Raw genomic sequence first — 57,671 nt, forward strand, 5'->3', positions numbered from 1 at the left:
CGGAATTGGTAGACGCACCAGATTTAGGTTCTGGCGCCGCAAGGTGTGAGAGTTCAAGTCTCTCCTTCCGCACCATTATCGGAAAACCCAGCATGACTTTGCTGGGTTTTTTCTTTTTTTGGTTCTGGACTCGGGAAATCATTAGATTTGCCGAATTAAAAAAGCGAGCTCATGGCTCGCTTTTTTTCTATCTGTGATTTGAGTAGCTTACTACATACCTAACGCGTATTTCAGTACTTGAGCCTTAATTGGCCCTGAGTTTTCAGCAAGCTTCAATGCAGCATTACGTACGAACTTCAATGGCCCAAGATCGTTGCTAAAACCTTTATAGAAAAAGTCCATGCCCGTCTGCATGAGTAAGTTGTCAGGTCGACGTGCGCGTTCGTATTTCGCGAGTAAGGTATCTTCCAGCTTTTCTTGTTGTTCTGTTACCGAAAGGAGAACGTCTACATCTTTGAAGCCTAAGTTTACCCCTTGCCCTGCAAGCGGGTTGATCGTATGGGCAGAGTCACCCACTAACACGCAATTTTTGCTTGAGTAGCTTTGCGCATGACGACGAGAGAGTGGGAATGAGCCAAACTGTAAAACTTCAATATCGCCTAATTCAGCAGGGAAATGACGTAAAATTTCTTCTCTTAGTTGAGGTTTACTCATCGCACACAGTTGTTTAATACGTTTAGGCGAGTCATACCAAACCAAAGAACCTTGGCCTTCTACTTGACCATCGTCGTTACTCAAAGAGCACAGAGGTAAAAATGAACGTGGGCCTGAAGGTGTAAATTGTTGCCAAGTAATATCTTGCTGAGGCAATTCTGTTTTCACGTTAATCAACATGCAGTGTTGTCGGTAATCCCACGCAGTTACACCAATTCCAGCCAATTGACGAACTTTAGAGTTTGCACCATCAGCACCAATCACCCAGTTAGCTTCAAACTGCTCCCCACTTTCTAGTGTCACAAGATTTACATCTGCAAACTCAATGGCTTTTAATCGCTCAGGACACATCACGGTTAGATTTTCATACTGAGAGAAGACTTGCCAAAGACCTAATTGGATTAGGCGATTTTCAACAATGTAACCTAGCTGATCCAATGACAATTCATCAGAGTGAAAACGAGTACGGCACTCTGGGTGCTCCCAAGTTTCTAACCGCCGATAAGGACAAACTCGCATGCTCTTGATCTCTGACCATGCTCCGAGTGAATCAAGTAACTCCACCGACTGGTGCGAGATTGCAGATACACGAATATCCATCGCCTGAGCGGCATCAAAAACTTTAGGTTTTGTACCTTCAACCAAGGCAACGCTTCTGCCCTGCTTGGCAAATCCAACAGCGACGGCTGCCCCGACCATACCGCCACCGATCACGGCGATGTCATACTTGTTCATTTTTCACTCTTCATCGTGCTGATTAATTGGCGTTTTTTATTGTACTTTCCATGGCTATTTTTACAAAATTGTTTAACAAAAAACCTTGTTCTGCATAGGGCGAAAAACTAGATTTCATCAGGCTTTGCAGAGAATTAGCTAGATCACTAGTCAGGTGCTTTTTAAAGCAGTACAATACGCCGCTTACCGCCGTGATGGCGGCTATAATTTGAGCAATAGCTCTCCGATTTAAGTACAACTGAACGAGCGAAAGTGAGATGAGTAAGAAACTGCTAATTAAAACCTGGGGCTGCCAGATGAACGAATACGATTCATCAAAAATGGCCGACCTGCTTAATGCTGCAAACGGCTACGAGCTGACGGAAGAGCCAGAGGAAGCAGACGTACTTCTACTTAACACCTGTTCGATCCGTGAAAAAGCGCAAGAGAAAGTTTTCCACCAGCTAGGCCGCTGGAAAACACTAAAAGATAAAAAACCTGGCGTAGTTATCGGTGTAGGTGGTTGTGTAGCAACGCAAGAAGGTGACCATATTCGTGAACGTGCACCATACGTTGACGTTATTTTTGGCCCACAAACTTTGCACCGCCTACCTGAGATGATCAAACAATCTCAGTCCGATGATGCACCAGTTATGGACATTTCGTTCCCAGAGATCGAAAAATTCGACCGCCTACCTGAACCTCGCGCAGAAGGTGCGACAGCATTCGTTTCTATTATGGAAGGCTGCTCTAAGTACTGTACTTACTGTGTCGTACCGTACACTCGTGGTGAAGAAGTAAGCCGTCCAATGGATGACGTACTGTTCGAAATCGCCCAACTTGCTGAACAAGGCGTACGTGAAGTAAACCTTCTGGGGCAAAACGTAAACGCGTACCGTGGTCCTATGCACGATGGTGAGATCTGTTCATTTGCAGAACTGCTTCGTTTGGTTGCGTCTATCGATGGTATCGACCGTATTCGTTTCACGACGAGCCACCCGTTAGAATTCACAGACGACATCATCGCAGTATACGAAGATACGCCAGAACTTGTGAGCTTCCTGCACTTACCTGTGCAAAGTGGTAGTGACCGTATCCTAACGATGATGAAACGCCCTCACACCGCTATCGAATACAAATCGATCATCCGTAAACTGCGTAAAGCTCGTCCTGATATTCAAATCAGTTCAGACTTTATTGTTGGTTTCCCTGGTGAGACAGACAAAGACTTCCAAGACACCATGAAGCTAATCAAAGATGTAGACTTTGACATGAGCTTCAGCTTTATTTTCTCTCCACGTCCAGGTACGCCAGCAGCGGATTACCCTTGTGATGTGTCAGAACAAGTGAAGAAAGAGCGCCTTTACGAACTACAGCAAACTATCAATGCTCAAGCGATGCGTTACTCTCGCTTAATGCTTGGCACAGAACAACGTGTTCTAGTTGAAGGCCCTTCGAAGAAAAACCTAATGGAACTACGCGCTCGTACAGAAAACAACCGTGTAGTAAACTTTGAAGGTAGTGCAGACCTAATTGGTCAGTTCGTTGATGTGAAGATCGTAGACGTATTTGCAAACTCACTGCGTGGTGAGCTAGTACGTACTGAAAAAGACATGGATCTTCGTAGTGTGATTTCCCCAACGCAGATGATGGCGAAAACACGTCGCGAAGATGAGCTGGGTGTAGCTACTTTTACGCCGTAAGCTCGTATAAATAGCCATAGAGAGCCTGGTCGTTATCAGGCTCTCACTAAGTGGCAAAAAATGAGAGGCAACATTGAGCAATAAAATCGTAACTCTAGAAATTAACCTAGAACCTTCAGACAACCGCCGACTAGCTAGCCTGTGCGGTCCATTCGATGACAACATCAAGCATTTAGAACGTCGTCTAGGCGTTGAAATTAACCACCGTAGTGACCACTTTACGATTGTCGGTAAACCTCATACCGCATCAGCTGCGCTGGATATCCTGAAAACTCTATATGTTGATACCGCACCTGTACGAGGTGAGATCCCAGATATTGAGCCTGAGCAAATCCATCTAGCGATCAAAGAGTCTGGTGTTCTTGAGCAGAATACTGAGTCTAACATCGAGCATGGTAAAGAAGTCTTCGTCAAAACCAAGAAAGGTGTGATCAAACCACGTACGCCAAACCAAGCGCAGTACTTGGTTAACATGGTCACGCATGATATTTCTTTTGGTATTGGCCCGGCTGGTACAGGTAAAACCTACCTTGCTGTAGCAGCAGCTGTTGACGCACTAGAGCGCCAAGAGATCCGCCGTATTCTACTTACTCGTCCAGCGGTTGAAGCTGGTGAGAAATTGGGCTTCCTGCCTGGTGATTTAAGCCAGAAAGTCGACCCATACCTACGTCCGCTATACGACGCCCTATTTGAAATGCTGGGCTTTGAGCGCGTAGAGAAGCTGATTGAACGTAACGTGATTGAGGTTGCTCCTCTTGCTTACATGCGTGGTCGTACTCTAAACGACGCCTTCATCATTCTTGATGAGAGTCAGAACACCACTGTTGAGCAGATGAAGATGTTCCTAACGCGTATTGGTTTTAACTCTCGCGCGGTTATCACTGGTGATGTCACGCAGATTGACTTACCTCGTGGTGCGAAATCGGGTCTTCGTCATGCTATTGAAGTACTAAGCGAAGTTGACGACATCAGCTTTAACTTCTTCTTAGCCGACGACGTTGTACGTCACCCTGTGGTTGCTCGTATCGTTAACGCGTACGAGAAGTGGGAAGCACAAGACCAGAAAGAGCGTAAAGAGTTCGAGAAACGCCGTCGTGAAGAACGCGATGCGAAGTTACTAGAAGCAGCAAAAGCCGAACTGAATGCACAAGTTGCTTCAACTAAGGAATAATCATGGCGATTGAACTTGATCTGCAACTGGCAGTCGAAAATGAAGAAGGTCTGCCTTCGCAGCAAGATTTCCAATTGTGGCTAGATAAGACAATCCCTCTCTTCCAGCCACAAGCCGAAGTCACCATTCGTATTGTTGATGAACAAGAAAGTCATACGCTCAACCATGCGTATCGCGGCAAAGATAAACCAACTAATGTGTTGTCGTTTCCATTTGAAGCACCTCCTGGTATGGAAATAGATTTACTTGGTGATTTGATTATTTGCCGCCAAGTTGTTGAAAAAGAGGCGGTTGAACAGAGCAAGCCTCTGCTAGCACATTGGGCGCATATGGTTGTACATGGCAGCTTGCATCTGCTAGGTTATGATCATATAGAGGATGACGAAGCCGAAGAGATGGAGTCCCTCGAAACCGAAATCATGCAAGGTATGGGTTATGAAGATCCTTACATTGCTGAAAAAGAGTAGCTATTGGCCACTCGACAGGGAAAGGCGAACCACCTAAATGACTCTCGTGTTCGCCTCTCTATGTGTGCTATCACACTTCTGATAGCGTTACTTAATTGAGAAACAATGAACGAAGATAATTCTCCCTCTTCTAACGAAGATAAGAAAGAAAAGGCAGAAGGTCCGAGTAGAAAGTCCTTCTTTGAACGTCTAGGTCAACTATTTCAGGGCGAACCAAAAGATCGCCAAGAGCTTGTGGATGTTATCCGCGACTCTGAAGTTAACGACCTGATTGACCATGACACTCGCGATATGCTTGAAGGTGTTATGGAAATCTCCGAAATGCGTGTGCGTGACATTATGATCCCGCGTTCGCAAATGGTTACAGTTGAGCGTACTCACGACCTTGATACCTTGGTTGCTTTGATTACCGATGCTCAACACTCTCGCTACCCTGTGATCAGCGAAGATAAAGACCATGTGGAAGGCATACTTCTAGCGAAGGACTTACTTAAATACTTAGGCTCAGGCAGTAATCCATTTGATATCGAAGAAGTCATTCGACCAGCGGTTGTAGTACCGGAAAGTAAACGCGTTGATCGACTGCTGAAAGAATTCCGTGAAGAACGTTATCATATGGCCATTGTTGTCGATGAATTCGGTGGTGTTTCTGGTCTTGTGACCATTGAAGATATCCTTGAGGAAATCGTCGGGGATATTGAAGATGAATTCGATGAAAGTGAAGAGACGGACATTCGTAAGCTGAGCAAGCATACGTTTGCTGTCAGAGCGCTGACAACCATCGAAGAGTTTAATGAGACATTCGGAACCAACTTCAGCGATGAGGAAGTTGATACCGTTGGTGGTATGGTCATGACTGCCTTTGGTCACTTACCTTCTCGTGGTGAACTGGTTGAAATTGAAGGCTACAACTTCAAAGTCACCGCTGCCGATAACCGTCGTGTCATTCAACTCCAAGTGACGATCCCAGACGAAGAAACCCTGGTTGAAGCCACTCAAGAGTAACGCGATACCCATTGGGAATCTCAGAAAATTACAATGATGAATGAACTCTTTCATCGCCTTAAGCGGCCCTTAGTGGCCGCTTTTGTTGGCGCCTCTACTACACTCGCTTTCGCTCCTTACCAGCTGTGGCCTATTGCCATTCTTAGCCCTGCAATTCTACTGATTCTTCTTGCTAACCAAACTCCGAAACGCGCACTATGGATTGGTTATGCTTGGGGGTTAGGTCAATTTGCAACTGGCGTTAGCTGGGTTTACGTCAGTATCTCCGGTTTTGGCGGTATGCCGCTCATTGCCAATTTATTTTTAATGGGCTTGCTTGTTGCCTACTTGGCTGTTTATTCAGGCTTATTTGCTTGGCTCAACAACAAGCTGTTTCCTCAATTTACGCTCACAAAAGCACTTCTCGCTGCACCTGCTTTATGGCTGATCAGTGATTGGTTGCGTGGTTGGGTGATGACTGGCTTCCCTTGGTTATGGCTAGGCTATAGCCAGATAGATGCTCCACTCGCAAGCTTTGCACCAATTGGCGGCGTAGAACTGCTTACTCTATTTATCCTTATCAGCGCAGGGGCGTTAGCCTATGCATGGATTCATAAGCAGTGGCTGATGGTGATTATCCCTGCGGTGCTACTCAGTACTGGCTTTGGGATTCGCAACTACGATTGGGTAACACCCCGACCAGAAGACACGACTAAGCTCGCGCTGATTCAAGGTAACGTAGACCAGAACCTAAAGTGGCTACCAAGTCAACGCTGGCCAACCATAATGAAATATGCTGACTTAACTCGTGAAAACTGGGACGCTGACATTATCGTTTGGCCAGAAGCAGCAATTCCTGCTTTTGAAATTGAAGTGCCTTCATTTTTGAGCAATATCGACAGCGCTGCAAAAATGAATAACAGCGCAATCATCACCGGTGTCGTCAACCAAGCTGAAGATCGACAGTTCTACAACAGTATTCTGTCCCTCGGCATCACACCATACGGTGACTACAGCTTCGATTTAAGCGAACGTTACCATAAGCATCACCTACTACCGTTTGGTGAGTTTGTACCATTTGAAGATATTTTGCGCCCATTAGCGCCATTCTTTAACCTACCGATGTCGTCGTTTAGCCGTGGGGCTTTTGTGCAGCCAAACATCGTTGCGAATGGCATGCACATGGCACCAGCGCTTTGCTATGAGATCATCTTTAATGAGCAAGTGCGTCAAAATGTGACTGACGAAACAGACTTCATTCTAACGCTTTCAAATGATGCATGGTTTGGTCACTCTATCGGTCCTCTTCAACATATGGAGATCGCCCGTATGCGTGCCTTAGAGTTAGGTAAACCGCTCATCCGCTCGACTAACAACGGATTAACAGCGGTAACCGATCACAAGGGTAAAATCGTTGAGCAAGTACCGCAGTTTGAAACTGCAGTACTGCGCGCAGAGCTCACCCCAACCGATGGGAAAACGCCATATCGAATCCTTGGTACTTGGCCATTGTATATTTGGGTAGGGTTAAGTTTAGCTCTGGCTTTCGGTTTAAGAAGAAAACAGAGCTGATAACAGCTTGAAAGTAGAAAAGACAAAAAAGAGGCGACTAAGCCTCTTTTTTATTCATTGCATTATACAGTCGTCACTCGCCATTTATGGCTTTAATGACTGACGAGTAAAGCCTTTGTGACCACATTTAATACACGGAATGATTACTGTTGGGTGGTTATACGTTGTCTTGTGACCACACTCATCACAGACCAAAGTGCCTAAGCCTATCACCTCTCCTGCTTCATATAGCCCTTGATGCTCTAAGTCATCGAACAACTCAACCCACTCAACTTTAGTTCGGTCTGTAATCTCTAACAGCCCTTGCCATATCGAGTCCGCAATCGTTAAGTAAAACGGGCCGCTTTTACTGTCCTCGTAACTCTCTGAAAACTCTTTTAAGTCGGCTTTAAGGTACGCTTTGATTAAAGCCAATTCATCTTTGGTCAAGTCATTAGCAGCATCCACCACTTTGCCCGACGTCTCAATCGCTTTGTTAACTTCTTCCGGACTGTGCTTCAAGGTTTCAATCACATCCTCGAGCATTTCCTCATAACCTGTTTTACGTTTAGGCATAACTGACCTCCATCTTTCTCCTACCTGCGTCACTTAAGGGCGCATGGGTACAGATTGGCTATTGTTGTGATCCCTAGCTTTAGGTATTCTATGACGATCTATTTAAGTCTGTTCTAACCGAACTCACAAATTCCAAGATAACGGATACCATCGATGCAAGAACAATACAACCCACAAGATATTGAACAAAAAGTTCAAAAGCACTGGGATGACAACAAAACCTTTGTTGTAAGTGAAGACCCAAATAAAGAAAAATTCTACTGTCTGTCCATGTTCCCATACCCAAGTGGTCGACTGCACATGGGTCACGTGCGCAACTACACTATCGGTGATGTAGTATCTCGTTTCCAACGCCTACAAGGCAAAAACGTGATGCAACCTATCGGTTGGGACGCATTCGGTCTACCTGCAGAAAACGCAGCAGTAAAAAACAAAACTGCGCCAGCACCTTGGACTTACGAAAACATCGAATACATGAAGAACCAACTTAAGCTTCTAGGCTTTGGTTACGATTGGAACCGTGAATTCGCAACATGTACACCGGAGTACTACCGCTGGGAACAAGAGTTCTTCACTAAACTTTACGAGAAAGGTTTAGTTTACAAAAAGACTTCTTCTGTTAACTGGTGTCCTAACGACCAAACTGTTCTTGCAAACGAGCAGGTTGAAGACGGTTGTTGCTGGCGTTGTGATACGCCTGTAGAGCAAAAAGAAATCCCTCAATGGTTCATCAAAATCACTGAGTACGCTCAAGAGCTACTAGACGACTTAGACAAGCTTGAAGGTTGGCCTGAAATGGTGAAGACCATGCAGCGCAACTGGATTGGTCGTTCTGAAGGTGTTGAACTGAAGTTTGAAGTTAAGGGTCAACAAGACCTAGAAGTTTACACAACACGTCCAGATACGCTAATGGGTGTGACTTACGTGGGTATCGCAGCCGGCCACCCTCTTGCAGCTCTTGCAGCAGAGAACAATCCAGAGCTTGCAGCGTTTATCGACGAATGTAAGAACAACAAGGTTGCAGAAGCTGAGCTAGCGACAATGGAGAAGAAAGGTATGGCAACTGGCCTTACTGCGATTCATCCATTGAACGGCCGCGAAGTACCAGTATACGTAGCAAACTTTGTACTGATGGACTACGGTACAGGCGCGGTAATGGCAGTACCTGCACACGACCAACGTGACTACGAGTTCGCAACGAAGTACGGTCTAGACATCGTGCCTGTTATCAAGCCTGCTGATGGCAGCGAGCTAGACATTTCTGAAGCGGCATACACAGAGAAAGGCGTACTGTTCGATTCTGGTGAATTCGACGGCCTAGAATTCCAAGCGGCGTTCGATGCAATTGCAGCGAAGCTAGAAGCAGAAGGCAAAGGCACTAAGACTGTAAACTTCCGTCTACGCGACTGGGGTGTATCTCGTCAACGTTACTGGGGCGCACCAATCCCAATGGTAACGACTGAAGACGGTGAAGTTCACCCAGTACCTGCTGACCAACTACCAGTGATTCTTCCAGAAGACGTGGTAATGGACGGCGTAACCAGCCCAATCAAAGCAGACAAAGAGTGGGCGAAGACAACCTTTAACGGCGAACCTGCTCTACGTGAGACAGATACGTTCGATACGTTCATGGAATCTTCTTGGTACTACGCGCGTTACTGTTCACCACAAGCGGACGACATCCTAGACCCAGAAAAAGCAAACTACTGGCTACCAGTAGATCAGTACATCGGTGGTATCGAGCACGCTTGTATGCACCTACTGTACTCACGCTTCTTCCACAAACTACTGCGCGATGCGGGTTACGTAACTTCTGACGAACCGTTCAAGCAACTACTGTGTCAAGGCATGGTACTGGCTGATGCGTTCTACTTCGAGAACGAGAAAGGCGGCAAAGAGTGGGTAGCTCCAACAGACGTAGCCGTTGAACGTGATGGTAAAGGCCGCATTACTTCTGCTAAAGACACTGAAGGTCGTGATGTAACGCACTCAGGCATGATCAAGATGTCTAAGTCTAAGAACAACGGTATCGACCCTCAAGAAATGGTAGACAAGTACGGCGCTGACACAGTACGTCTATTCATGATGTTCGCGTCTCCAGCGGACATGACACTTGAATGGCAAGAGTCTGGCGTAGAAGGTGCGAACCGCTTCCTAAAACGTGTTTGGAAACTAGTTAAAGAGCACACAGCGAAAGGCGCAGCAGAAGCAGTAGATACCTCAGCGCTTTCTGGTGATCAAAAAGCACTTCGCCGCGACGTTCACAAAACTATCGCGAAAGTGACGGACGATATCGCTCGTCGTCAAACATTCAACACCGCGATCGCAGCGATCATGGAGCTGATGAACAAACTAGCGAAAGCGCCTCAAGAATCTGCGCAAGATCGTGCAATCCTTGACGAAGCACTGAAAGCTATTGTTGTCATGCTTTACCCTATCACTCCGCATATCTCATACGAGCTATGGGCAGCACTAGGTGAAACAGACATTGATAACGCGGCATGGCCGACGTTTGACGAAAAAGCGCTAGTTGAAGACGAAAAAACTATCGTTGTTCAAGTTAACGGTAAGCTACGTGCGAAGCTAACAGTCCCAGCGGATATCTCTAAAGACGATATCGAACAGCTTGGTCTAAACGACGAAAACGTGGTTAAGTTCACTGATGGCCTGACTATTCGTAAAGTTATTTACGTTCCAGGTAAACTGCTGAACATCGTTGCAAACTAATCACAGCTTGCAATTTGTCTCTGTTTAGCGAACTTATTTGTTAACCAAGAGTCATTAAACAGGGTAGTTCGCTACCCTGTTTATTTACCTCAAACCATTCACATGAGTGGTTTAAGGTAAATAACCCCTTCAATTTAGGATGAATACAATCAATGCGCTTTTTCTCTTTGATTAAACTACCAGTGGTATTGGTATTAGCGGGGCTTCTTTCTGCCTGTGGTTTTCACCTTCGCGGCGAGTATTCCGTACCGGAAGAGCTGCACACTATGTCTTTCTCCAGCTACGATGAATACAGTGAATTAACTCGCTATGTTCGCTCTCAACTCGAACTGAACAAAGTTGAACTTGTTCAACCCTCATCGACGGTACCCAACCTTCATTTGACGGAAGCGACAATCGATGAGCGTACACTATCGCTTTATCAAAATAGCCGTGCAGCAGAAAAAGAGCTGACATACGTAGTAAAATACCGTGTGACAATTCCTGGCTATGGTTCTAAAAACTTTACGACAACAGTAAACCGCAACTACCTAGACAACCCGTTGACCGCACTTGCAAAATCTGTTGAGCGTGACGTAATTGAAGACGAGATGCGCTTGCAAGCTGCAAAACAGATGATGCGCCAGTTGGGCCGTATTCGTGCCGAATATGAAGCAGGACAAATCTCTGAGCCAGCGAACAAAAACTCTTAGTCACTATGCGAATTTATGCCGATAAGCTAACGGATCATTTAACTAAACAAGTTAAACAGGTTTACTTAATCTTTGGTAATGAGCCGTTACTGATTCAAGAAAGCCGCCAAGCAATCCAAAAGGCAGCGTTTCAGCAAGGTTTTGAGGAAAAACACCGTTTTGCGGTGGATGCTAGCATAGACTGGAACCTAGTTTACGACTGTTTCCAAGCGATGAGCCTGTTTTCAAACCGTCAATTGATTGAGCTTGAAATTCCTGAAAGTGGCGTAACAACCGCCGTCAGCAAAGAGCTGCAAACACTGTGTGATATGCTTCATGATGACATCATGCTCGTCATTGTTGGTAGCAAACTGACCAAAGCCCAAGAAAATGCGAAATGGTTCAAAGCATTAAGCTCAAAAGGCGATTGGGTAAGCTGCTTGTCGCCAGACCTTCAACGCCTACCTATGTTCATTCAGACACGTTGCCGCACGTTGGGACTAAAACCCGATCAGCAATCACTGCAAATGTTGGCTCAATGGCATGAAGGTAACCTATTTGCATTGACACAAAGCTTAGAGAAATTGGCCCTACTCTATCCGGATGGTGAGCTGACCATCATACGTTTAGAGGAAGCCCTAAGTCGCCATAATCACTTCACTACCTTTAACTGGATCGACGCCTTACTGGCAGGTAAAGCAAACCGTGCACAACGCATTCTTCGCCAACTTGAGGCGGAAGGGGTTGAGACCGTGATCTTGATTCGAAGTGTACAAAAAGAGTTGAGCCAACTTTTAAATATGCATCAAGACTTAACTCAAATGGGAATGAACCAGGTATTTGAGAAATATCGAGTTTGGCAAAACAAGCGTCCACTCTATAACGCAGCACTGACCCGCTTATCGGCGAGTCGTATTTGTGCATTGCTCTCCTTGTTGGCTCAAGCAGAGATAAAAGCCAAAACTCAATATGACGAGTCTGTATGGCCAACTATTCATCAGTTGAGCTTAGAAACCTGCTCTCCTGATATTAAGCTGGCAATTTAAAAATCAAAGCGTGATATAGTGCGCGACCTGTTTTGCAAGCAAGAATGTAAAACACTGTAGAGATAAGAGACAAACCGAGGAAAACCGAGTGCTTCGCGAAGAACTGAAAGACTTTTTAGCTGATAAAGCCGACGACATGAAAGCGGAAGACATTATCGTCCTAAATGTGGAAGATAAATCAAGCGTGACAGATTACATGATCATCTGTACTGGTACATCCAAACGCCACGTTTCATCCATCGCTGACCATGTTGCAACAGAAGTGAAAAAAGCCGGTCTTGAGCCACTAGGAATGGAAGGTGAAAACGAAGGTGAATGGGTAGTCCTAGATATGGGCGACGCCATGCTTCACGTGATGCAAGAAGAGCACCGCGAACTCTACCAGCTAGAAAAACTCTGGGGTTAATCTTTTGAAAATTCAACTAATTGCTGTTGGCACAAAAATGCCAAAATGGGTTGAGGAAGGCTTTCAAGAATATCGTCGCCGTTTCCCGCATGATATGCCGTTGGAGTTGATTGAAATCTCTGCTGGCAAGCGTGGTAAGAATGCCGATATCGCTCGCATCCTGCAAAAAGAAGGAGAAGCGATGCTCGCGGCGGTACCAAAAGGCAACCGTATCGTCACGTTAGATATCCCAGGTAAAAAATGGGACACTCCTCAACTCGCTGAGCAGTTAGAAGCTTGGAAATTAGATGGCCGTGATGTATCAATATTAATCGGCGGTCCTGAAGGACTCGCTCCTGCATGCAAAGCTGCAGCAGACCAAAGCTGGTCATTATCTGCCTTAACGCTACCCCACCCTCTAGTGCGTATCGTAATGGCAGAAAGCTTATACCGAGCGTGGAGCATCACCGCTAACCACCCTTATCATCGCGAATAATCGTTGTTTAACTTTAGAGCCAAGCGTTAATGATTCGTAAACGCCGCAGTCAAATCCGAGATTATCAAGCCGAAGCGCGTCTGTTTGCCAGCCGCGCTATTGTTGCTTTTATCGGCATTGTTGTCTTGATGGGAGCTCTGGTTGCCAACATGTACAACATTCAGGTGAACCAGTTTCAAGACTATCAAACCCGCTCGAACGATAACCGCATCAAAGTAGTGCCTATCGCGCCTAACCGAGGTCTAATTTATGACCGAAATGGCGTTTTACTGGCAGAGAACCGTCCCGTCTTTAACTTAGAACTGACCCCAGAAAAAATTAAAGACATTGATGCAACCATCCAAGAATTACAAACTATTCTGGAAATTACACCAGACCAGATTGAACGTTTCCACCACGAGCGTAAACGGACTCGTCGATTTAAATCGGTCCCACTGCTTACCCAACTGAACGAAAAACAAGTAGCGGTATTCTCCGTCAATCAGTACCGCTTTCCAGGTGTGGAAATAAGTGCGACCTTAAAGCGCTACTACCCTTTCAGCGAAGTCTTAACCCACGTGATTGGGTATGTTTCTCGAATTAATGATCGCGACATGCAACGCCTGATCCGAGAAGAAAAAGACGCAAACTATCAAGCCACTCGCGACATTGGTAAGCTGGGTATTGAAAAATACTACGAAGACCTCTTACACGGTACAGCCGGATATCAAGAAGTCGAGGTAAACAGCCGCGGCCGAGTAATTCGTACCTTAAAGTACGTTCCACCTGTACCCGGAAAAGACATCGTTTTAAACCTTGATATCAACTTGCAGTTGTACGTACACCAATTGTTGGACGGCCGCCGAGGCAGTGCTGTAGTAATCGATCCTAGAGACAACGGCGTACTGGCTATGGTTTCAAGCCCTAGCTACGATCCTAACTCGTTCGTGCACGGAATCTCAGGTAAAGATTATCGCGCCCTTTTGAACGATAAAAACCGTCCTTTGGTCAACCGCACTACACTTGGCATTTACCCTCCTGCGTCTACCATCAAACCATTTATGGCGGTAGCCGCGCTGCAAGAAGGTGTCGTCACACCTAACACCACACGAAATGACCCTGGTTATTGGCGCATACCAAACTCCAACACACGCCCGTTTCGTGACTGGTTGCGTTGGGGGCACGGGCGCGTCGATATCATTAAGTCGATCGAAGAGTCTGTTGATACCTTCTACTATCAAATCGCTTATGACATGGGTATTGACCGTATTTCGAATTGGATGATGATGTTCGGTTTTGGTGATTACACTGGCATTGATATCTACGAAGAAAGTAAGGCGAATATGCCGACTCGTGACTGGAAAATGTCTCGCCATAAAACCCCATGGTATAAAGGTGATACGATCCCTGTGGGTATCGGCCAAGGATATTGGACAGCAACACCAATGCAAATCGCCAAAGCAACCTCCGTATTAGTAAACGAGGGAGAAGTGATCGCACCTCACTTGCTCAAAGCGACGATAGAAAATGGTAACGACTTCGAAGAGCAGCAAACGACAGAATACGTGACTTACCCACCAATCAAGAATGTGCCTAAAAAGTACTGGGATATGGCGAAAGAAGGCATGCGTCGGGTAAACCATGGCACGCGCGGAACAGCTCGCCGCTCATTCTACAAAATGAATTATGAAACAGCGGGTAAATCAGGTACTGCACAGGTCTTCGGTCTGGGTGAAAACGAAGAATACAACGCCGATGAGATCGCCGAGCACTTACGTGACCATGCGTTATTTACTGGCTTTGCACCATTTGATGATCCTAAAGTGGTCGTCACTGTAGTACTAGAAAATGCCGGTGGTGGTTCTAGTAACGGTGCCCCAGTAGTAAGGAAAATTTTTGACCGAGTCGTTCTTGGTCCAGAAGAAATTGAGCCTGAAAACAATGCGAAGAAAGAGGTAAAACAGTAATGAAGATGGATCCCTCTACAGGTAAAAATCGCGCCCTGTTTGAACGCTTCCATATCGACTTACCACTCCTACTTGGCATACTGGCCCTGATGGGGTTTGGCCTGGTGATCATGTACAGCGCCAGTGGCCAAAGTTTACTGATGATGGATCGCCAAGCCATGCGAATGGTGCTTTCACTCGTTGTGATGCTCGTCCTTGCACAGCTTTCTCCACGAACTTACGAAAGCTTGGCACCTTTGATGTTCGTTGGTGGCGTTATACTGCTTTTCGGCGTGCTGTTTTTCGGTGAAGCATCGAAAGGCGCGCAGCGTTGGCTTAACCTCGGTTTTGTGCGCTTTCAACCGTCAGAGCTATTGAAGCTCGCGGTGCCATTAATGGTGGCTCGCTATGTCGGTAGACAGCCCCTTCCACCAACGCTAAAAACACTCATTGTTGCACTGATTATGGTCTGCTTACCAACCATTCTCATTGCAAAGCAGCCTGACTTAGGTACCTCTATCCTGATCGCCGCTTCCGGTATTTTTGTTATCTTCCTCGCCGGCATTAGCTGGAAAATCATCGCTGGTGCTGCGATTGCATTAGGTGGTTTCATTCCAATTCTGTGGTTTTTCTTGATGCGAGAGTATCAAAAAGTGCGAGTTCGTACTCTATTTAACCCGGAATCTGATCCGCTAGGAGCGGGCTACCACATTATTCAGAGTAAAATTGCGATTGGCTCCGGTGGTATTTCCGGCAAAGGTTGGTTGCAAGGTACGCAGTCACAACTAGAATTTCTTCCAGAACGACACACTGACTTTATCTTTGCAGTAATTGCTGAAGAATGGGGTATGATTGGCTTCCTTTGCCTTTTAGCCATCTATCTATTTATTATTGGACGAGGTTTATATCTCGCCAGCCAAGCGCAAACCGCATTTGGACGAATGATGGCAGGCAGTATTGTACTCAGCTTCTTCGTGTATATTTTTGTAAATATTGGCATGGTAAGTGGCATCCTACCTGTTGTAGGTGTACCGTTGCCACTCATCAGTTATGGCGGCACATCAATGGTAACCTTGATGGCTGGTTTTGGTATTCTGATGTCGATTCATACGCACCGAAAAGCATTCTCTAAGGCGACCTAGACATGCAAAAACGCGCTTTATATTCCTTGGTTTTCTCTGCTCTTATTTTGGCAGGCTGTTCATCAACTAGCCAAAAAGAACAAGAAGGCCGTTACGAACTCGAATCCGATGTTGCACCGGATACACCGCTTTCAGTCGAACACATCGAGGATGCGCATCCTAAATATGAACCGTACAGCCTAGGTGGGAACAAAGATTACCACTTGCGTGGCAAAGACTACAAAATAGTTCGCAATGCGAAAGGCTTTAAAGAAAAAGGCCGCGCATCTTGGTATGGGAAAAAATTCCAAGGTCATTTGACTTCTAATGGCGAAATCTATGACATGTATTCAATGACGGCAGCGCATAAAACGCTACCGTTACCAAGTTACGTAAAAGTTACCAATACTGACAACGGCAAAACCACCGTAGTACGAGTTAATGACCGAGGTCCTTTTCACGATGGTCGTATCATTGATTTAAGCTATGCCGCCGCGCACAAGTTAGATGTCATAAAAACAGGCACCGCGAACGTGGAAATTGAAGTGATCAGTATCAATCAGCCCACGGACAAAAAGTCATTAGAAGCGCACCCTAGGTACGTTATTCAAGTGGCATCATCAAAAAATGAAGAACGCGCGCGAACTTTAGGTACCGAGCTTGGTCAAAAATTGGATACAGAAACTTTCCTAGAGAGTGCGAAAGAGTCTTATCGCTTGTTGTTAGGGCCATTTACTGACTATTCCCTGACGCAAGCCACATTAGATAAAGTAAAGTTGCTCGGCTATTCGTCTGCATTTATTAAAAAACACAACACTGCCAAATGACCTCGTGTCATGAATTTCTCTTTGATCCCCCTCTTACATAACTAGGGATTCTGATAAGATGTCTGCAGTTAACCCAAAAATTTGAATTACCATGAATAAAAATAAGTTTGTGAAATCTATTCTCGTTTCTTCGGTTGCCCTTTCTGCAACTTTCGCTCAATCTGCTCTTGCATCACCTATCGTTGTTCCAGATGCCCCTCAAATCGCGGCGAAGGGCTACGTGCTGATGGATTACCATTCAGGTAAAGTACTGGCAGAGAAAGAGATGAACACAAAATTGTCTCCAGCTAGTCTGACTAAGATGATGACCAGCTATGTAATCGGCCAAGAGCTAGCGCGTGGTAATATCTCAGAAGATGATGATGTCACCATCAGTAAAAATGCGTGGGCGAAAAACTTCCCTGATTCATCAAAGATGTTCATTGAAGTAGGCACAACAGTTAAAGTACGTGACCTGAACCGAGGTATCATCGTCCAGTCAGGTAACGATGCCTGTGTTGCGATGGCAGAACATATTGCAGGTTCAGAAGATGCGTTTGTTGACCTAATGAACGCTTGGGCCAACACATTGGGTATGACTAACTCGCACTTTGCCAACGTTCATGGCTTAGATAACGCAGAGTTGTACTCAACACCATACGACATGGCTCTGCTGGGTAAAGCACTTATCCGTGACGTACCAAATGAGTACCGAGTGTACTCAGAGAAGAAATTTACTTACAACGGCATCACCCAATACAACCGTAACGGTCTACTTTGGGATAAGAGCATGAACGTTGACGGTATCAAAACGGGTCACACAAGTAATGCGGGTTACAGCCTAGTAAGTTCAGCAACTGAAGGTCAAATGCGCTTGGTTGCGGTCGTTATGGGTACTAAAGATGCCAATGCTCGTAAGTCAGAAAGTAAAAAGCTGCTAAGCTACGGCTTCCGTTTCTTCGAAACAGTGGCACCGCACAAAGCAGGTGAAACGTTCGTAGAAGAAAAAGTGTGGATGGGTAACAAAGACACCGTAGCACTGGGTCTTGACCAAGATACTTACGTAACACTACCGCGTGGTGAAGCGAAAAACCTAAAAGCAAGCTTCGTCCTTGAAAAAGAGCTAGAAGCCCCAATTAATAAAGGTGATGTAGTTGGTAAGCTATACTATCAGATCGATGGTGAAGATATTGCCGAATACCCACTAATGGCACTAGAAACCGTAGAGCAAGGTAGTCTATTTAGCCGCATGTGGGATTACATCGTATTGTTATTCAAGAGCTTCTTCTAAAAAGAACATTAGAGTAGCAAACTTATTCGCAAAGCCGCCTGAATGGGCGGCTTTTTAAGTTTGAGCTCCTCGTCTTGAGTTCCCCCTAATTTGACTGTACTATTTCGCACCGCAACGAATATCTACTGGAGTTATCGATATGCTAACCATCAACTCTGATGCAAAATTAAAAGACCTGCTTGAGTTCCCTTGTTCATTTACTTACAAGGTAATGGGTCATGCAAAGCCTGAACTTCCAGAGCTTGTTCTTGAAGTTATTCAGCGCCATGCTCCAGGTGACTACAGCCCGACCGTTAAACCAAGTGCTAAGGGCAACTACCACTCTGTGTCAATCAACATTACTGCAACCTCTATCGAGCAGGTTGAGACACTGTACAAAGAGTTAGGTGAAATTGACATCGTACGCATGGTTCTATAATTTTTTGATATATTAAATTTTTTTTGAAAGCAGCCTTGGCTGCTTTCTTTTTATTTATCAAAGAGATAACGAGGCTTTACATCACTTTCAGTTAAAAATCTGTTACGCAGCGGTAGAGCATCAGGGTTATCCGGTTTATAATCCAAAAACTTTATATATTAGCAACAGGAATTCCCATGCAACACCAACTTGTTGTAAAACGACTTGGCCGCCAAGACTATGAGCCTGTATGGAAGGCGATGCATGAGTTCACCGACCAACGCACAGAAGAAACCCGTGATGAAGTCTGGTTGGTAGAACATAACCCAGTATTTACGCAAGGACAGGCAGGTAAAGCTGAGCACTTGATTAACACTGGCGATATTCCTGTTGTACAAAGTGATCGCGGAGGCCAGGTTACGTATCATGGCCCTGGTCAGTTGGTCGCCTACTTCTTGATCAACCTACGCCGTAAAAAATTAGGTGTACGAGATCTCGTTACCACAATCGAGAACCTCGTGATCAACACGCTAAAAGCATACAATATTGACTCAGCCGCACGACCTGACGCACCAGGTGTCTACGTTGCCGGTAAGAAAATATGCTCTCTCGGTTTACGCATTCGTAAAGGATGCTCGTTTCATGGTTTAGCCTTGAACGTAAATATGGATTTAACACCGTTTCTGCGTATTAACCCTTGTGGTTATGAAGGTATGGAAATGGTTCAGGTCAGCCAATTTGGCGGCCCAGACAATGTAGAAGCCGTAGAAAAACAATTAATAGAAGAACTCGTTACTTTGCTCGATTATGAGCAAGTAGAATTCAGCACAGAAGCACCTTCTCAAGGTAATAAAGCATGAGCAAACCAATCCAGATGGAAAAAGGCGTTAAATATCGTGACGCCGATAAAATGGCATTGATTCCCGTAAAGAACATGCCTACAGAGCAGAAAGAAGTGCTACGTAAGCCTGATTGGATGAAGATCAAGCTACCAGCCGACAGCCAACGAATTCAAGACATCAAAGCGGCGATGCGTAAGAATAAACTTCACTCCGTATGTGAAGAAGCATCTTGCCCGAACCTAGCGGAATGTTTTAACCACGGTACAGCAACCTTCATGATCTTAGGTGCTATTTGTACTCGTCGTTGTCCTTTCTGTGACGTTGCTCATGGCCGCCCATTACCACCGGAAGCAGAAGAGCCTCAAAAACTGGCGAAAACCATTGCCGATATGAAGCTGAAATACGTAGTAATCACTTCTGTTGACCGTGACGATCTGCGTGACGGCGGTGCACAACACTTTGCCGATTGTAACCGCGAGATCCGTGCGTTAAACCCGCATATTAAGATTGAAACACTGGTTCCTGACTTCCGTGGTCGCATGGATGTAGCGCTTGATCTAATGAAAGACAATCCGCCAGATGTCTTCAACCACAACTTAGAAACAGCGCCACGTCTTTACCGTAAAGCTCGCCCAGGTGCGAACTATAAATGGTCACTTGAGCTTCTTAAGAAGTTCAAAGAGCAGCATCCCGATGTACCGACCAAGTCTGGTTTGATGATGGGTCTTGGTGAAACCAAAGAAGAAATCATCGAAGTACTGAAAGATCTACGCGCACACGGCGTAACGATGCTGACTCTAGGCCAGTATTTAGCGCCAAGCCGTCACCACTTGCCAGTAGAACGTTACGTTCCACCATCTGAGTTTGACGAGCTAAAAGAAGTTGCACTAGAACTTGGCTTCACGCATGCAGCGTGTGGTCCATTTGTGCGCTCTTCTTACCATGCCGATATGCAAGCTCAAGGTATCGAGATTAAATAAGCTCTCGCTTGTTTTGAAAAGCTTGTTTTGAAGAGAAAAGGTTGGCTCAGTGCCAACCTTTTTTGTATCTGGCAAATGATGATAAAAAGCCATTCTACCACTGTCATTCTGAACAGCGAGGAACGAGCGTGATTCAGAATCAGTTTTCAGAGTACTGATGATTTTTAGGGAAACTCTGAGTAAAAGAGTGTGCCTCAACAAGATTCCTGATCTCGCCTCGGCTCGTCGGAATGACGTGGTTTGGATATATTGAAAAGGGACAGTGTTGGTAGCCATCCCCTTATCACACACTCTCGCTATATCTCATTCCAAACGCCAGACAAACAAAAAGGCCCTCAAATGAGGGCCTTTAGTATATCAATGTTCAAAATAGACGAGTCGAGTTCTAGGAGAACACACGGAGTTTGCGCGAGCAAATGAGTATGTTCGACACCGAAATCGACTCATTCTATGAAGACCGGTTAGGCATAAACCGGTAGACGCTTACAAATTTCTAGCACTTTCTGTTTTGTCGCTTCGATAACTTCTTCGTTGCCGATGTTATCTAGAACGTCACACATCCAGTTTGCTAGCTCTTTTGCATCTTCTTCAGTGAAGCCACGGCGAGTGATCGCTGGCGTACCTACACGAATACCAGACGTTACGAATGGGCTGCGTGGGTCATTTGGTACTGAGTTCTTGTTTACAGTGATGTTTGCTGCACCTAGTGCCGCGTCTGCGTCTTTACCAGTGATATCTTTGTCGATTAGGTCAACAAGGAACAAGTGGTTTTCTGTACCGTTAGATACGATTTTGTAGCCACGCTCTTGGAACTGACCAACCATTGCTTTTGCGTTTTTCACTACGCGAGCTTGATAAGCTTTGAACTCTGGCTCCATCGCTTCTTTGAACGCTACTGCTTTACCAGCGATAACGTGCATTAGAGGGCCACCTTGACCACCAGGGAACACTGCTGAGTTCAATTTCTTGTACATATCTTCGCCAGCATTTGACAAGATAAGACCACCGCGAGGACCTGCTAGTGTTTTGTGCGTCGTTGTTGTTACCACGTGAGCATGCGGTACTGGTGTTGGGTATTCACCGGCAGCGATAAGACCAGCTACGTGCGCCATATCAACAAATAAGTAAGCACCTGCTTTGTCAGCGATTTCACGCATGCGTTTCCAATCAACGATTTGCGAGTAAGCAGAGAAACCACCGATGATCATCTTAGGTTTGTGTTCAAGTGCTAGCTGTTCCATCTCATCGTAGTTGATTTGACCAGCTTCATCGATACCGTAAGGGATAACGTTGTAGTGCTTACCAGAGAAGTTTACTGGTGAACCGTGAGTTAGGTGACCACCGTGTGCTAGGCTCATGCCTAAAACTGTATCGCCTGGGTTAAGAAGCGCCATGTAAACTGCGCTGTTTGCTTGAGAACCTGAGTGAGGCTGTACGTTAGCGTACTCACAACCAAATAGTTGGCATGCACGCTCAATTGCTAGTGCTTCAGCTTTATCTACGTACTCACAACCGCCGTAGTAACGCTTACCTGGGTAGCCTTCAGCGTATTTGTTCGTTAGCTGAGAACCTTGCGCTTCCATTACACGTGGGCTTGTGTAGTTTTCAGAAGCGATAAGTTCAATGTGTTCTTCCTGGCGAAGAGTTTCTTCCTGGATAGCTGCGAACAGTTCCGCATCGTAATCTGCGATGTTCATATCACGCTTAAGCATCTGTATCTCCTGACTCAGATTAGTACTGAAAGTTGCAAAAAAACTGTTGAATGACCCGACGCAAACGTTTTCGTCACCCTAATGGCGCGCATTCTACATAATTTGATTTAGGTCATAAAGAGAAATTTACAATTTTCTCATGCAGTTTTTTCATGATGACAAGCAATGTTTATCATGCCAGCATTGCAATCGCATAACGACAATCTATTGCCTGTCAAATTTGTGCTTTACACCCTGTAAAACAGCAATTACATAGGTTTACCGTAAATTTTACCCTCTAGCTACCGAAAAGATCATCTTTTTACTACTATGCACGCCTTATTTATCACTAATGACTGCAACATTGATGGAAAAACACTCATTAAAAGAAGACTGGATAGCGATTCTCACGGGTACCTTTTTAGTAGCTCAAGGCGTTTTCTTTCTCCAATCCGCTAACCTTCTAACGGGAGGCACGACTGGATTGGCTCTGCTTATTAGCCAATTTACACCTTTTACCTTTGGTGTGCTGTACTTTTTAGCAAACAGTCCTTTTTACTTACTAGCATGGAAACGCTTCGGCCGTCATTTCGCCATTAATAGTGCCATTTCTGGCGCGTTGGTTTCTATCTTTGCCGATCATCTTTATTTGCTAATCTCGCTCGAATCGGTAAATGAAGTTTATTGCGCCGTCGCAGGCGGGCTTTTAATGGGGCTCGGTATGCTGATCCTATTCCGACATCGCTCCAGCTTAGGTGGCTTTAACGTGCTGTGTTTGTTTATCCAAGACAAATTTGGCATTTCAGTTGGCAAAAGCCAAATGGCAATCGATGCATGTATCCTGTTTTCTTCATTCTTCTTTGTTACACCAGAAGTGATTGGCCTTTCAATTTTGGGGGCGTTTGCACTCAATGTCGTGTTAGCGATGAACCACAAACCGCACCGCTATTCCGTGACCTACGGTTCATAAATTTTTGATAGTGATTGAAGCGCGATTTATAAGATTTCGCGCTCCAATCGCTATATAATACTTCGCGATTTCCAAATAGATCGGTACGGTATGCGCGACTTTCTGCAACAAGCTAAACAGACTCACAGTTGTATTGCGATTGGAGAGCTGATCTATAACCCGAAGACACAGACCCTTCATCAAGATGCTATCGCGATTGATCTTGAACCTCGCACCATTGAATTATTAGAACTGCTGTTAACAAGCGTTGGCCACCCACTCTCTGCTGACACCATTATTGAAACCATTTGGCAGAGCAAGTTCATCTCTAAGAATGTGCTCACGAACCGCATTAGCACCTTACGTGCCCTGCTACAGCAGTACTTACCCGAATACGATGCCGCTAAGCTCTTGGTCACTTACCCCCGCAAAGGCTACTTTCTTAACCCTGCCAATATTCGTTTAGTGCCACCAGCGAAAAACCATCGGCGCGTTATCTCAACCCAGGTGGCGAGTAATAAGAACTTCAAGCTGATTTTCGCTTACAGCTTATGTGCCATACTTGCGGTATGTAGCATGACGCTCGCAAGCTTGTTATGGCAACGCCAAGAAATCTCAACACAACAAACGCGTCATCAACTACTGATTCCCAAAGTCGAGCTACTACTCAACCGTGTCGATTCAATCGGCTTTCAGGCGCGAAAATACCGCATACTGGTCAAAGCCATCTTGCTGCAACAACAGGTCGAATATCCATACACCGACATCGCCAACCAAGATGCTCCCAGTTACTTTCTTGATCCTATCGGTCATACGCCATATTTCCCTGGCGCACGAAACATGCAGACCAGCGACTACGAGCTCAATATCGAGTTAAAAGACGGCACAAAACAGGGCATCTTGAAAGCGCAGATGAACCTTATTTATCCTGCGACGGGCAAGCTGGCGTTTCGCAATGAGTACACACTGCGTTTATCTGCCTTACAATCGGATATTTTCCAAATGCACTCGGATGTCGCGCAATACTTCAATCTGCCTGCACCTTCGGCAAGTTCGTGGCAGCTTTCGGATATTCACAAAAAAATGTTATTCGAGAATGCCTTTTCTAGCCAACCTCTCCGACAATCTGATGAGTTTGCGGCTATAACAACGGCAAGACATCTCGCCTTATACGAGCACGAACATCAAAAGCTGGAAGCGTATTTAACTCAAGTACAATCGTCGTTTGATGTTTTGCCAGATGAGCTGAGCCTCTGGTTAGGTCTATTGCATTTCAAATTAGGCAACTTAGACAGGGCAAAAGCTCTGTTAACGACACCAGATGGCGACTCACGTATCCAAAACGCACTGATTTATACCTTTGTGTCTCACATTGCTTACAAGCAGAACAAACTTGAACAGTTCCGTCTCAACTACATGGAATCACTGGTGGCGCTGCTGCGCGTTTTACCTTCCGAAACCTTGTTTGAGCGTCTTTCTCAATCTGAATCAAAAGAGACTTGCCTCCAACCGTGGAAAACGTTGCATGTTAGTGTGACCGATCAAGAAATCATAAGCCGATGGAAAGCGCTCATTAACGAGTATTGCACTAATGTGGCCAACGAAATAACTCCAAATAAAACAAAGACCTAAATATAAAATTAAGCTTTCATTACCCCCTGTTATCTTTTGTTTTTTGCCCTTTTTCTCTCACTGAACTTAGCATGCTCGCATTCAAGCAACGGCCCAACATGAAGCGGCCTTATCAATCAGGAATGTAAACCATGCTAAACAAAATGACGCTTATCGCAGCAGCAACTCTGGCTCTTTACGGCTGTGGCGGAGGTTCGTCTTCTGGCAGTGCGAATCCAAACAAAGTGCCTCAAGAAAGTTTCGACGTCTCGATTCACAACTCAATCTTCGCTCCCACGCCAAGTACACAGCTAAACTACGCATTTAGCTTGGATGGCCAACCAGAGGGCGACATGAAACTGAGCTTCCAAGCGATGGATAGCGAGCAAATATTGGCAGCATTGGCACAAATCCCAAACAGCGAGGCAATGGTCCAGTTGGTTAATGACTTGGTGAACTACGGCGCCGAACAGTTCTACTATTCAGACGAGCAGTACAACGACGACGAAGAGAGCAATACGCTTTACTTTGCAGGATCAGATGGTGCACTCCATGAAATCACTGACGCTTATTTCATTGGTCATCAGTTTATTGCCATGCTTATGCACAGCGGTCCGATTTTCCGCCTAAACGGTGACGACGTAAAAGAGAAAAGCCCGAATATTGACATCGGTGAAGAAACTATGTCTCTGCAAACCACTCTTACAGGCTACGCAGTTCACAACCTTCTAGACAGTTTTGAAGATCATGAGTGGGTACAAAACCTTCCTATGACAGCATCTTGCCAAGTGGTTTGGCAACAGCAAATCCGAGAGACTGGTATGCGTAAAGCGTTCTCGATCTCAGGCAAGAAAATTGAAGCGGCATACCTGATGGAAGAGAACATCTACAACCTAAACTGTGATGATATGGACTCAATGGAGTTCGCCACTTCGGCAGAACGTTGGTTTAATCCGAGCTTAGGTCTGATAGAACAAATTGAACTGCTGAAAGTACAACAAGTACAAATCAACGAAGAGAAAGTGCAGCTAACAGCGATTGAAACAAAATAAGCTCGCATTTTTTATAGATATCTCAATAAAAGAAGGCTTTGGGGAGCACACCAAAGCCTTCATCTCGAACATCAATCTTAGGGGTGATGACACCCGAGTTTATTCTTCTATCAATAAAATACGAGTTTCGTAAGGTCGTAACACTTGATGGTTTGACGCGACTGCGCTCGCTGAGTTTTGATAGTTAGATAGCAAGTTTTTCGCCTTACTCATATCAAAACGTTCTGGCAGAACGCATTCCACCTCTTCAGCGTAGTAGTTATTGATACACAGCAGCGTTTGCTTATCGTTCTGACGAGCGTAAGCGAAAATACGTTTGTGCTCTGGCAGTAAATCTTCATAACGGCCATCGGTGATGACTGGAACCTGTTTACGCAGTTCAATCAGACGCTTGTAAAAGTAGAACACCGAGTTCAAATCGGCAACCGCAGCTTCAGCATTGATTTCAGAGTAATTCTGCGCCACTTCAAGCCACGGCGTTCCCTCAGTAAAGCCCGCGTGTTTTGCACTGTTCCATTGCATTGGTGTACGTGAATTATCACGCGACTTCTGTGCCAAGATCGCCATCATATCGTCATGAGATACACCATCACGGTTGACCATAATGTCGTACATGTTAGTACTTTCAACATCACGATATTGGCTGATTTCGGTATAACCCGGGTTGGTCATGCCGATCTCTTCCCCCTGGTAGACATAAGGCGTACCTTGCATCATGTGTACCGATGCCGCAAGCATCTTGGCAGATTCAACACGGTATTGCTCTTCGTTACCTAATCGGCTCACAACGCGTGGTTGGTCGTGGTTACACCAGAACAGCGCCCCCCACCCTTTGCCATTTAAGCCCGTTTGCCAATGATTGAAGATCTGTTTTAACTGAATGAAATCAAACGGCGCTTTGGTCCATTTTTCACCATTTGGATAATCGACTTTCAGATGATGGAAGTTGAACACCATGGATAGCTCTTTGCCGTCTAGCGAAGAATATTGCTGACAATGCTCTAGTGTGGTGGAAGACATTTCACCCACCGTCACGCTGCCGTATTTTTGAAACACAGATTCGCTGATCTCTTGAAGGTAGTCGTGCACACGTGGACCGTCGGTGTAGAAGCGGCGACCATCACCAATATCATCACTTGGAAAATCTTGCTGCTTGGAAATCAGGTTGATAACGTCGAGACGGAAACCATCGACACCTTTGTCTGCCCAGAAGTTGATGACTTCTTTCACTTCTTCACGCACTACTGGGTTTTCCCAGTTTAAGTCCGCTTGCTCTTTAGCAAAAAGGTGCAAATAGTACTGGCCTGTTTTTTCATCCAGCGCCCAAGCGTTGCCACCAAACTTTGATTGCCAGTTGTTTGGTTCAGCACCATCTACCGGATCTTTCCAGATGTAGTAATCACGGTATGGGCTGTTTTTATCACCCAGTGCGGATTGGAACCACTTGTGTTCTGTCGACGTGTGGTTCACTACAATGTCCATGATGATACGAATGCCCAACTGATGCGCTTCTGCTAGCAAAGTATCGAAATCTTCCATAGTGCCGAACTGTGGATTGATCGAGTAGTAATCGGAGATGTCATAACCGTTGTCGATCATTGGCGATTGGTAAACCGGCGTCAGCCAAATCGCATCCACACCAAGATGCTTAAGATAATCCAGCTTAGAAATGATCCCTTTGATGTCGCCTGTGCCTTTACTGCCACTGTCACAAAAGCTTTTTGGGTAAATTTGATAGATGGTTGCGGTTTTCCACCAGCTCTCATCATGCTTGGTCATAGCCATTTCTAACACTCACTTACCAGTAATCGGAAACTTAAAATTTGAAAAGAAAAATAGGAGGAGGCAGCCAAGTCACTGCCTCAAATAGAATTACGCGTTTGCAGGCTCAAGCTCACCTTTGGCTTGTGCACGCTTATAAAGAATTAACGTTAATGCAGCAGGTACTAGCATTGCGACTAACATAGCCAAAGCAAAAATGCCCCAGAACTGCGGTTGGATAGACAAGATGCCCGGCAAACCGCCCACACCGATACCGTTCGCCATTACGCCCGCACTACCACAAATAGCAGCAGCACACGCACTACCGATCATCGCGCTCAGCATTGGGAACTTGTATTTCAAGTTGATGCCGTACATCGCCGGCTCGGTCACACCAAGGTAAGCAGAGATAGCCGCAGGTACTGAGATATCACGCTCGCCATGTTTTTTACTGATGATAATGATGCCGACGACCGCAGACGCTTGAGCAATATTTGAAAGCGCAATCAGAGGCCAAATTGGCGTGCCGCCTAGCTCTTGCATTAATTGAAGGTCAACCGCGTTGGTGGTGTGGTGAATACCAGTAATGACCAATGGCGCGTATAGGAAGCCGAAGATGGTTGAGCCAATCATTGCGAAGTCACCTGTCATGGCTGCTTTTGCTGCGAAAGCAACACCATCACCCAACATACGACCGAATGGGCCAATGATAGAGTGCGCAAGAATCACAGACACGATGATAGAGACAAACGGCACGACCACTAGGTAAAGGTAAGACGGAATGATGCGTTTTAAGTTGGTTTCAATAAACGCCAGAGCCATACCAGCAAGCATTGCTGGAATCACTTGCGCCTGATAGCCCACTTTTTCGATGGCGAATAAGCCAAAATCCCACACTTCGGGTACTTGCTTACCAATCAGGTAGGCGTTCATCAACTGCGGCGAAACCAATGTTACACCAAGCGTGATACCCAGAATCGGAGTACCGCCGAGCTTTTTCACTGTCGACCAACATACGCCAACTGGTAGGAAGAAGAAGATCGCCTCACCAATCAGCCATAAGAAAGAGTGTACAGTTGCCCAAAACTGGCTGATTTCCGTTAGCGTTTGACCATCAAACATCTTGATGTCGCCAATCACGTTACGGAAACCAAGGATCAGACCACCGGTGATGATCGCTGGTAGCAGTGGTACAAAGATTTCTGCAAGGTGGGAAATACCACGCTCAACGATATTCATGTTTTGACGAGCAGCGTTCTTCGCTTCGTCTTTGCTGACTTCACTTTTACCCGTCAGTCCGATCAGTACCTTGTAAACTTCATCCACTTCAGTACCGATAACCACTTGGAACTGGCCTGCGTTGGTAAAACAGCCCTTCACCATCGGTAATGTTTCTAACTGTTTCGTATCTGCTTTGTCCGTATCATTTAGAACAAAACGCAAGCGAGTTAAACAGTGACTTACACTGGCAATATTGTCCGGCCCCCCGACCAGCTCAATAAGACGCTCCACGTCTTTACGCGCAATCTTACTCATAACTTTGTCCACCCTGTATTGGATACATTCGATTCATCATTTTGTTTTTATAAATGGGAACATTCCCATTTCTTAATTTTAATATTGCCATTCGAAGACAAAAAACAAAATGGGAACAGTCCCATTAATTGAGAATGATCACAGTATAATTTTAGAGCAGATCGTTTTAGTGTGGATTAACAAACGATAGGCTGTTGAGTAAAGTGAACCACTTCCTCATCACCATTTAATTGATTGATCAGCATGTTAGCGGACTTCTCACCTGCAAGGGTATAACCTGGGTCGACACTAAATACTTTAGGGAAAAGGAAAGAGAGCAATTCATTACCACCAACACCTGTCACAACCACGTCTTCACGGCCTAACTCTTGAAGACGCTTAATCACGCCCAACGCGATGGTGTCACTGGCGCACACGATGGCCTGAGTATCAGATTGAAGGACTTTGTCTACCAACTGATAAGCACTTTCATGGCTCAACTTACCCGTTTGGAAACAAGGTGCAATTTGCTTGCGTTGACACCAAGCTTTATAAGCATTTAGACGAGCTAAGCCAGTGGTTTTGTCTTCAGGATCAACACCAATATAAGCAATGCGAGATAAAGATTGCTGCTCAAGATGAGACAAAGCCATGTCTATCACACCTTGGTTGTCGTAGTTGATCGAAGAAACCATTTGCGTGTCCATCGCGATCACAACGATACGATTACCCCACTCTGCCAATGCTCGCTCATCACATCCAGTAAAACCAAACACGATCACCCCATCGACGTTGCGACGTTTAAGCACATCCAAATGTTCATTGGTTTTATCGCGATCGAATTGGCTCTCCATGATCACCGCATCATAACCAGCGGAATACAAAGCATTGAGCATGGTACCAACGGCGCGATTTTCTGATGGTGAGTCTAAACGGGAGATGATAACCCCAATAACTTTTTGGCTGCCGCCACGCATTGATTGCGCAGATTTGGACGGCACATAACCAGATTCACGAATGATTTGCTCAACCTTCTCTCGCGTTTGGGGTTTCACTTTTGGATCGTTAGTAAGCACACGGCTTACTGTTGATTTGCCCACGCCTGCCAATTTTGCGATATCAAGAATGGTGAGTTTTTTGCTCATAAGTGTTCAGACTAAAAGAAGGAATCAAACAAAAGGGAAGCAGTGGCTTCCCTTAACTCAGTCAGTAATGAAGATTACTTGTTTAAGTACGCAGGCACATCCGCAATGCTATCTAATACTACCGTTGCAATGGCTTCGCCCTGTTCTGTTACTGGCTTACCAGTGCGAACCAAAATCTTAGTGCCAACGCCTGCCGCTTCTGCTGCCATCATGTCTTCAGCTTTATCGCCGATCATCACAGATTTCTCCATGTCGATCTTCAAGAAGTCACGCGCAGAAATGAACATGCCTGGTTTTGGCTTACGGCACTCACAATCTTGCTTGTACTCGCCAATGCCATGTTCTGGATGATGTGGGCAGTAATAGATACCATCGAACTCAACACCATTATCAGCAAAGTTCCAATCCATCCATTGAGTCAGAGACAAGAAACGGTCTTCACTGAATTTACCGCGTGCGATGCCCGATTGATTCGTCACTAACACTAGAAGGTAGCCTTTATCTTTTAGCGCTTTCGTCGCTTCAAATACACCATCAATGTACTCAAAATCATGTTCGTCATGAACATAGCCGTGGTCAACGTTTATCACGCCATCACGATCGATAAAAACAGCAGGTTTTGCCAAAACGTATTTCTCTATTAACTCGGTTTAATCAGATTATTACATACCTTATAAACTTCAACACTATCTAATTCATTCTAGGCCTCGACAAAACGGTTGATTTGTTGGGCAAGAATCGGTAAATCTGAGGGTGCCCCGCCGTCTACCTCCTGCTTGTTATCTATACATCTTCGTTTCAAAACAGAACATCCATACATTTAGACGTCTAGACGTAAAAATATCTATTGACTTCATTCTGCTTAACCCATAGCATCAACTGAAAATTGAGATAAAGCTCAACATTAAGTTCTGTCAAAGGCCGTTTTTGACAGCGAAGTTCCCCGTATCTTTGGGCAGGTTGAAACATGATAGAAATAAAAAACGTCAATAAAGTGTTCTACCAAGGCAGTAAGGAAATCCTTGCCCTGAAAGACATTAACCTACACATCGACAAAGGCACCATCTTTGGTGTTATCGGTTCATCAGGTGCTGGTAAAAGTACGCTGATTCGCTGTGTCAACATGCTAGAAGCACCGACCTCTGGTTCCATCATCGTTGATGGTGTAGATCTAACCAAACTCAGTAAAAAACAACTAGTCGAAACACGCCGTAACATTGGCATGATCTTCCAGCACTTTAACCTGCTTTCGTCTCGTACTGTGTTTGATAATGTGGCATTACCCCTAGAACTGGCAGGTAAAGACAAATCGCAAATCACAACAAAAGTAACTGAGTTGCTAAAGCTTGTAGGCTTAGCCGACAAACACGAGAGCTACCCATCTAACTTAAGTGGCGGACAAAAACAGCGTGTGGCAATTGCTCGTGCATTGGCATCCGATCCTAGCGTGCTGCTTTGTGATGAGGCCACTAGTGCACTAGACCCGGCAACAACTCAATCTATCCTTGAGTTATTGAAAGAGATCAACCGCAAACTCAACATCACGATTTTACTTATCACTCACGAAATGGAAGTCGTAAAAAGCATCTGTCACGAAGTAGCAATCATCGGTGGTGGTGAGCTGGTGGAAAAAGGCACCGTTGGCGATATTTTTGCGCACCCTAAGACAGAGCTAGCGCACCAATTCATTCGCTCAACGCTGGATCTTTCCATTCCTGAAGATTACCAAGCACGTCTGCAAGCAGAGCGTGTTGATGGCAGCTACCCGTTGGTTCGCTTAGAGTTTACTGGCGCAACCGTTGATGCACCGTTAATGTCGCAAATTTCTCGTAAATACAATATTGATGTGAGTATTTTGAGTTCCGACCTTGATTACGCTGGTGGCGTGAAATTCGGCATGATGGTCGCAGAGCTATTTGGTAACGAAGAAGATGACAACGCAGCTCTTGAATACCTGCGTAAGCACAACGTAAAAGTAGAGGTACTTGGTTATGTCCTTTAATACGATTTCTGAATGGCTGAGTTTAAACAGCAAACTACTTTTAGGTGCAACGTGGGAAACGCTTTACATGGTTGCGGTTGCCGGATTAGTCGGCTTTGCTGTGGGTATTCCATTAGGCGTAATCCTCCATATTACTAAAAAAGGCGGCCTACTTGAAAACACCAAACTAAATAGCGGCTTAGGCGCTATCGTTAACATTGGTCGCTCAGTGCCATTCCTCGTACTGATGGTTGCGATTATTCCAGTGACAAAAATGCTGGTTGGAACCTTTATCGGTACAACCGCAGCAATCGTCCCACTGACTATTGGCGCCATTCCTTTTGTCGCTCGTCTTATTGAAGGTGCTTTATTAGAAGTACCGACAGGCTTGGTGGAAGCTGCGCAGTCAATGGGGGCGACACCAACACAGATCATCACAAAAGTTCTACTGCCTGAAGCAATGCCGACTATTGTTAACTCAGTAACGATTACCTTGGTCACTCTCGTTAGCTACTCAGCTATGGCGGGTACGGTAGGCGGCGGCGGCCTAGGCGACGTAGCCATCCGTTACGGTTTCCACCGCTACGATGTAACTATCATGGCCGTGACTGTCGTGATGTTGATTGTTCTAGTACAGATTATTCAGTCTATCGGTGACGCAGTGGTGCGCCGTGTAGACCACAGATAAGCATCAAAAATACAAATTATAAGGAGATAAAGATGAAATTTAGCCTTAAAGGTCTTTTGACTGTAGCAACGGCCGCCTCTGCTCTTGCTCTAGCGGGTTGCGGCGACAAAGAAGTAGACGTAAACAAAGTAAAAGTTGGCGTTATTGCTGGTGCTGAAGCACAAGTAGCCGAAGTTGCCGCTAAAGTAGCAAAAGAGAAATACAACCTAGACGTTGAGCTAGTAACATTTACCGATTACGTAACACCAAACGCCGCTCTGGATGATGGTTCAGTAGACGCGAATGCGTTCCAGCACAAACCATACCTAGACCAACAAGTGAAAGACCGCGGCTACAAACTGGCTATCGCGGGTAACTCATTCGTTTACCCTATTGCTGGTTACTCAAAGCAAGTAAAATCAATTGATGAAATTCAAGATGGCGCACGCATCGCAGTACCAAACGACCCAACTAACCTAGGTCGCTCACTACTGCTTCTTGAGCAGCAAGGTTTAATTACGCTACGTGATGGCGTTGGTCTACTCGCTACAGTACGTGACATCGTAGGCAACCCTAAAAATATCGAAATCATTGAACTAGAAGCCCCACAGCTTCCACGTTCACTGGATGACGTAACGCTATCTATCATCAACACCACTTACGCAAGCTCTATCGACCTATCGCCAGAGCGTGACGGCGTGTTCGTTGAAGATAAAGACTCACCATACGTAAACCTAATTGTCGCTCGCGAAGAAAATGTTAATGCGCAAAACGTACAAAACTTCGTAAAAGCTTACCAAACGGAAGAAGTTTACGAAGCGGCAAAAGAACTGTTCAAAGGCGGTGTTGTGAAAGGTTGGTAATCCCACTTTTCAAAACATGACTGAAAACAACGTTCTAAACACAAAAGGGCTGATGTGAAAACATCAGCCCTTTCTATTTGTCTATCTACCCATTTAAGTAGCTTCAATTCGCTACTTAAGATGGTCCCAAGAGATATTCGACACGATTCGGCAGTCATCACACTTAAAATGAAATATGTCATGTAGTGGCTCATCGAGTAGCCACTCGCCATCGCATTTTGGACACTTGCGCGCTTTCTCGCTCTCCAGCGACTGACCACCGACACGATACTGGTAATAGTACGTAGGGATCTTCGTGATGTAATCGATACGGCCACGTAAGTCCCAACCTCGGCGAAACAGCACACTATCCACATCGCAAATTTCGTGCAGCGCCGCATGTTCCGCTCGGCAGCCCCCTGCCATTTGGATTTCATCACACGCTTGCCACTCAGTCTGCCACTTAATGACGGCTTTATGGTCTCCATTAAGTGTTGGCTCATTACGATACAAAGGAATTGGCAACAGGGTTTCACCACTTCGCAAAGGCGAACACGTATGAACATAAGTCGTGTACAACACTTGCCAGCTAGGTGTCTCTTCTTCGGCTGCTTGTTCTGAATTCAAATCACGCCCCAGCATACGCATTTTCGGTGCAAGCAAAGACGCATCCGACAAACGGTTCATGCACACTTTGACGAAATCTGAGTGATAACGTGGATGCAAGCTGTCTTGTTCTGGGCAAACAACACGAACGAAAAATTCACCTTCTCCCATCACTATCGGGAATTCACGACCTAATACTTGGCCGTTGTAACGCAGAGCATCCATCAAGCCATTAATGGCTTTGTCTACCGCGCTGACGGTGGTGTTATCAAAACACTCAAACTGCAACTCAACAACATACATACTTAGACGGCAGCCTCTAACTTATTCAAGAACTCAACCAATGAATCTGCCAATACATCACGTTTAGAGGTGCCCAAACGCTCTAGAATCACATTGCCAGTGAGGTTACAAATAGAAATCACATCCATTTCCTCATCTGTCGCTGCGATAAATACTGTTGGTTTAAGTTTCAAGCGGCGCTGCGTCACCAAATGACCAAGAATATTTTCTTGTAGACGCACGAAATCGTCATCGCTCCAGACTTGCAGCAGCGTCAACGAATTACCTTGCCAAGTTGCCTCCATATCAGCGCAGTATTGAGAACCATAAAAGGCTTTAACATCATCTTGCAGTGACAACTCAATCGCATTTTCCACATTGGTGAAATCGGCCATTTCATCACGTGCGACCGCTTTCCAAAGCACCTTTCCATCACGCTTCTCTTCGACACAAGGAGAAACAAGCTCTGCAAGCTCTTCACTGCTTGGCAACTCATTGTGCTTAGCTTGCCAAGCTTGTTGGTAGCGCAGGCTGAACTCTTGTAGCGCCTGAGTAACGTTTGGGGTCATGAAGGTCTCCTCATTCCTTATTTATCAGATAGCCGTACTTGCCGGATGGCAATTGACCAGCAGATTCAGTAAAATTCTCGCCATTCTAATCGAAAACGACCACAAAGTATGAGCAAATATTCTGACGCTAAAGAGCTTGCTGGCCTAACACTAGGTAAAACGACCGAGTATGCGAACCAGTATGACCCAAGCTTGCTGCAACCAGTCCCTCGCAGCCTGAACCGAGATGACCTCCAGTTAGGCGATACTCTGCCTTTCATGGGGCACGACATTTGGACGCTGTACGAACTGTCTTGGTTAAATAGTAAAGGTTTACCACAAGTGGCCGTTGGCGAAGTATACATTCCAGCCACCAGTGCAAACTTGATTGAATCGAAGTCTTTCAAACTGTACTTAAACAGCTACAACCAAACGCGTTTCGCTACTTGGAAAGAAGTGACTGAGCGTTTAACACAAGACCTGTCTGAATGCGCAGGTGAAAAGGTGCTGGTTGAGGTGAATCCAGTGACCCACTATACCAATCAACCTATCGTAACAATGGACGGTGAATGTATTGATGACCAAGACATTAACATCACCAGTTACGATTTCGATGCCGATTTGCTTGAAGGTGCAGCAGGTGAAGTACAAGTTGAAGAGGTGCTACATAGCCACCTATTGAAATCAAACTGTTTGATCACTAACCAACCCGACTGGGGCAGTGTAGAAATTCGCTACCAAGGCGCAAAAATAGATCGTGAGAAGCTGTTACGTTACTTAGTGTCTTTCCGCGAGCACAATGAGTTCCACGAACAGTGTGTAGAGCGTATTTTTACGGATCTAATGAAATACTGCCAACCAAGCAAACTGACCGTATTTGCCCGCTATACGCGTCGTGGTGGCTTGGATATCAACCCTTACCGCTCAACGGAACAAGATAAGCCAGCTCACAATCACCGTATGGCTCGTCAGTAAGCGCATAGACAACAGAAATAAGTTCGGCAATCTAAAGGGTTGCCGGACGTTTTTATTGTCCAAGCATGTTACTATATCAAATGGCTTCAACCCGCATTTAAACGGCTAATTGAGGCTTTTCGCCGTTATCGCCATATCTAAAAACAGTTCGAGGGAACGAAAGGATGTTTTGGGACAGTTCGCGTCTATTCAAATTGATTGGCTTTCTTTGCTTGCTGTTTGTACAGCCACTTCATGCAACCATTTTATCGTCCGCGTTACTCAACGAAGCACAACAATTGGCGGAAATAGAGCCATCACAAGCAAAACAAGCGGCAACCAACTATTTGTCACAGCGTGAGCTAACAGAACGCAAAGAAAGTGACAGCCCTTCAGCCATGTCTCGCGACGAAACAGATCGTAGCGTTCGCACACCAAGCAGCACCATCGAAGCGCACAAGATTATCGCTCAGGCAGATTACGCCATGGGTAATGTTCGTTCGGCTATCGAGCACCTAAATAAAGCGGAACGCTTAGCGCAAGAATATCAATTGCCGTACATGGACTTAGATCTCCAGCTGATGCGCAACCAAATGATTTGGATGTACGACGAAAACTACTCAAAAGCGGAAGACACGCTTAACCAAATTGAACAACAGCTCGATGAAGCCGATGCCGTATTACAACGCACCGACAGCGTTCGCTACCGACTAGTGATGCAAAGAGCACTCCTCGCTTCACATAGTGGCGATATCATTAAAGCGGAAAACTTGTACTCTGAAGCAAAGACCATGCTTGACGATAGCCGCTCTGAGTTAGCCTTGATCGACTACTACACTGCCGTCGGCGAGTTTTACCTCAATAGCAAGAAGTACAATTTGGCTTTGTCAGAACTGCTATACGGTTATTGGCAATCTATTGAAAGTAACAGTGGTGCAAGATTAGCAAAAGTGAATCGCCTTTTGGCTAGGCTCTTCCAGGAGCGACGAGTGTACGACAAAGCGATCGAATACTTATCTCAAGCCGCAGATTTTTATGACTCTTACCCTAGCTCTCCGATCCTAGCGGACGTCCTAGAGCAAATGGGCGACATCTACTTTTATCAGGGTAAGTTTAACCTTGCATTAGTGCATTACTTCAACGTGCTTGACCATGAAAGTACCAGTAAGAACATCAATAGAATCATTAAAATTCGCTTAAGCTTGGCGGCTACCTACCTACAACTCTATAACTACGCGCTAGCAGAGCAGTACTTAGACCGCTCTAAAGAGCTTTTAGAATACACCAATATTCCTAAGCTTGAAGCAAAGGCTGCCCTGCTTCAGTCAGGTCTGGCTTATCATCAAAATGACAGTAAAGACGTCATTACTAATGCAAAGCTGGCGTTAGCGCTTGCTGAAAAGTCACCTGAAAATAACAACTTCATTAAGCAGCAGTCATACCGTTTACTTGGGTTGGGTTACGAGCAGGCAGGCGAATACAAACTTTCTCTGCAAGCTTATAAAAAATACACCAACCTCGTTCGTCTAGAACAAAAGCAGCTTAACCAAATCAGTGAAGATGCGTTCCGTCAGCAAAAAGAATTTGCCGAACAAACCATCCATTACATCGGTCAATCAGAACGCTTAGAGCAAGTGGAAAGAGAGCATCGTAAATTCCAGAAAATCTCATTTGCATTGTTTATTACTGTATTGGTCATGTTTTTGTTCATTATGCGACGCGGTGTCATTATGCAGCGCCAAGCAAGTGAAATCGAAAAACTGCGTAACGACCTCTTCACCCACTCTCGCTCTCGTTTACGTAACTTGCGTATGCTGAACGTTAAGCTGTCTCGCTCATTGAAAAAGTCGAGCGAAACTTTCGAGCAATGGCAAATGGGTGAATTGATCCATGAACCACTTAATGATCGCCTACGCTTTGTTATGATCGATTTGCCATTCTTGCGAAGCATGTACGTCCATAACGGCTATAAGGCAGGTCTAGAACTAGAACGTGCATTTGGCGACTTCCTTGCGGAAAAAATAGAAAAACCGTCGCGTCTTTACCATTTCTCAGATGCCAACTTACTCTACATTGAACCGAACGCTGACCGTGATGCTTCTGCCGAAGTCATGTTCGAAAAATTCCAGACTTGGGTGGATGAGTTCGCTCAGCAGCACAACGTCAATCGTATTATTCGTATGGGCATCAGCGATTATCCGTTCTTACCCCGAGCCTACACTGCAATTAACGATGAGGAATTACTCGATCTGTTGTTGCTTGCGACTCACATCGCACGAGAAGTCAGCTTGAAGGATAAGCAAAGCCACTGGGTGTTCTTAAAAGCCATCGATAATGCGCCTGCTGCTAGCTTTGCAACAGGTAACATAAGAACTGCCTGTCAACATGCCATTAGCCAAGGCCTGATCAAGATCCATTCGTCCTACAAGAATGAGGACGACATCAAGAAAATATTAAAAAATGGATAATTAAACGCCTGTTGAACGTAATAACTAATGACGCTATAAAGTTTTTTGTTATTATCAGATAATTGTCAGTAGTACATGGACTTAACCGTAGTCACTTCATGGGAATCTTGGAATCCGATATTCAGTCGCAGCTGCATCAGCTGAGTTGTCAACTTGACCAACTCAGACTGACTCATCGTGATACTTCACTCAAATTCAAACGTGAACAACAAGTTCTTAAACGCGTTGTGGCATCATTGTCTTCAGCTTGCCAGGGTTCGAATACTCAGGTATCCAACTACCTATTTGAAATCCAACAAGAGCTGCAACATCAAAAAGATATCAGCACTCTTATCCCGCGTTTAGCGGTATTAGAGAGGATGCTCAAACAGCAGTCGAAGACGATGGATAAACAGAACGGTTACCTTGACGAACAAATCAAGCACAGTGGTGAAACACTGCAACGTGTCACGGGCTTACCTGCGCAGTTAAAACGTGAACTACGGAACCTGATGAGTTTCTCTGAAGTTCACGCCAGCAATAAAGCTGATCAAGCCACTAAGCTACTGAGTATTTACGAACGAGCTCTGAAAATCATCACGTCTAATTCACGTCTACATCTTAGTGAATTTGAAAACAATCCCGACAGATCTCAGCTTGAGTGCTTAGCCAGCGACCTCCAACATACTATTACAGAGCTAGATTTCGAGGGAGAATCAGGCGATAGATTGCTGGATATTCGCGCTAAGTTGCTCCTTGGCGTGAGTGCCGAGTCTCTCATTGAGCTTACGCTCTCAACGCTGAAATTGGTTGTCGAAGCAACAAAGTTCGAGCGCGAGGCGTCTAGCCAATTCCTTGATCAGCTGAACACTTCTCTCGCAAGTAACCTAAAAACCGTTCATCAGAACGTCGACCAGCATCATACCTACTTTGAACACCGCCAAGAGCTCAACACAGAAATGAACAGCTTGGTTGAATTAAGCCAAAAGTCACTTAATCAAGCTCAAGATATCGCGGCTGTGAAAAAAGAAATCACGCCTCTTCTAGAAAAAATGGCGTCGCTGACAGAGCGACTGAAAATGACGGAAGAGCGAGAGCAAGCGCTGCAAGAACGGTTAAGTTACAGTAAGAACCAACTCGAAGCGGTATTTGAAACTACGCAAGATTATCGTCGACGCTTAGATGACCAAGCTCAGCGTATGTTGCTCGACCCGCTGACTAAAGTTTATAACCGCACTGCATTTAACGATCGACTAGAGCTAGAGTATCGCCGTTGGATTCGCTCTCAGCAAAACCTTCGTGTTGTGCTGTTTGATGTAGACAATTTCAAAGCGGTGAATGATAGCTATGGTTATACGGCTGGCGATAAAGCGCTGAAGATTATCGCTCGTACTATTAACAAGCGCGTATCAGAAACGGAAACAGTGGCTCGCTTTGGTGGCGAGGAGTTCATTCTACTCGTCCCGGAACAATCTGAAGAATACACACTGGATCTGATTAAGCATATCCAGCGTGATATTAGCCAATTACCCTTTAAGTTCCGTGAGCAAAATATCATGATTACCTTAGCTGCTGTATCGACGTCTTTCAAAGAGTCCGATACGCCAGAGTATGTGCTCGATCGTCTTGGCAAGATGCTTGCGGACGCTAAAAAACGTGGAACAAACCAGCTTAACTGGAGCTAGAATTCGTACAAAAAGCGAGCAAACAAACCAAATTTGGTGCAATCTACGCTTTATAACCACCCATTTTCAACGAGTTATCACATTTCTTCCCTTTTAGTCTGCTAAGCTGTAAAAACCCAAGTCACTTCAAGATGATGTATTTATAAAAGGTAAATGTATCATCTTGAGGTTGCTTGGGAGTTGATAACCATAAAACCAAATCGGCCAACTACCTTTCATCAAACCATACGTATAACACCAAAAAGGTAAGTTGGTACTTCCCTCAAATTAATGCAACACAAGGAGGCGTTATGATTACCCATATAAGCCCCGCTGGTAGCATGGACTTGCTATCTCAACTAGAAGTAGAGCGCTTAAAGAACACAGCCTCGAGTGAACTTTATCAGCTGTACCGTAATTGCACATTAGCGGTGTTGAACTCCGGTAGCCATACCGATAACTCGAAAGAACTGCTCGATAAATACCAATCGTTTGATGTCAACGTCGTGCGTCGTGAGCGTGGTATTAAGCTTGAGCTGACTAATCCGCCAGAGCACGCTTTTGTTGACGGCGAAATAATTAAAGGTATCCAAGAGCATCTGTTCTCCGTATTGCGTGATATCGTTTACGTAAACATGCATTTGGCAGACGCCCAGCGGCTCAACCTTACTAACCCAATTCACATTACGAACCTCGTATTCGGCATTCTTCGTAATGCCAGAGCATTAACTCCAGGTATCGCACCGAATCTTGTCGTATGTTGGGGTGGTCACTCTATCAATGGAGTGGAGTATCAGTACACACGTGAAGTGGGTAACGAACTGGGCCTGCGTGAACTTAACATCTGCACAGGTTGCGGCCCTGGTGCAATGGAAGGGCCGATGAAAGGTGCAGCAATTGGGCACGCAAAGCAACGTTATACTCAGCAACGTTATCTTGGTTTAACCGAACCCTCGATTATTGCTGCCGAGCCACCAAACCCAATAGTAAATGAACTGGTCATCATGCCCGACATCGAAAAGCGCTTGGAAGCTTTCGTCCGTATGGCTCATGGTATCGTTATTTTCCCAGGAGGCCCGGGCACAGCGGAAGAGCTACTGTACATTCTTGGCATCATGATGCACCCGGATAACGCCGATCAGCCAATGCCTATCGTATTAACAGGACCAAAAGAGAGTGAAGAGTACTTCCGCTCTATTGATGAGTTCATTCGCGACACACTTGGTGAGGAAGGGCAAAAGCACTACGAGATCATCATTGACAACCCGGCAGAAGTCGCTCGTATTATGAAACGCTCCATGGACTCGGTACGCCTTCACCGAAAAGAGAAAGGCGATGCGTACAGCTTTAACTGGTCATTGAAAATTGAGCCAAACTTCCAACTACCATTCGAGCCTACTCATGAGTCGATGGAACAATTGGATTTAAGCCTAGATCAAGAACCGCAAGTTTTAGCGGCCAACTTGCGTCAAGCCTTCTCTGGCATAGTGGCAGGTAACGTAAAGGCTGAAGGCATTCGAGAAATAGAACGTAGAGGGCCTTTCACCATTCATGGCGACGCAGTCCTCATGAAAAAACTCGATAAGTTGCTAAAAGACTTTGTCGAACAGCACCGAATGAAATTACCTGGCGGTTCAGACTACGAACCGTGTTATCGAATCGCTCACCCGGAAATTGGTGGTCGATAGTCAGGCTAGCATTCGTTACACTAGGGGCATTACGCCCCTTTTTTATTGCTAAGTCATTATGTCTATTCATCTTGTTATCATTGATGCCCTAAACCTGATCCGCCGAGTGCACTCAGCACAACCAGATCCAACCGACATAGCAAGAACCATAACCACAACGCAAAGAACCCTCACTCGCATTCTGTCAGAGGCCAACCCGACACACATCATCGCAGTTTTTGATCACCACGAACAAGACAGAGGTTGGCGCGCTGAAATTCTCCCTGACTATAAGCAAAACCGAAAGCCAATGCCTCAGCCACTACTGCAAGGGTTAGATGCGATTCAACAAGCGTGGTGGGAGCAAGGTATTGATTCATTGCTTTCTGAAGGCGATGAAGCAGATGATTTGGTTGCTACACTCGCAACGAAAGTGGCCAGCCATGGTGAAAAAGTCACCATCGTTTCCACAGACAAAGGTTACTGCCAGCTACTTTCCCCTACCCTACAAATCCGTGATTATTTCCAACACCGTTGGTTAGATGAACCATTTATCGAAAAAGAGTTCGGCGTAAAACCAAATCAACTAGCGGACTACTGGGGATTGACAGGGATAAGCTCTAGCCAGGTTCCGGGCGTACCTGGAATTGGCCCGAAAGCAGCGAAAGAGATTCTCACTCAGTTTGAGAGTATTGAAGCTGCCTACGCTAGTGAAGACCTCGTACCGAAATACCGTAAAAAATTGGACGAGCACATTGAGTCTGCTCGTTTATGTAAACGCGTCGCCGCTTTAAAGTGCGATATCGAACTAGGCTTTAACTTGCAAGATATTCGCTTTTTAGGGCCAAACAAAGCGAAGTAGTGCCCGATGGAAGTTTCACACCATGAAATCCGGCAGATATTAAAAAAGCGCCATTTGAAGGCGCTTTTTCTATTCTAATCACTATTCCCAAAAGACTCGGGGAATAAAGTTAGTAAGGTGAAATATTCGACAGACATTGGATATGAATCGTGATCTCTTCACGATCATGATACAAATGTTTAGCTTGTAGCTTGAACTTTACCTTATTATCAATGAGGAACTGCTTCAGATTTTCAAGGTCTTGCAGCACTTCGTCATAACGCCCTTTCATTGGCAGCTTAAGGTTAAAGATGGCCTCTTTTGCCCAACCTTTTAACAGCCACTGTCCCATCAGGTGAGCAACACGAGCTGGCTTTTCCACCATGTCACAAACAATCCATGTTACGTTCTTGCGGTCTGGTTCGAACTTAAAACCATCCACCATATGGTGCTTGATCTGGCCAGTTTCCATCAAACTGTCTGCCATCATGCCGTTATCTACGCAGTGAACGAACATTGAGCGCTTCACTAATTGGTACGTCCAACCGCCTGGACATGCACCTAAATCCACACCCCACATACCTGGTGCCAAACGCTCATCCCACTCTTCACGTGGAATAAAGACATGAAATGCTTCTTCCAGTTTAAGTGTTGAACGACTTGGAGCGTCTGCTGGGAATTTAAGGCGAGGGATACCCATGAAGAACTGTGAGTTGTTGTCAGTGTAAGAGTAACCAACGTAACAGTGGCCAGGCTCAACAAAGCAAATGTGCAGTACTGGTTTTTTCGCGTTATCTTTGTTCAGCATTAAGCCTTTGCCGCGCAACGCTTGACGCATTGGGACGGTAAACTTACGGCAGAATTTCAGTAGCTCTTTCGCTTCATTTGTATCTGGCGTTTCAATTCTCAAATCACCACAACGAGGGAATGCTTCAATGTCTGCTAGTTCATTCAAAATTGGACTAATGCGGTCATCACTTGGCAACGATTGAAACTCAGCTGCTACCGCAAACATTTGTCGAGCAAAAATTAAAGACTTAAAGTCTAAACCTCTCGCAAGTTTGTCGGCATCTCCATCTTGGTAACACTCGAAGACAACATAACCTGAGTTTCTCTTCACACGAGGGAAGCCATACACTTCCAACTGTGTCGCTTTGTCCTGAATTTCACCAGCACACTCTTTCTCAAAGCCAGAACGGCAATAGAGCATTAGTTGTTTCACTTGGAGACCTCTTTGATATTGAACGCAGCAAAAAAGAACAGACACCAACCAATCATGAACAGTAATCCTCCCACAGGAGTAATTGGCCCAAACCACTTAATGCCCGTCAGCGCCAGCGCGTAAAGACTGCCGCTAAAACAAAAGATGCCGATAATAAAGCAAATCGCCGCAATGAAAAAATATTTTTGTGCTTTTTGTCCCAAATTGAGCAGAAGCAGAATGGCACAAAACACAATCGCCAACGTGTGAATAAATTGATACAGAACTCCGGTCTCAAATACACCGAGCAAATAAGGGGCCAGTGTCGCTTTTAGCCCATGAGCAGCAAATGCTCCAAGAGCGACCGAAATCAGCCCAGACAGAGCAGAGAATGAGAGTAACCACTTACTTTTCACTGTACACCTCTTTTATAAACGCCGCTAACTGCTCTATCGCGAGTGCAATGTTACCCACTTCAGTATGACCTGAGATCTTGCGCGGTTTGAAGCTGTGGTCACCATCAGGTAAAAAGCTCACCGTTACTTGTGACGAAAGGACGAAATCATCGAATTCCTCACGCTTACCAAAGGTGTCTCGTTCCCCTTGCAGAATCAGCGTAGGTTTCTCAATGGTTGCTAAGTGTTCGCCTTTGTATTTCTCTGGCTTTCCCGGCGGGTGAAATGGAAACCCTAAACAGGCAATGCCCGCCACCAGCTCATTTTCAGCCAACAAGCTCGACATACGACCGCCCATTGACTTACCACCAATAACCACGGGAGAAGAAGTAAAGTGAGCGATCACTTCGCTGTATGCTTCGAGCAACTTTGGCGCGCGATCGGGCGGACGCTTTTTGCCATCTTCCGAACGTTTCACCATGTAAGGGAAATTAAAACGCACTACACGAATACCTTGCTCCACTAATCCTTTGGCGACAGCTGTCATGAAGTCATGCTCCATCCCCGCACCTGCGCCGTGAGCAAAAATAAACAGCGGTCCGTTTTCAGGTCCCTCAGCTATCCAGTGATTCATCCAATACTTCCTCTTGTTCTTTTCTCGCGGTTGCTAACATCCAGTCTCTAAACGTTGCGATTCGGCCCATATCTGCCTGCTGTTCATGACACACCACATAGAATGCATTCTTAGATATCAACACCTCGTCGAATGGTGCAATGAGTCGTCCGGCTTCCATTTCAGGTTTGGCGAGTACGTTGTTACCGAGCGCGACCCCCTGACCGTGCGCAGCTGCCTGTAGCACCATCGTTGAGTGACTAAAAATAGGACCGTGGTTTACGTTGATGCCTTCAATGTTGTAATGACGAGCAAACTGCTTCCAGTCTTTACGCGAAGTATCGTGTAACAAAGTATGTAATTTGAGGTCACTTAAAGATTCTAATGGTTTGTTACCCAAAAGTAATGAAGGTGAACAAAGTGGGATCAAAAACTCTTGGTACAATTTATCTGCTCGCAAACCTGGCCAGTTCCCACGGCCATAGTAGATCGCCACATCAACATCATCAGTCAGTGAGCCTTCATCCATATCTACGGCTTTAATACGAACATCGATATCGGGCTCTTGAGCATTAAAATCGGCCAAACGAGGTACAAGCCATTGGATAGCAAAACTCGGCGGTAGGCTAATCGTCAATGCCCCTTTTTCGCTACGTTCCAACACCTTATCTGTCGCTTCCGCAATCGAGGTGAAAATATCTTTGATATCGAGAAAGTAACTTTGGCCTTCTTCTGTTAACAACAAAGAACGATTACGTCGACGGAAGAGCTTCAATGATAAGAACTCTTCAAGCGCTTTAATCTGGTGACTGACCGCGGCTTGAGTAACAAATAACTCTTCTGCTGCTCGTGTAAAACTGAGATGACGAGCAGCCGCTTCGAAGACTCGAAGCGAATTTAATGGAGGCAATCTGCGAGACATATGGGACCTCTAATAGGATTAGTTTTTTTAATCTGAAACATTATAAAATGTCCGTTGTCGAACAGCCAGATAAATTCTATATTTCACCCCGCAACACGGGCCTGAACGGCTTGATTTCTTTGGAAATCAATTGGCTTCGTTGTTGCGATGTTGTGTTTGCAAACTCGTATTTCGAGTTAGGTAGATTTCTACCATAATGTTTTGTCCACACTCCCTGTGACAAAACATATACTTCCTGTATTTATTTTTGACCTGTCTGTCAAATTTGTTACACCGCCTAAATTAGGCGGTGTTTTTTTATCTATCAAAAATCTCCTCCGCATATCTGGCAGCAATATCACTTTATTACTCTTCTTTCGGATTAATTATCGTTATATCAACACAAAGTGTATGGCTTTGCGATAAGCCTCAACATTATGCTAAGTAATGGTTGTCTGTAACGCGATCAAAAACAAAAAAGGCGCAAATTGATGTCTCAATTTGCGCCTTTTAACGTATTTTAACAGTCAGCTATGGACGGTAAACTTTTACGTTGCTGAAGCCTTGCTCTTGCAAGTAAAGCGCTTGCAGACGGCTCATCACACCGCGGTCACAGTAAAGTAGGTATGTCTTAGACTGGTCTAAGTCACCAAACTGTGTACCCAGCTTGTAGAAAGGGATATGTTTCACATCCACACCTTCGATTTCAAGTGGGTTATCGTCTTCCTCTTCAGGACTACGAATATCTAGCACAACCGCGTGCTCTTCTACCGCTTGAACTTGCTCTACTTCTGGTGCGGCTTGCTCAGACTCTTTCGCAATATCACGAATGTCCATCATGCGAGCTTCTTGAACCACTTGCTCAAGGATACTAAAGTCGAATTTCTCTTCTTCAGCTTCTAGCTTGCCTTTCACCGCTTTCACGGTTGGCTTCTTAGAGATAACACCACAGTATTCTGGCATTGTCTTCGCGAAATCTTCTGTGCCGATTTCACGTGCTAGATTGATGATGTCTTCTTTATCCCAGTTGATAAGCGGACGCAGAATCAGCGTGTCTGTTACGTTGTCGATGTGGCGTAGATTGGTTAGCGTTTGGCTCGATACTTGACCTAGCGCTTCACCTGTTACCAATGCTTCGATCTTCATCTTCTGAGCGATCATGCCTGCTGCACGCATGAACATACGCTTCAAGATCACGCCCATTTGGCCGTCATCGACTTTCTCTAGGATTTCCGCAACCACAGGCTCGAAATCAACTGAGATAAAACGTACTTTTGCTGAAGAACCGTATTTGTTCCATAGGTAGTGAGAAACCTGCTTAACGCCGATTTCGTGTGCTGGACCACCTAAGTTAAAGAAGCAGTAATGTACTTTTGAACCACGCTTGATATGAAGATAGCTTGAAACACCAGAGTCGAAACCACCCGAGATCAGGCTTAACACGTCTTCTTGCGTACCCAGAGGGAAACCACCTAGGCCTTTATGACGAGACAATACTTGGTTTAGCTTGTCGTTCGAGACTTCTACCTTGATCGTCACGTCTGGGTTTCGTAGCTTAACACTAGCGCTTTCAATCGCTTGATTTAAACCACCGCCTACATAACGCTCTAGTTCAATAGAGGTAAAGTCATGCTTGCCACGACGCTTCGCACGTACAACAAAGGTTTTATTTTCGAGTGCAGCACGGTTGAGTTCTAGCACTTGCTCGAAGATATCGTGCAAGTCTTTAAATTCAGTTTGCTTCACTTCCAGTACGTGGTGAATGCCTGGTGTATGAGTCAAAACCTCAAGAACTTCAGCGTGGAATTCGTTACTCTCAGAGGTCACTTCAATGTGATCACGACGGTTAAATACCGCGACAGACTCCGTGCGGCTCTTAATGATGTTACGAATGTTGCACTCTAAAATCTTTGTGAAGCGCTTACGCACAGATTCACTTTTTACAAAAATTTCTGGATGGGGCTTTACAATAAATTTCATAGTCTAATTCGCAGGTTAGTTTCGCAATCAACAAAGAGTGACACTCAACTTCAATACTTCATACGCAGTAAAACCGCGTTTCAGTCACAAAAAGTAGTCTGAGCTCACTTTTAAGGCGCAAGATTATACACCCAAGCGGATTGGAAAAACAAAAAAAGCGAGCAATCTGCTCGCTTTCTTATCTCTTTACTGACTTAAAACTAAAGCCTAGTTATTGAATTACCGGCACTTCTTCACTGTAGAGAGGCTCGCCTTGCATAATGCTGATTTCAACCCGTCGGTTAAGCGCGCGATTTTCATCAGAATCATTCGGTAACAAGGGCTCCGTATCTGCCATGCCTCGTACTCTTAAACGTTGATGAGAGAAGCCTCTCACTTTCTCCATCTCTTGCGCGACTGATACTGCACGCTGAGAAGAGAGATCCCAGTTAGAACGATAAAGTTCCGAGTCTAGCGGTCGATTGTCTGTATGGCCAGATACTCGAACAATGCCTGGCACGTCTTTTACTAGCTCTGCAATCTGACGAACTAAAGGACGAAACTTAGGCTGCAAGAAGGCCGAACCTTCTGGGAATGCACCTTTTTCACGCATACGTATAACAATCTGCTGACCGAGGTTTTCAACTTCAATGGCGCCTTGCTCAATCTCTCGCTCTAAGGCTTTCTTGATGCTTTCCATCAAGGTTTCCATCTCTTGCGACATCTCTTTAGATTGCTGTTGTTGCATGTCCGCTTCGGCAGACTCATTGTTTTGAGTTGACGTTTCTGGCGATTGCCCACCCGTTAACTTGCCTTCATCACGTTTTGTGCCACCAGCTCGATCAGACTCCCCTTCATGAAATTCGAGCGTCTGCTGAGTGATGTCCATGGTTTGCTGCATGATGACATCAATCGGAGTTGGTTCCGGCCGACCCGGTCGAAACTCTTGGGCAATAATGCTAGTACCTTTGGGAATGTCTTTCACTTCAAGCTGATTTTGCACACCGAAGGCAAATTTCATTGATCCTGCAATTTGTTTGAACTTCAGTACATCCATCTCAGAAAACGAGAGCAGAAGAACAAAGAAACACATCAGTAGCGACATCAAATCTGCAAATGTCCCCATCCATAACGGGAGGCCAGGTGGCGGACAATCGCATTTGTTATCTTCATCATCCATCACGACTCTCCAAGTTACTCGTCAATCTCAAGGGCACGTTTACCTTCATTGAGGTAGTTCTTCAAGTAACTATCGATCACTCGCGGGTTTTGGCCATCTTGAATCGCTAATACGCCATCCATGATCAAACGGCGATTTAGCGTTTCTTGGTCACGGCGAAGAGAAAGCTTATCCGCAATAGGGAAAAACACCATATTGGACAGGATCGCGCCATACAATGTGGTCAAGAGTGCAACGGCCATTGCTGGTCCAATCGCTTTAGGGTCATCCATGTTTGAAAGCATCGCAACAAGACCAACCAAGGTGCCAATCATTCCCATCGCAGGAGCAACGTCGCCAAAGGCGCGAAATACACCAGTACCTTGCGTATGTCGTTCATCCGTAAGCGCGATGTCTTTTTTGAGTGCCGCTCTCACAACGTCGGCATCATGGCCATCAACCAGTAGATCAATGCCTTTCTGCATGAATGTGTTGTTTATTTCCATCTCTTCAAGAGCAAGAAAACCACCTTTACGTGCCGCGTCGGCCATTTCCACAATTTTTGCGATCAGGTCTTCGGGTTCATCCGCTTTAAACATGAAGGCCTTGCCAGCAATCTTTGTCGCACCAAAAAACTGTCCCATTGTGAACTTCATCAACACGACGAATATTGAGCCACCAACGACAATAAGGATCGACGTGACATCGACAAACATGCCGATGCTGCCACCAAGCACCATCGCCATAATGACGAATGCAAAACCACCAATCAAACCTAATAGGGTTGCTAAATCCACAAAGCACTCCTCACGCTATACTCAAATACTGCCATTGGGCGGATTATTACCTGTATCGACAACTCGCGCAGAATTTTTAGAAAAATCTTAGCTAATGGATCACAAATTACACCTAACAACCTCAACCAAAATATGGGGTTTCACCGCTTAGACTCGTTGAACGCTAATTTTGTGACAATTATATAAGGTTAAATTTGACCAAGTTACTAGGCTAAGGTAACTTTCGTGCATCTTACCCGAGGCTTGATTAAGGCAGAAAAAAGATGGCGGTCAAGAAACCAGAAAACATGACCTTTGAAGCAACCATTGAAGAGCTTGATAGCTTGGTTGATCAATTAGAAAATGGCGATCTTGCTCTAGATGATGCCCTGCGTAAGTTTGAACGAGGCATTGCCTTAGCTCGTGCAGGCCAAACTAAATTAAGCGACGCCGAACAGCGCGTGAGCATTCTTCTTAGTGAAGATGATGAAGCACCACTGAGTGACTTCAAACCAGATTCAGAATAACAATCAGTAGTGAGCAATGTGATGCAACAGACATTGACGTCTTTTCAACAAAGAAACAATCAGCAATTGAATTTGTGGCTCGATCAGCTTCCATATCAAGAGCAGCCATTGATTCAAGCAATGAAATACGGCCTTTTGCTAGGTGGAAAACGCGTTCGCCCTTTTCTTGTTTACATCACAGGTCAAATGCTCGGCTGTAAACCTGAAGACTTAGACACCCCCGCCGCTGCTATCGAATGTATACATGCCTACTCACTCATTCATGATGATCTGCCAGCCATGGACGATGATGAACTGCGTCGAGGTCAACCAACTTGTCATATTAAGTTTGATGAAGCAACCGCAATACTGACAGGTGACGCACTACAAACTCTTGCCTTCACTATTATTGCTGATGGTCAATTAAGCCCGGCGGCTGAAGCTCAACGCATCAGCATGATCAAAGCCTTAGCGCATTCCTCTGGTGCCAGCGGCATGTGTGTAGGGCAAGCCTTAGATTTAGGCGCGGAAAATCGCCAAGTTTCTCTTGAAGAAATGGAAGAGATACACCGTAAAAAAACCGGAGCTCTGATTGATTGTGCGGTAAAATTAGGTGCATTAGCTGCTGGTGAGAAAGGTATCGAGGTTCTACCTCACTTGGAGCGCTACTCAAAAGCAATTGGTTTGGCGTTTCAGGTTCAAGACGATATTCTTGATATCATCAGTGACACAGAAACACTGGGTAAGCCTCAAGGTTCCGACCAAGGTCTGAATAAGAGCACTTATCCTTCCCTGCTGGGTTTAGAGGGAGCCATAGAGAAAGCTCACACTCTGTTACAGGAAGCACTTCAAGCATTGGAAGCTATCCCATACAATACTCAGTTACTCGAAGAGTTCGCCCGATATGTCATCGAGCGCAAAAATTAACACTATAAGCGCGCATTTATATGACTCTTGATATTTCAAAGTACCCAACACTGGCGTTAGCAAATACACCGGAAGAATTACGTCTTCTTCCGAAAGAAACATTACCAAATCTGTGTGATGAACTGCGAACGTATCTGCTAAATTCAGTGAGCCAATCTAGCGGACACTTAGCGTCTGGCTTAGGCACCGTAGAGCTAACTGTCGCTCTGCATTATGTTTACAACACCCCTATCGACAAATTGATCTGGGATGTTGGTCATCAGGCTTACCCGCACAAAATCCTCACCGGACGTCGCGATAAAATGCCAACAATTCGCCAAAAGGATGGTCTACACCCTTTCCCTTGGCGTGAAGAAAGTGAATATGACACCTTATCTGTCGGCCACTCTTCGACATCTATCAGTGCAGGCCTTGGCATGGCCATCAGCGCACAAAAAGAAGGCAAAGGCCGTAAAATCGTCAGTGTGATTGGTGATGGCGCAATTACAGCAGGCATGGCATTCGAAGCCATGAACCACGCTGGCGACGTTCATCCTGATATGTTGGTGATTTTGAACGACAACGAAATGTCGATTTCAGAAAACGTCGGCGCCCTGAATAACCACCTTGCAAAAGTACTTTCTGGTAGCTTGTACACTTCTATCCGTGAAGGCGGTAAGAAAGTGCTGTCTGGTGTTCCACCTATTAAAGAGTTGGTTCGCCGTACGGAAGAGCACCTAAAAGGCATGGTAGTGCCTGGTACTCTGTTCGAAGAGTTCGGCTTTAATTACATTGGCCCGATTGATGGGCACGACGTCAATGAACTCGTCAAAACGCTGAAAAATATGCGTGAGCTCAAAGGTCCTCAATTCCTACACATCATGACCAAGAAAGGCAAAGGTTATGAGCCTGCCGAGAAAGATCCTATCGGCTACCATGGTGTTCCTAAATTCGATCCAACGCATAATTGTCTGCCGAAGAGCAGTGGCGGTAAGCCAACTTACTCAAAGATCTTCGGTGACTTTTTATGTGACATGGCGGCCCAAGATCCTAAGCTAATGGCAATTACGCCAGCAATGCGCGAAGGATCAGGTATGGTGCGTTTCTCAAAAGAGTACCCAGACCAATACTTTGATGTGGCGATTGCTGAGCAGCACGCAGTGACACTGGCAACAGGCATGGCAATTGCGGGCGATCATCCAATCGTTGCTATCTATTCGACTTTCTTGCAACGTGGTTATGACCAATTGATCCACGACATCGCGATCATGGACTTACCAGTGATGTTTGCGATCGACCGCGCAGGTCTAGTTGGCGCAGATGGTCAAACTCACCAAGGTGCGTTCGATTTGAGCTTTATGCGCTGTATTCCGAACATGGTGATCATGGCGCCAAGTGACGAAAACGAGTGCCGACAAATGCTTTACACTGGCCATAAGCATTCTGGCCCGAGTGCGGTTCGATACCCTCGTGGTAGCGGCATGGGCGTAGAAATCGAAACTGAGTTTACGGCGTTAGAAATCGGTAAAGGGCGCATGGTTCGCCAAGGTGAAAAAGTTGCTATTCTGAACTTTGGTACTTTCTTGGGCAACGCGCTAGAAGCGGCAGAATACCTTAACGCCACTGTTGCTGATATGCGCTTTGTGAAGCCGCTCGATGAGGCATTGATTCGTCAACTAGCCGCAGATCATGACGTGCTCGTGACGTTAGAAGAAAATGTTATCGCGGGTGGTGCTGGTGCTGGTGTCGTTGAGTTCATGATGAAAGATAAAATCATTAAACCTGTGTTGAACCTAGGTTTACCAGATGAGTTTATTCATCAGGGAACACAAGATGAACTGCATGAAGAGCTTGGTCTCGATGCAAAAGGAATTGAAAAATCCATCTTGGATTATTTAGCAAAATAGAATGTAAAAAGGGATGCTCATAGCATCCCTTTTTTTACGGTCAACGTTTAATTCATCCAGCCCGCATATTTTGCGACTAGAAACAGGGCAACACCGGCCATAACTCCCGCCACGATATCATCAACCATAATACCCAGCCCACCGTGAACTCGCTTATCTAGCCACCCAATTGGCCAAGGTTTTACCATATCGAAAAAACGAAACAAGATGAAGCCAGTGATCAACCACTTCCATTCAGTGAGTGGAATATTCAGTGCAGGTACAATGCTCATCGTAATCCAAAAACCCGCAAATTCATCCCATACGATTGAACCATGATCATGTACTTTCATGTCTGCAGAGGTCACTTGGCATATTTGAATGCCGATCACACACGAAATCAGAACAACAATGACATACGCCGTAAATGGTAATTGTGCCAACAACAAAAAGAAAGGCACGGCCGCCAGTGTGCCCATTGTTCCAGGGATAAACGGGGATAATCCACTGCCAAAACCCGTCGCCAATAGATGCCACGGGTTCTTTAATGAAATCAGAGAAAGAGGGTTGGTCATATCCTTAAACCTATACTGCTAGTTTGGTTTCAATCGTCATGCCTGCGAGTTACTCAATAGTAACAGGCTCTTGGCTAGAGCTTAGCTTAGATCATTTAAAGTGGTCGAAGCCACTTAAGTCCCAATCAAGTGGTTGATTGTTATCATGCAGCTCGAAGGTTCCATTTGGTCGGATTTGACCAATACATGTGACCTTACAGCCAGTATGAGATAAAGCGCTTTGTAACGAGCCTCGATTTTGCTCCGGCACGGTAAAACACAACTCGTATTCTTCGCCACTTGCTAAAGCATACTGCTGCGCGCTGATCTTATCATCTAAAAACTGGACTAATTCTGAAGAGATCGGTAGCTGAGAGACATCAATACTAACCCCAACCTGAGATCGCTGTAAAATGTGCTTAATATCAGAGATTAAACCATCTGAAATATCTATCGCCGACGAGGCTAAGCCAACAAGAGCTTGTCCAGCAAGCACACGCGGAGAACTAAGATAATGAGCTCGCTCTAGTGCTTCCGCGCCGGCTCTGCTGCGCAGAGAGTCATCTAGAATCACATCCAAGCCAGCTTTTGCATCGCCAAGGTTTCCCGTTACATATACCCAATCCCCAGGCTTGGCTCCGGAACGTGTGAGAGCTTTACCTTCAGGAACAAAACCTTGCACCGTTAGAGTCAGACACAATGGCCCTTTGGTGGTATCACCGCCTATTAACTGAATACCATAGTAATCAGCCAGTTCGAAAAATGCATCACAGAAAGGAGCAAGCCATTTTTCATCTGGCTCAGGCATCGTTAATGCAAAGCTCACCCATGCAGGCGTTGCGCCCATCGCCGCCAAATCACTGATGTTAGAAGCCAATGCTTTGTGTGCGACCCATGCTGGGTTCGCGTCGGCTAAGAAATGCGTTCCAGCTACCAATGTATCCGTGCTAATCGCAATCTGAACATTAGCTGGCGCTTTGACCAAAGCGCAATCATCACCAGCGGCTAAATGGACATCTTTACGTTGGCTCTGACGACCGACGAAGTATTTGTCTATCAGATTAAATTCACCAGACATAATTCACTTACTTTTTGATGTAAAAGCTTTTGATACAAAAAAGGTCAGCATGTGCTGACCTTTTCATTGAAGAAATCGTTATTTCTTACGAATGTGAGGTGCTGCTTTATCAAGTACACCATTCACAAACTTGTGGCTATCTTCTGCTGCAAAAACTTTTGCAAGTTCAATCGCTTCATTGATAACAACTTTGTAAGGAACATCTTCGCGACGAGTCATCTCGTACATAGCAAGGCGAAGAAGAGCAAGTTCCATCATATCTAAATCCTGCATAGGACGAGAGATGTATGGACGAATTTTGCTATCTAGCTCAGCGTGGCTAAGTACAACACCGCTTAATAGTTCACGGAAGTAAGCTACGTCTGTCTCTGGAGCAGCAAGCGCTGGCTCAGATGCATGAAGTTCTTCTTCATCGTATTTGTCGCCAGACAAAAACTGTTCTTCAATCTTGGCAACATTCTCTTTAGTAATTTGCCATGAGTAGATCGCCTGTAGAGCGAATTGACGTGCGTTACGACGTGCGGCTGGTTTCACACTGGCCCCCATTAGGAATCAATTTCAGATAGTACATTAATCATTTCAAGTGCGCTTAGTGCAGCCTCTGCACCTTTATTACCAGCCTTGGTTCCTGCGCGTTCAATCGCTTGATCGATCGTATCAACAGTCAAAACACCAAATGCTACTGGAATGCTGAATTCCATAGACACTTGTGCTAGACCTTTGTTCATTTCACTACAAACATAGTCAAAGTGAGGCGTTCCACCGCGAATAACAGACCCTAGAGAAACAATAGCGTCGAATTTGCCAGTTTTAGCAACACGCTGAGCTACTAGAGGTAGTTCTACGGCACCTGGACAACGCACAACCGTGATGTTGTCTTCGCTTACTTGTCCGTGACGCTTTAGTGTATCGATCGCACCAGAAAGTAGGCTTTCGTTAATAAAACTGTTGAAACGAGAAATAACGATAGCAATTTTTGCATTTGGCGCTGGGAAGCCACCCTCGATCACTTTCATAAGCTTTCCTTTAACTCTATTTATAAGTGAAATATGTTCATCAAGTGAGAATCGCCGGATTCTAGCACAAATTTGTGAGCAATATCTAATGGAAATTGGAGGCAAATCACCGGTTCCTAGCCATTGACGAGTTAAGCACGTCAAAGACTAGGAACTTATTGTTCGGTTGTTACTCGCAGACGTACTCAACAACGTTCAGACCAAAACCACCTAACGCGTGGTACTTTTTGTTGGTCGATGACAGAAGGCGCATATCATGTACACCGAGATCCGCAAGAATCTGTGAACCAACGCCAACACGGCGAGACGTGCCTTGTTTTTTAGCAAGCGTTGGGGCTTCACCTTTGTCTTGCGCTTCGAACATCTTCACGCGATGAATAAGTAGATCGGTCGATTCTTCATGGCCAAGAACAACCAGCACACCGCCTTCTTCACCAATGCGTTTCATTGCCTTATCTAGTGTCCAGCTGCGCTCTGCATTACGATCGCTACGTAGTAAGTCGGTAAAAACGTCTTGAAGATGAACGCGAACCAGTGGCGCTTTTTCTTTCAAATCGCCCTTGCACATTGCGTAGTGCACTTGGTTATCAATGGTGTCTTTGTAAGTGACTAACGTGAACTCGCCAAACTCTGTCGGTAGCTTGCACTCTGCCACACGTTCAATCGTTGTCTCAGTGTTATTGCGGTACTCAATTAGGTCGGCAATAGTGCCCAATTTAATACCGTGCTTCTCTGCAAAGATCTCTAGATCTGGGCGACGAGCCATGGTGCCGTCGTCATTTAAGATCTCAACAATCACCGATGCTGGCTCTAAACCAGCAAGACGAGCCAAATCACAGCCTGCTTCAGTGTGACCTGCGCGAGTCAGTACACCGCCGTCTTGAGCTGCGAGAGGGAAGATGTGACCAGGCTGCACCAAATCCGCAGCTTTAGCGTTTGGCGCGACTGCTGCTTGAACGGTACGTGCGCGATCTGCGGCTGAAATACCAGTCGTTACCCCTTCTGCTGCCTCAATCGAAACAGTAAAGTTGGTGGTGTATTGCGCATTATTGTCTTGCACCATTGGTGGCAGACCTAGACTTTCGCAACGATCTTTGGTCATGGTTAAACAAATCAGGCCACGGCCATAGGTTGCCATAAAGTTGATGGCTTCCGGCGTAATATGCTCGGCAGCCATGATCAAGTCACCTTCATTCTCGCGGTCTTCATCATCCATGAGGATGACCATTTTGCCTGCGCGAATATCATCAATAATTTCTTGTGGCGTACTGATTGGCATAGTCTGTTATCCCGTTATTCTAAATTTGTTATTGCGACAGCAATGAAAAATTACGTTGCAGTGAATGCTAGTTAGGTCAATAGTTTGAGCTTTGCATTAAGCAAGTCAATGAATCTCGCGGTGTTCTGTGAGTCTGCTCTTTATCGCATGCCTCACGCAGCCACTCCCAAGACTTATGCAAAACCGTTTTGCTGTAAAAAGTCCATCGTGATACGAGACTCGGCCTTATCTTCTTGTTGTCCTTGCAGTAAACGCTCCATATAACGCGCAAGTACATCAACTTCTAAGTTGACTTTGCGCCCCACTTGAAACTGGTCAATCGTAGTTTCTTCACTCGTATGAGGAACGATCGTCAGCTTAAAAGCATTTTTACGTAAGTCGTTGACGGTTAGGCTAATACCATCAACAGTAATCGAGCCTTTCTCTGCAACGTACTTGCTAATTTCCGCAGGCATTGCAACCCAAAACTCTATCGCACGGCCAACTGAATTGCGTTCGACAATTTCACCAACCCCATCGACATGGCCAGAAACGATATGTCCACCCAATCGCGTTGTTGGCAACATGGCTTTTTCTAGATTCACCTTATCGCCTACTTGGTAATCAGCAAACCCAGTTTTCTTCAAGGTTTCTAATGACAGATCAGCACTGTAATAGTGGCTTCCGAAGTCAACTACCGTTAAGCAAACACCATTGGTCGCAATGCTATCGC

The 57,671-nt window shown here is 45.4% G+C and carries 54 protein-coding genes (1 of these 54 running past the window's edge); 32 read left to right on the forward strand and 22 right to left on the reverse strand.

Going from position 1 to position 57,671, the window contains the following annotated elements; translation table 11 throughout:
* Positions 1-197: hypothetical protein (locus R7E47_RS13390; protein ID WP_206949545.1), on the forward strand; the 197-nt coding region annotated here is incomplete at its 5' end.
* A 13-nt stretch (positions 198-210) separates the two neighbouring features.
* On the opposite strand, the gene R7E47_RS13395 is transcribed toward R7E47_RS13390, so the two are convergent.
* Positions 211-1,389 (reverse strand): 2-octaprenyl-3-methyl-6-methoxy-1,4-benzoquinol hydroxylase, encoded by a 1,179-nt coding sequence (locus tag R7E47_RS13395; RefSeq protein ID WP_318084372.1) that lies wholly within the window; start codon positions 1,387-1,389, stop codon positions 211-213.
* Positions 1,390-1,646: 257 nt separating this feature from the next.
* Here R7E47_RS13395 and miaB point away from each other — a divergent pair, with 257 nt between their 5' ends.
* The 5 genes from miaB (at position 1,647) to lnt (ending at position 7,265) form a co-directional block, all read left to right on the forward strand.
* Positions 1,647-3,071, forward strand: coding sequence for a tRNA (N6-isopentenyl adenosine(37)-C2)-methylthiotransferase MiaB (gene miaB, locus R7E47_RS13400; protein WP_005373038.1), 1,425 nt, complete (start codon positions 1,647-1,649; stop codon positions 3,069-3,071).
* 73 nt (positions 3,072-3,144) lie between these two features.
* The gene (locus R7E47_RS13405) at positions 3,145-4,242 is read left to right on the forward strand and encodes a PhoH family protein (protein WP_005373033.1); all 1,098 of its coding nucleotides are present in this window, start codon (positions 3,145-3,147) and stop codon (positions 4,240-4,242) included.
* 2 nt (positions 4,243-4,244) lie between these two features.
* Positions 4,245-4,709, forward strand: a complete 465-nt coding sequence (gene ybeY, locus R7E47_RS13410) for an rRNA maturation RNase YbeY (RefSeq protein WP_258623759.1) — start codon at positions 4,245-4,247, stop codon at positions 4,707-4,709.
* A gap of 105 nt (positions 4,710-4,814) precedes the next feature.
* A complete protein-coding gene (gene corC, locus R7E47_RS13415) occupies positions 4,815-5,714 on the forward strand; it encodes a CNNM family magnesium/cobalt transport protein CorC (protein ID WP_005384118.1) in 900 nt (299 codons plus the stop codon).
* A 33-nt stretch (positions 5,715-5,747) separates the two neighbouring features.
* On the forward strand, positions 5,748-7,265 hold the full coding sequence (lnt, locus tag R7E47_RS13420) for an apolipoprotein N-acyltransferase (protein ID WP_151514566.1): 1,518 nt from the start codon (positions 5,748-5,750) through the stop codon (positions 7,263-7,265).
* An 84-nt stretch (positions 7,266-7,349) separates the two neighbouring features.
* Here the strand turns inward: lnt and R7E47_RS13425 are convergent, their stop codons facing one another.
* Entirely contained in the window at positions 7,350-7,820 is a 471-nt protein-coding gene (locus R7E47_RS13425) for a zinc ribbon-containing protein (protein ID WP_005373024.1), read from the reverse strand.
* A gap of 153 nt (positions 7,821-7,973) precedes the next feature.
* On the opposite strand from R7E47_RS13425, the gene leuS reads away from it, so the two are divergent.
* The 12 genes from leuS (at position 7,974) to lipA (ending at position 20,507) form a co-directional block, all read left to right on the forward strand.
* The gene (leuS, locus tag R7E47_RS13430) at positions 7,974-10,547 is read left to right on the forward strand and encodes a leucine--tRNA ligase (RefSeq protein WP_005384121.1); all 2,574 of its coding nucleotides are present in this window, start codon (positions 7,974-7,976) and stop codon (positions 10,545-10,547) included.
* 152 nt (positions 10,548-10,699) lie between these two features.
* Positions 10,700-11,239 (forward strand): LPS assembly lipoprotein LptE, encoded by a 540-nt coding sequence (lptE, locus tag R7E47_RS13435; RefSeq protein ID WP_005384122.1) that lies wholly within the window; start codon positions 10,700-10,702, stop codon positions 11,237-11,239.
* Positions 11,240-11,244: 5 nt separating this feature from the next.
* Positions 11,245-12,264 (forward strand): DNA polymerase III subunit delta, encoded by a 1,020-nt coding sequence (gene holA, locus R7E47_RS13440; RefSeq protein WP_172563352.1) that lies wholly within the window; start codon positions 11,245-11,247, stop codon positions 12,262-12,264.
* Between the two features lie 88 nt (positions 12,265-12,352).
* Complete coding sequence (gene rsfS / locus R7E47_RS13445; RefSeq protein WP_005373015.1) at positions 12,353-12,670, forward strand: ribosome silencing factor; 318 nt, start codon at positions 12,353-12,355, stop codon at positions 12,668-12,670.
* A gap of 4 nt (positions 12,671-12,674) precedes the next feature.
* Positions 12,675-13,145, forward strand: coding sequence for a 23S rRNA (pseudouridine(1915)-N(3))-methyltransferase RlmH (gene rlmH / locus R7E47_RS13450; protein ID WP_017821762.1), 471 nt, complete (start codon positions 12,675-12,677; stop codon positions 13,143-13,145).
* 29 nt (positions 13,146-13,174) lie between these two features.
* The gene (gene mrdA, locus R7E47_RS13455) at positions 13,175-15,091 is read left to right on the forward strand and encodes a penicillin-binding protein 2 (protein ID WP_005384126.1); all 1,917 of its coding nucleotides are present in this window, start codon (positions 13,175-13,177) and stop codon (positions 15,089-15,091) included.
* A complete protein-coding gene (gene rodA / locus R7E47_RS13460; protein ID WP_005373004.1) occupies positions 15,091-16,212 on the forward strand; it encodes a rod shape-determining protein RodA in 1,122 nt (373 codons plus the stop codon). The genes mrdA and rodA overlap by 1 nt, the downstream gene beginning before the upstream one ends.
* Before the next feature lie 2 nt (positions 16,213-16,214).
* Entirely contained in the window at positions 16,215-17,018 is an 804-nt protein-coding gene (locus R7E47_RS13465; RefSeq protein WP_005384131.1) for a septal ring lytic transglycosylase RlpA family protein, read from the forward strand.
* A 91-nt stretch (positions 17,019-17,109) separates the two neighbouring features.
* Complete coding sequence (locus tag R7E47_RS13470; RefSeq protein WP_005384132.1) at positions 17,110-18,288, forward strand: serine hydrolase; 1,179 nt, start codon at positions 17,110-17,112, stop codon at positions 18,286-18,288.
* Positions 18,289-18,427: 139 nt separating this feature from the next.
* On the forward strand, positions 18,428-18,706 hold the full coding sequence (gene ybeD, locus R7E47_RS13475; protein ID WP_005384135.1) for a DUF493 family protein YbeD: 279 nt from the start codon (positions 18,428-18,430) through the stop codon (positions 18,704-18,706).
* A gap of 176 nt (positions 18,707-18,882) precedes the next feature.
* The gene (gene lipB / locus R7E47_RS13480; RefSeq protein ID WP_005384137.1) at positions 18,883-19,545 is read left to right on the forward strand and encodes a lipoyl(octanoyl) transferase LipB; all 663 of its coding nucleotides are present in this window, start codon (positions 18,883-18,885) and stop codon (positions 19,543-19,545) included.
* Complete coding sequence (gene lipA / locus R7E47_RS13485) at positions 19,542-20,507, forward strand: lipoyl synthase (protein ID WP_005391329.1); 966 nt, start codon at positions 19,542-19,544, stop codon at positions 20,505-20,507. Before lipB ends, lipA begins: the two co-directional genes overlap by 4 nt.
* Positions 20,508-20,968: 461 nt before the next feature.
* Here the strand turns inward: lipA and glyA are convergent, their stop codons facing one another.
* Positions 20,969-22,219, reverse strand: a complete 1,251-nt coding sequence (glyA, locus tag R7E47_RS13490; protein ID WP_005381985.1) for a serine hydroxymethyltransferase — start codon at positions 22,217-22,219, stop codon at positions 20,969-20,971.
* A 346-nt stretch (positions 22,220-22,565) separates the two neighbouring features.
* On the opposite strand from glyA, the gene R7E47_RS13495 reads away from it, so the two are divergent.
* The 3 genes from R7E47_RS13495 (at position 22,566) to R7E47_RS13505 (ending at position 25,810) form a co-directional block, all read left to right on the forward strand.
* On the forward strand, positions 22,566-23,168 hold the full coding sequence (locus R7E47_RS13495; protein WP_213964612.1) for a YitT family protein: 603 nt from the start codon (positions 22,566-22,568) through the stop codon (positions 23,166-23,168).
* Between the two features lie 90 nt (positions 23,169-23,258).
* A complete protein-coding gene (locus R7E47_RS13500; protein WP_318084376.1) occupies positions 23,259-24,779 on the forward strand; it encodes a transcriptional regulator in 1,521 nt (506 codons plus the stop codon).
* 131 nt (positions 24,780-24,910) lie between these two features.
* Positions 24,911-25,810, forward strand: a complete 900-nt coding sequence (locus R7E47_RS13505) for a hypothetical protein (RefSeq protein ID WP_054579052.1) — start codon at positions 24,911-24,913, stop codon at positions 25,808-25,810.
* 99 nt (positions 25,811-25,909) lie between these two features.
* Here R7E47_RS13505 and treC read toward each other — a convergent pair whose 3' ends face one another.
* The 4 genes from treC to gmhB form a co-directional block, all read right to left on the reverse strand.
* A complete protein-coding gene (gene treC, locus R7E47_RS13510) occupies positions 25,910-27,595 on the reverse strand; it encodes an alpha,alpha-phosphotrehalase (protein WP_318084379.1) in 1,686 nt (561 codons plus the stop codon).
* A gap of 87 nt (positions 27,596-27,682) precedes the next feature.
* On the reverse strand, positions 27,683-29,107 hold the full coding sequence (treB, locus tag R7E47_RS13515) for a PTS trehalose transporter subunit IIBC (protein ID WP_318084381.1): 1,425 nt from the start codon (positions 29,105-29,107) through the stop codon (positions 27,683-27,685).
* A gap of 176 nt (positions 29,108-29,283) precedes the next feature.
* Positions 29,284-30,231 carry a trehalose operon repressor TreR gene (gene treR / locus R7E47_RS13520; protein WP_005381960.1) on the reverse strand — a complete coding sequence of 316 codons (948 nt, stop codon included), beginning with the start codon at positions 30,229-30,231 and terminating at the stop codon, positions 29,284-29,286.
* A 74-nt stretch (positions 30,232-30,305) separates the two neighbouring features.
* Entirely contained in the window at positions 30,306-30,857 is a 552-nt protein-coding gene (gmhB, locus tag R7E47_RS13525) for a D-glycero-beta-D-manno-heptose 1,7-bisphosphate 7-phosphatase (RefSeq protein ID WP_005381961.1), read from the reverse strand.
* A 341-nt stretch (positions 30,858-31,198) separates the two neighbouring features.
* Here gmhB and metN point away from each other — a divergent pair, with 341 nt between their 5' ends.
* Genes metN through R7E47_RS13540 form a run of 3 tightly spaced genes read left to right on the forward strand, consistent with a single transcriptional unit; the run spans position 31,199 to position 33,742 of the window.
* Complete coding sequence (gene metN / locus R7E47_RS13530; RefSeq protein WP_005381962.1) at positions 31,199-32,233, forward strand: methionine ABC transporter ATP-binding protein MetN; 1,035 nt, start codon at positions 31,199-31,201, stop codon at positions 32,231-32,233.
* Positions 32,223-32,900: a methionine ABC transporter permease gene (locus R7E47_RS13535; protein WP_005383604.1), complete on the forward strand. Its 678-nt coding sequence runs from the start codon at positions 32,223-32,225 to the stop codon at positions 32,898-32,900. The genes metN and R7E47_RS13535 overlap by 11 nt, the downstream gene beginning before the upstream one ends.
* Positions 32,901-32,932: 32 nt before the next feature.
* Complete coding sequence (locus R7E47_RS13540) at positions 32,933-33,742, forward strand: MetQ/NlpA family lipoprotein (RefSeq protein WP_005381966.1); 810 nt, start codon at positions 32,933-32,935, stop codon at positions 33,740-33,742.
* A 111-nt stretch (positions 33,743-33,853) separates the two neighbouring features.
* Here R7E47_RS13540 and R7E47_RS13545 read toward each other — a convergent pair whose 3' ends face one another.
* A complete protein-coding gene (locus tag R7E47_RS13545; RefSeq protein WP_065274234.1) occupies positions 33,854-34,630 on the reverse strand; it encodes a Zn-ribbon-containing protein in 777 nt (258 codons plus the stop codon).
* Between the two features lie 2 nt (positions 34,631-34,632).
* Positions 34,633-35,178, reverse strand: coding sequence for a SecY-interacting protein (gene syd / locus R7E47_RS13550; RefSeq protein WP_025768899.1), 546 nt, complete (start codon positions 35,176-35,178; stop codon positions 34,633-34,635).
* A gap of 108 nt (positions 35,179-35,286) precedes the next feature.
* Between syd and queF the strand changes: the two genes are divergently transcribed.
* From queF to xni, 5 genes are all read left to right on the forward strand, one after another.
* Complete coding sequence (gene queF / locus R7E47_RS13555) at positions 35,287-36,132, forward strand: NADPH-dependent 7-cyano-7-deazaguanine reductase QueF (protein WP_222716748.1); 846 nt, start codon at positions 35,287-35,289, stop codon at positions 36,130-36,132.
* A gap of 164 nt (positions 36,133-36,296) precedes the next feature.
* Positions 36,297-38,579 (forward strand): tetratricopeptide repeat protein, encoded by a 2,283-nt coding sequence (locus R7E47_RS13560; protein WP_017635678.1) that lies wholly within the window; start codon positions 36,297-36,299, stop codon positions 38,577-38,579.
* Positions 38,580-38,677: 98 nt separating this feature from the next.
* Positions 38,678-40,243 carry a sensor domain-containing diguanylate cyclase gene (locus tag R7E47_RS13565; protein ID WP_222716749.1) on the forward strand — a complete coding sequence of 522 codons (1,566 nt, stop codon included), beginning with the start codon at positions 38,678-38,680 and terminating at the stop codon, positions 40,241-40,243.
* Positions 40,244-40,533: 290 nt separating this feature from the next.
* Positions 40,534-41,910, forward strand: a complete 1,377-nt coding sequence (gene ppnN / locus R7E47_RS13570) for a nucleotide 5'-monophosphate nucleosidase PpnN (protein WP_047102074.1) — start codon at positions 40,534-40,536, stop codon at positions 41,908-41,910.
* Between the two features lie 58 nt (positions 41,911-41,968).
* Positions 41,969-42,751 carry a flap endonuclease Xni gene (gene xni, locus R7E47_RS13575; protein WP_025768895.1) on the forward strand — a complete coding sequence of 261 codons (783 nt, stop codon included), beginning with the start codon at positions 41,969-41,971 and terminating at the stop codon, positions 42,749-42,751.
* Between the two features lie 109 nt (positions 42,752-42,860).
* On the opposite strand, the gene rlmM is transcribed toward xni, so the two are convergent.
* The 7 genes from rlmM to pomA form a co-directional block, all read right to left on the reverse strand.
* Complete coding sequence (gene rlmM / locus R7E47_RS13580) at positions 42,861-43,952, reverse strand: 23S rRNA (cytidine(2498)-2'-O)-methyltransferase RlmM (protein ID WP_017820611.1); 1,092 nt, start codon at positions 43,950-43,952, stop codon at positions 42,861-42,863.
* A complete protein-coding gene (locus tag R7E47_RS13585) occupies positions 43,949-44,347 on the reverse strand; it encodes a DUF423 domain-containing protein (RefSeq protein WP_042521214.1) in 399 nt (132 codons plus the stop codon). Before R7E47_RS13585 ends, rlmM begins: the two co-directional genes overlap by 4 nt.
* Positions 44,337-44,960: an alpha/beta fold hydrolase gene (locus R7E47_RS13590; RefSeq protein ID WP_005383614.1), complete on the reverse strand. Its 624-nt coding sequence runs from the start codon at positions 44,958-44,960 to the stop codon at positions 44,337-44,339. Before R7E47_RS13590 ends, R7E47_RS13585 begins: the two co-directional genes overlap by 11 nt.
* Entirely contained in the window at positions 44,941-45,861 is a 921-nt protein-coding gene (locus R7E47_RS13595; protein ID WP_005383616.1) for a transcriptional regulator GcvA, read from the reverse strand. Before R7E47_RS13595 ends, R7E47_RS13590 begins: the two co-directional genes overlap by 20 nt.
* 510 nt (positions 45,862-46,371) lie before the next feature.
* Positions 46,372-47,820 (reverse strand): tRNA uracil 4-sulfurtransferase ThiI, encoded by a 1,449-nt coding sequence (gene thiI / locus R7E47_RS13600; protein WP_005383617.1) that lies wholly within the window; start codon positions 47,818-47,820, stop codon positions 46,372-46,374.
* A 211-nt stretch (positions 47,821-48,031) separates the two neighbouring features.
* Complete coding sequence (locus R7E47_RS13605) at positions 48,032-48,979, reverse strand: flagellar motor protein MotB (protein ID WP_042521210.1); 948 nt, start codon at positions 48,977-48,979, stop codon at positions 48,032-48,034.
* A 14-nt stretch (positions 48,980-48,993) separates the two neighbouring features.
* Positions 48,994-49,755, reverse strand: coding sequence for a flagellar motor protein PomA (gene pomA / locus R7E47_RS13610; RefSeq protein WP_005381564.1), 762 nt, complete (start codon positions 49,753-49,755; stop codon positions 48,994-48,996).
* A gap of 263 nt (positions 49,756-50,018) precedes the next feature.
* Between pomA and xseB the strand changes: the two genes are divergently transcribed.
* The 3 genes from xseB to dxs are packed head-to-tail and all read left to right on the forward strand — an operon-like array spanning position 50,019 to position 53,053.
* Positions 50,019-50,261 (forward strand): exodeoxyribonuclease VII small subunit, encoded by a 243-nt coding sequence (gene xseB / locus R7E47_RS13615; protein WP_005381566.1) that lies wholly within the window; start codon positions 50,019-50,021, stop codon positions 50,259-50,261.
* Positions 50,262-50,282: 21 nt separating this feature from the next.
* A complete protein-coding gene (gene ispA / locus R7E47_RS13620; RefSeq protein ID WP_033905843.1) occupies positions 50,283-51,167 on the forward strand; it encodes a (2E,6E)-farnesyl diphosphate synthase in 885 nt (294 codons plus the stop codon).
* Between the two features lie 20 nt (positions 51,168-51,187).
* Positions 51,188-53,053, forward strand: a complete 1,866-nt coding sequence (gene dxs, locus R7E47_RS13625) for a 1-deoxy-D-xylulose-5-phosphate synthase (protein WP_005383623.1) — start codon at positions 51,188-51,190, stop codon at positions 53,051-53,053.
* 47 nt (positions 53,054-53,100) lie between these two features.
* Here the strand turns inward: dxs and pgpA are convergent, their stop codons facing one another.
* The 6 genes from pgpA to R7E47_RS13655 form a co-directional block, all read right to left on the reverse strand.
* On the reverse strand, positions 53,101-53,607 hold the full coding sequence (gene pgpA, locus R7E47_RS13630; protein ID WP_031780838.1) for a phosphatidylglycerophosphatase A: 507 nt from the start codon (positions 53,605-53,607) through the stop codon (positions 53,101-53,103).
* A gap of 91 nt (positions 53,608-53,698) precedes the next feature.
* Entirely contained in the window at positions 53,699-54,664 is a 966-nt protein-coding gene (thiL, locus tag R7E47_RS13635; RefSeq protein ID WP_203345946.1) for a thiamine-phosphate kinase, read from the reverse strand.
* A gap of 78 nt (positions 54,665-54,742) precedes the next feature.
* Positions 54,743-55,210, reverse strand: coding sequence for a transcription antitermination factor NusB (nusB, locus tag R7E47_RS13640; protein ID WP_005381571.1), 468 nt, complete (start codon positions 55,208-55,210; stop codon positions 54,743-54,745).
* Positions 55,210-55,680 (reverse strand): 6,7-dimethyl-8-ribityllumazine synthase, encoded by a 471-nt coding sequence (ribE, locus tag R7E47_RS13645; RefSeq protein ID WP_005381572.1) that lies wholly within the window; start codon positions 55,678-55,680, stop codon positions 55,210-55,212. The genes nusB and ribE overlap by 1 nt, the downstream gene beginning before the upstream one ends.
* 169 nt (positions 55,681-55,849) lie before the next feature.
* Positions 55,850-56,959 carry a bifunctional 3,4-dihydroxy-2-butanone-4-phosphate synthase/GTP cyclohydrolase II gene (gene ribBA / locus R7E47_RS13650; RefSeq protein WP_005381573.1) on the reverse strand — a complete coding sequence of 370 codons (1,110 nt, stop codon included), beginning with the start codon at positions 56,957-56,959 and terminating at the stop codon, positions 55,850-55,852.
* A gap of 173 nt (positions 56,960-57,132) precedes the next feature.
* Positions 57,133-57,671: the 3' portion of a riboflavin synthase gene (locus R7E47_RS13655; protein ID WP_005383626.1), read on the reverse strand. The gene runs 115 nt beyond the window's last position; only the last 539 of its 654 coding nucleotides appear in the window; its start codon lies off the right edge, out of view — the gene reads right to left on this strand; its stop codon occupies positions 57,133-57,135.

The sequence above is a fragment of the Vibrio sp. Vb1026 genome (assembly GCF_033338745.1).
Taxonomy (GTDB): domain Bacteria; phylum Pseudomonadota; class Gammaproteobacteria; order Enterobacterales; family Vibrionaceae; genus Vibrio; species Vibrio alginolyticus.

Excerpts from the sequence above, each read along its gene's own strand:
- R7E47_RS13395 (WP_318084372.1), bottom strand. The coding sequence starts at position 1,389 with ATGAACAAGTATGACATCGCCGTGATCGGTGGCGGTATGGTCGGGGCA.
- miaB (WP_005373038.1), top strand. The coding sequence starts at position 1,647 with ATGAGTAAGAAACTGCTAATTAAAACCTGGGGCTGCCAGATGAACGAA.
- ybeY (WP_258623759.1), top strand. The coding sequence starts at position 4,245 with ATGGCGATTGAACTTGATCTGCAACTGGCAGTCGAAAATGAAGAAGGT.
- corC (WP_005384118.1), top strand. The coding sequence starts at position 4,815 with ATGAACGAAGATAATTCTCCCTCTTCTAACGAAGATAAGAAAGAAAAG.
- lnt (WP_151514566.1), top strand. The coding sequence starts at position 5,748 with ATGATGAATGAACTCTTTCATCGCCTTAAGCGGCCCTTAGTGGCCGCT.
- R7E47_RS13425 (WP_005373024.1), bottom strand. The coding sequence starts at position 7,820 with ATGCCTAAACGTAAAACAGGTTATGAGGAAATGCTCGAGGATGTGATT.
- leuS (WP_005384121.1), top strand. The coding sequence starts at position 7,974 with ATGCAAGAACAATACAACCCACAAGATATTGAACAAAAAGTTCAAAAG.
- lptE (WP_005384122.1), top strand. The coding sequence starts at position 10,700 with ATGCGCTTTTTCTCTTTGATTAAACTACCAGTGGTATTGGTATTAGCG.
- holA (WP_172563352.1), top strand. The coding sequence starts at position 11,245 with ATGCGAATTTATGCCGATAAGCTAACGGATCATTTAACTAAACAAGTT.
- mrdA (WP_005384126.1), top strand. The coding sequence starts at position 13,175 with ATGATTCGTAAACGCCGCAGTCAAATCCGAGATTATCAAGCCGAAGCG.
- rodA (WP_005373004.1), top strand. The coding sequence starts at position 15,091 with ATGAAGATGGATCCCTCTACAGGTAAAAATCGCGCCCTGTTTGAACGC.
- R7E47_RS13465 (WP_005384131.1), top strand. The coding sequence starts at position 16,215 with ATGCAAAAACGCGCTTTATATTCCTTGGTTTTCTCTGCTCTTATTTTG.
- R7E47_RS13470 (WP_005384132.1), top strand. The coding sequence starts at position 17,110 with ATGAATAAAAATAAGTTTGTGAAATCTATTCTCGTTTCTTCGGTTGCC.
- ybeD (WP_005384135.1), top strand. The coding sequence starts at position 18,428 with ATGCTAACCATCAACTCTGATGCAAAATTAAAAGACCTGCTTGAGTTC.
- lipB (WP_005384137.1), top strand. The coding sequence starts at position 18,883 with ATGCAACACCAACTTGTTGTAAAACGACTTGGCCGCCAAGACTATGAG.
- lipA (WP_005391329.1), top strand. The coding sequence starts at position 19,542 with ATGAGCAAACCAATCCAGATGGAAAAAGGCGTTAAATATCGTGACGCC.
- glyA (WP_005381985.1), bottom strand. The coding sequence starts at position 22,219 with ATGCTTAAGCGTGATATGAACATCGCAGATTACGATGCGGAACTGTTC.
- R7E47_RS13495 (WP_213964612.1), top strand. The coding sequence starts at position 22,566 with ATGGAAAAACACTCATTAAAAGAAGACTGGATAGCGATTCTCACGGGT.
- R7E47_RS13500 (WP_318084376.1), top strand. The coding sequence starts at position 23,259 with ATGCGCGACTTTCTGCAACAAGCTAAACAGACTCACAGTTGTATTGCG.
- R7E47_RS13505 (WP_054579052.1), top strand. The coding sequence starts at position 24,911 with ATGCTAAACAAAATGACGCTTATCGCAGCAGCAACTCTGGCTCTTTAC.
- treC (WP_318084379.1), bottom strand. The coding sequence starts at position 27,595 with ATGGCTATGACCAAGCATGATGAGAGCTGGTGGAAAACCGCAACCATC.
- treB (WP_318084381.1), bottom strand. The coding sequence starts at position 29,107 with ATGAGTAAGATTGCGCGTAAAGACGTGGAGCGTCTTATTGAGCTGGTC.
- treR (WP_005381960.1), bottom strand. The coding sequence starts at position 30,231 with ATGAGCAAAAAACTCACCATTCTTGATATCGCAAAATTGGCAGGCGTG.
- metN (WP_005381962.1), top strand. The coding sequence starts at position 31,199 with ATGATAGAAATAAAAAACGTCAATAAAGTGTTCTACCAAGGCAGTAAG.
- R7E47_RS13535 (WP_005383604.1), top strand. The coding sequence starts at position 32,223 with ATGTCCTTTAATACGATTTCTGAATGGCTGAGTTTAAACAGCAAACTA.
- R7E47_RS13540 (WP_005381966.1), top strand. The coding sequence starts at position 32,933 with ATGAAATTTAGCCTTAAAGGTCTTTTGACTGTAGCAACGGCCGCCTCT.
- R7E47_RS13545 (WP_065274234.1), bottom strand. The coding sequence starts at position 34,630 with ATGTATGTTGTTGAGTTGCAGTTTGAGTGTTTTGATAACACCACCGTC.
- syd (WP_025768899.1), bottom strand. The coding sequence starts at position 35,178 with ATGACCCCAAACGTTACTCAGGCGCTACAAGAGTTCAGCCTGCGCTAC.
- queF (WP_222716748.1), top strand. The coding sequence starts at position 35,287 with ATGAGCAAATATTCTGACGCTAAAGAGCTTGCTGGCCTAACACTAGGT.
- R7E47_RS13560 (WP_017635678.1), top strand. The coding sequence starts at position 36,297 with ATGTTTTGGGACAGTTCGCGTCTATTCAAATTGATTGGCTTTCTTTGC.
- R7E47_RS13565 (WP_222716749.1), top strand. The coding sequence starts at position 38,678 with ATGGGAATCTTGGAATCCGATATTCAGTCGCAGCTGCATCAGCTGAGT.
- ppnN (WP_047102074.1), top strand. The coding sequence starts at position 40,534 with ATGATTACCCATATAAGCCCCGCTGGTAGCATGGACTTGCTATCTCAA.
- xni (WP_025768895.1), top strand. The coding sequence starts at position 41,969 with ATGTCTATTCATCTTGTTATCATTGATGCCCTAAACCTGATCCGCCGA.
- R7E47_RS13590 (WP_005383614.1), bottom strand. The coding sequence starts at position 44,960 with ATGAATCACTGGATAGCTGAGGGACCTGAAAACGGACCGCTGTTTATT.
- R7E47_RS13595 (WP_005383616.1), bottom strand. The coding sequence starts at position 45,861 with ATGTCTCGCAGATTGCCTCCATTAAATTCGCTTCGAGTCTTCGAAGCG.
- thiI (WP_005383617.1), bottom strand. The coding sequence starts at position 47,820 with ATGAAATTTATTGTAAAGCCCCATCCAGAAATTTTTGTAAAAAGTGAA.
- R7E47_RS13605 (WP_042521210.1), bottom strand. The coding sequence starts at position 48,979 with ATGGATGATGAAGATAACAAATGCGATTGTCCGCCACCTGGCCTCCCG.
- xseB (WP_005381566.1), top strand. The coding sequence starts at position 50,019 with ATGGCGGTCAAGAAACCAGAAAACATGACCTTTGAAGCAACCATTGAA.
- ispA (WP_033905843.1), top strand. The coding sequence starts at position 50,283 with ATGCAACAGACATTGACGTCTTTTCAACAAAGAAACAATCAGCAATTG.
- dxs (WP_005383623.1), top strand. The coding sequence starts at position 51,188 with ATGACTCTTGATATTTCAAAGTACCCAACACTGGCGTTAGCAAATACA.
- pgpA (WP_031780838.1), bottom strand. The coding sequence starts at position 53,607 with ATGACCAACCCTCTTTCTCTGATTTCATTAAAGAACCCGTGGCATCTA.
- thiL (WP_203345946.1), bottom strand. The coding sequence starts at position 54,664 with ATGTCTGGTGAATTTAATCTGATAGACAAATACTTCGTCGGTCGTCAG.
- nusB (WP_005381571.1), bottom strand. The coding sequence starts at position 55,210 with ATGGGGGCCAGTGTGAAACCAGCCGCACGTCGTAACGCACGTCAATTC.
- ribE (WP_005381572.1), bottom strand. The coding sequence starts at position 55,680 with ATGAAAGTGATCGAGGGTGGCTTCCCAGCGCCAAATGCAAAAATTGCT.
- ribBA (WP_005381573.1), bottom strand. The coding sequence starts at position 56,959 with ATGCCAATCAGTACGCCACAAGAAATTATTGATGATATTCGCGCAGGC.